The sequence below is a fragment of the Paramixta manurensis genome, assembly GCF_013285385.1.
Lineage (GTDB): Bacteria > Pseudomonadota > Gammaproteobacteria > Enterobacterales > Enterobacteriaceae > Paramixta > Paramixta manurensis.
Window position 1 is genome coordinate 687,875 of record NZ_CP054212.1, and the last position, 56,711, is coordinate 744,585.

Genomic DNA, 56,711 nt, shown 5'->3' on the forward strand with positions numbered 1-56,711 from the left:
TGATAGCCGACCTGTCGCTTTTTAAAGTGATATAACGCGCAACGCACGCCGGTTACTGCTTTGCCGGTGGTAGTACGCAGGAACATTATGCAGATAGAACGTCACGTTTCATCCCTTCTTAACCGCCCGTCAACCGCCTTGAGCGGCGGGGCGGTTCAGCAAAGTGCGTCGGTCAATACGTCGACACCGCGGTCAAGTCGCGCGCCTGCGTTTCCCGATGCGCCGCGCCTCTCTTCTCAGCCTTTGCGTTACAACGTACAGCTTAACGAACAGCTTACCTCTGTTCAGCAGGCGGAAAACTTCCTACAAACGGTGGAACGGCAACTGGTACAGTTTAACCACAGTGTTTCGCACCGGACCGATACAACTGAAATCCTGCAACAGGCGCAGCAACTTAAACAGACCTTAAGCCAGCGTCAGACGTTATCCGGCGGGACTGTCGACAGGAATATGCAGGTCTCGTTGAGCGGACAAACACAGGTGAATTTCGCGCTGCGTAACGGTAGTTCACTGATGAATGGCGCCAACGATGAAACGTTGATCTTTTCACTGGCCGGAAGCCAACGCGAATTAAGCGGAGTCGCGCTGTCGGAGGAAAGCCACAGTGCCACCACGCTGTTGCGGCTCAACCAGGCGTTGGGGCGTTGGGGGATCCATGGTGAACTCAGCGAACGCCAGGTGCGTTTTAGCGTGAGCGAAGCGCAATGGCCACGCGTTAGTCAGCATTTGAGTGTGCAGGGCGAAGGCACGCGTTTTCCGCAGGGTCAATTCGTTCCGTTACGCCCGCAGGCCGAAAGCGCGCTGGAAGAGCGGATACAAAACATTATTGAGTCGCCGGCTGAGGCACCCCGACACCTTGCGGCATTACAACGCTCGTTACAAGAGGTCACTGACCAGCGTGAGCAACTCGCGGTGAGTAAAGCATCGGTACGGCAGAGTATTGAGAGCATGGCGACATTTTCACAGGATAACGCGGTGGTCGGTGCGCAACGTCTGGCTGATAAACTGACGGTATCCGGGCGGGATTATGGCGACGTCGCGACCGCGCTCGGTGCCCAGGCAAATGTGCATGCCGCTACGGTACGTAATGTGCTGTCAGTTTGACGTGAGTGAGGGCAGCTACAGAGTGGCGACGCCTGCGCCGCCACCGCGCGTTAATCATTTACCAAAATCAACCCATTGTGCGTGATCAATAAATCGGTGCCGTTATTTTTCAATGGCGTTACCGATACTGCATTGTTTGCCATGTAATTCAGTGTATTGCCTAAAATTAATCCCGAAGTCGGCATAGAATTAAAAATGGGTTGATAGTTAAAAGCCAACCCTTTTTGACTATCATTTCGTTGCGTCAATAGCCCTTTCGTCATGAAGCGACTATCTTCCGGGCTGGTCAGCGTCATGGTCAACGTACCATGCTGATTCTCAAAGCGCGGATCATATAACTCTTTTTTCTGTGCCAACATCGCGTAGTAGCCAAGCTGGACATTTTGTTGTTGAAAGTCGCTGCGATAGAACAATATCCGTTGTGTATCAGCCTGATGTTCGCCTGATAAGACTAACCCGGCAGTGCAACCCGAAACCATCAGGGCGCTAATTGATGCATACAGCCATTTCATTAAGTTTGCGCTCCATTTCTCGATAAATAAGTGAGTTAAGTTGATCGATATCTTGTCGCCACTGATAGATATTCATCGCCAATTGACGTTTGTCGCAGCTGTTTTTCATCACCATGGTGTAATTCAACACCATTTCCGATGCGTGATAGTAAATTTGTAAGTGGACTTGGTGGGTTTTCAGCGTCTGATTCATACGATAAAGCGACCCTTTCAGGCTGGCGTGCAGGTCATCTTTGGAGTCGCTGAAACCGGAGGTGTCATTCAACTGGTACAGCGCAATGTTGCTGTAAACGTTGCGCTGTACCGCTGACAGGCTAAAGGGGCTGGTTGGCGGCTGTTGGCTGTTTTTCCAGCCCCAGGAACTAAACGCGATCACCAGCGCCAGAATAAACAGTGCGGTAGAAAGCCCCTTTTTTTTCACCCAATGTGAGATGCCCGGCTGCGGCGGTGCCGCGTTATTTTCAGGCTGGGGCGTTTCGGTTAGCACAAGATCGGCAGGCTGCCCGGCGTCACACTCTGGCCGGGCAGGAAAAACGTCACTCTCTTCCGGTGGGTTATCGGTCTCAACATGGCGTTGACCACAGAATTCGGCCTCAAGAATATAGCCTTTACGTGGAATGGTTTTAATCAGTCGCTGTTGTTTTCCATCATCCTCCAACGCGGCGCGTAACGCGTGAACCGCATTTGGCAGGGAGTTATTACCAATAATGCGCCGTTCCCAGACCAGATTGGTCAATTCTTCGCGTGACAGTATTTTTCCGGCATTTTGGATAAATATGGTTAACAAACGTAGCTGATATTCTCCCAGCCTGCGTTGTTCACCCGTGGTTTGATGAATAAGCGAGCCGGAGGCGATATCAAGCAGCCAGTTATTGATTATGTATTCAGATGAATCCATAGCGACGCGATACCTTACTCAATGACTTGTTTAAAGAGGAGCGTTGATAAAAGTGGACCAGGTTAAAGCGCGGTGCGATCTGATCCGAAAAGGAGGTTTCCTGCCACGCTGCGTGTTGCTTAAGAATAGTCTGAATTGTTTTTGCGGGTTAAACCCTAACACAGATCAATTAAATTAATTATTACCCTAACCAACGTAAGGTTTTTAATTTATTAACTTATTGATTTTATTGTAAAATATAAGTTTATGGTTTAACTAACCATCCGTGCTTTTCCTAAGATTAATGTTAATGAAATAAGGTTTTTTTGTTTTATTTTTTAACCTATTTAACGCATTGATGTAGCAGTGATGCTTAATTTCGTTTCTGTTTATTAAATAAAAAAACGATTTAAGATTTCATTTTATTGTGTCGCTTTTATCTCTTTTTACGTATTCCCGCTCTCGCCATTACTATTCTAATTAGTAGAAGTAAGCAGAAAAAAACGAATTTTTTTGGATGGCTATTTAATTTCTCGAACGGATGTGTCGTTTATTTCTGTCACTAGCGAATGAGTCTGATGAACAGATTCACCGAATTGCCCTCAAGGAGAGTTACTAATGTCTTTATCTATTTTTACTAGCGCATCATCCATGGCTTCTGTTAATGCTCTGAACAAGTCCAATAACTTGTTGAGCACTGCAATGGAACGTTTAGGTACTGGTAAACGTATCAATTCTGCGGCTGATGACGCGGCAGGTCTACAAATTGCTACCCGTCTGCAGGGCCAGTCTAACGGTATGACCGTAGCGAAACGTAATATTTCCGACGCGACCGCGATGCTGCAAACCGCAGAAGGTTCTTTCGATGAAGTGACGAACATTCTTTATCGTATGAAAGACCTGTCTACCCAGGCGGCGAATGATACCAACACCAAAGATGACCGTGATTCTATCCAGTCAGAGTTCGACGAACTGAATAACGAACTGGAAAACATCATGAGCAACACCTCTTACGGCGGTGAAAAACTGCTGAAATCTATCGATTCCGGCGTGAGCGGTAAAGGCAAACTGGAAGGTGCGGTGACCTTCCAGATCGGTTCCAGCTCAAAAGAAACCATGACCGTTAACCTGAGCGGCGGCCTGGGTAATGTCACTACCGCACTGAACGCATTAACCTCTGCCAAACTGAGCAATGCTTCCGGTGCTAACGCCACTATCAATTCCATTCAGGCTGCGCTGGATAGCGTCGGTAGCGTACGTTCTAGCCTCGGTGCCAACATCAACCGTCTGGGCCACACGGCAGCTAACCTGGCGAATATGCAGGACAATACCAACCTTGCGCTGGGCAATATCCAGGATGCGGATTTCGCCACTGAAGCTTCAAATATGACGCGTAACCAGATGCTGGCGCAGACCAGCATGTCCATGTTGAAACAATCTAACAGCATGAGCGGCATGGTGATGTCTCTGTTGGGTTAATCATTTTCCCAACGCGTTAATCAAAACACCGCTGCAAGGCGGTGTTTTGCTTTCTGCATCACACAGGCGGGAAGCAAGGTCAACATCTTTCCTTTCCTGTGTCACACAGTGGCGGAAGTAATCTTTCCACTATGCCAATAACTGATTGAAAATTAACTAAATAAAAGTTGGCATGACTTTTGCTAATATCGACCGTATATCGACGAGGTGATGATGAGTGATTTTCTGAATATTGACCCGACAACCATGGCAACGCAAATGGCGCAGTATGACGTCATGGCATTGAAAAATGCGCTTTCTACGCAGCAGTCGACGCTAAAATCGCAACAGACTGCGCTGAGCGCGTTAAAGAAGTCGATGACCGATTTCCGTAGCGCACTGCAAGGGTTAAACAAAGTGGGCGAAGGGGTGCTAAAAAACAGCGCCACCGTTAATCAGGACGGGTTTCTCACCGCCACCGCCAGCTCAAGCGCTTCGAAAGGGGCTTACAACATTTTTGTCGAGCAGACCGCCGCCGCCAGCCAGACCGCGTTTGAAAACCTGACCGATGACGAGGTCAGCAACGCCAGCGGCTCTATGGATATTACGGTCAACGGCGAGACGCTGACCGTAGATATGGATAGCGTCAATAGTCTGTCCGATCTGGCGAATGCGATTAATCGCAGCGATGACAATCCTGGCGTGACCGCTTCCTTGATGCGTTCCGAAGATGGGGCGGTCACCATGATGTTGAGCAGCGATGAAACCGGCGAAAAAAATGCCTTCACGCTGGATACCAGCAAAGTCAGCAATATGAGTGATGGCGCGCTGGACGAAACCACGTTGACAGAAGCGAAGGACGCCATCATCCGGATGGGCAATGAGAACGGTCCGGCGATGCGCAGCAGTACCAATAAATTTAGCAACGTGATTGATGGTGTGACGCTGGAAGTCAGCGCCGCGCAGAAAAAAGGCGATACGCCACTCCAGTTACGTGTTGGTACTGACCAGTCCGCAACTCAGGATCAATTACAACAGTTTGTCGATGCTTATAACGCGCTACGCGGCCAGTTGGATGACCTGACCAAAAGTGGTTCCGATGGCAGTGGGCGTGGCGCATTTGCCGGTGACTCAGGGATTAATGCTTTAACCCAGCAACTGAACTCGATGTTGCGTACCGATGTTGATGGCAACCGGATCGCTGACTTCGGTATTACGGCGGATAAGGACGGCAAACTCACCCTCGATAGCGAGAAGCTCAATGACGCGCTGGATCAGAATCCCGAAGGGCTCAGCACGCTGTTTAACGGGAACGGCGGCTTGCTGAAACAAATGGATAAGTCGCTGGATGGTTACCTCAGCAGCGCCAATGGCATGTTGAAAATACGCCAAGACACCCTTGATCGCAAAGATACGCAGTTAAGTGATAAAGCCGATCAGATTCAGGCTCGTTATGACTCATCGTATCAACGCTACCTGAAACAGTTCACGCAACTGCAATCGGTAATGACGCAAATGAATAACACCATGAGCATGTTTGGAATCAGCTAGCAGGAACTCACATTATGTATAGCAACTCTCCCCATGGGTACGGCAGTACTCAAAATAATTATCAACAGTATCAGGATACCGATCTGGCGATTCAAACTGCTGCCGCGACGCCGCATCAATTGGTGTTGATGCTGTTTAACGGATTGATGGATGAGTTAGTGCGAGCGCGCAGCCATATTGCGGCGAAACGCTTCGAAAAGAAGGTTACCAGCATTAATAAATGCATCGATATTCTCAACGCGCTGACCAGCGCGCTGGACTATGAGCGCGGCGGCGATTTATCGCTGCAATTAGCTGGGTTGTATGACTACTGCGTCTATCGCCTGTATGACGCCAGCGACAAACTCTCGGTTGAGTTGTTGGATGAGGTGGCGGTGATCCTCGGCAATATCCGTGGGGGCTGGGAAGGTATGGGGACTCAACATGGATGATATGGCGTTGATCCATGCTTTGGCCGGGCAACTGACCCGCGCCGCGCAGGAGAATGACTGGAACCAGCTACGCAAGGTTGATCGTGCGGTTGCTCAACTGCTCAGTGCTTTAACGCTCAGTGAGGTGACGGCGGAAAAACGCGCTGCGCTGGACCAGTTACGCCAGGTTCACCAATCGGTGTATGCGGTGTGTAAACAGCGCAGCGAAGCGTTGAAGCAGAAGATGCAGCAGCATCAGCGTCAGCGTAGCGGCCTGCAAGCGTATGCCTTGTTTTCCTTGCAAGAGGATGTGTAAGTGCTAGCGCCGTCCCCCATTTCTGTTATGCCAAACTCGCCGGAAGTGTTAGCGAAAAGCCCGGCGCTACCCGCAGAGCAACCGATTACTGTCGGCGTGTTGCCATTTATTCTCGCCGACCTCGTGCCATCTCCTGGGCAAGCGCGCCCGATGTCTGACGAGACGGTGAGCGATCCCCGGCAGGAAAAAACTGACGAGGGCAATGACGCCGATTTATTGCAACTGCTCAATTTGCTGCTTCCGCAACCACCGGAGCCGCCGAATGTAATGCCAGCCGATGGCGCGAAAGGCGCAGCGCCCGGTTTGGTAGCTAGCGCGACGGCGAGTGCCACTAATCGGGTGTTACTGGACAACCGCCTGCAGCCTATGGCGGGTATGCCTTTGCCGGAAGCGGTAAAGGTTGCGAATGTGCCCTTAAACGGGCGTCCTACCGCCGAGATACCGATGCCACAGCCTGATAAGTTGGTGCGAGCGTGGGAAGCCGTATCTGTTGCGCCAGGGTTGGAGACTCCAACCTTAGCGCCGGTAAGTTTAAGCAGTGCTTCCGCTACCGAGCTCAGCGCGAAGTCGGCGAAGAGCGTTGATCACACCCTCACACAACCGATGCCGTTAGCGTTCGATACCACTAATGATGTTGATCTACAGAGAGAAAAATTGCGTCAGGTATTGGGGGAGCGTTTACAACTTCAGATCGACCAGCGTACACAGCACGCCACCATCCGGCTTGATCCGCCCGATTTAGGGAAAATTGATATTTCGCTGCATTTCGATGCCAATAAGTTACAAGTGCAAATTCAGGCGGGACAACCCGATGTGGTCCGCGCATTGCAGCAGGCGAGTCAGGAGTTGCGGCAAGCGTTGACAGAACAAAACACCTTACAGGTACAGGTCAATATCTCCTCGCAGCAGCAAGGAACCGGGCAACAATCTCACGAGTCCGCCCGCCAACCGATACCTGTTTTAGCTGCCGGTGTTGCCGCGCCAACCGAAGAAGAACCGCGCGATACGCCGTCTCACCTCGACCATTCCATTTTGACTACGGTGTAACTGAATGACGATTAAAACCTTTTTTATGGCGCTGGTGCTGGTATTACTCGCCGCAGTGGTAACTGCCGCGCTGGTCATTTTTGGCGGTGCCTGGGTTAACGGGGGCGCCACGTCATCAGGGGCAAAATCTGTCTTTTCACTGCTTGGTAGCGAGAAGAAAACCGATCCGCAATTTGTCGAAATCAAAAATATGGTGATTACGCTGAAAAACGACAATGGCCGTGAGCGGTATTTGTTGTTGGAACTGACGCTGGATGCCGAGGATAAAGAGCAGATGAAGCGGGTGGAAAACTATATACCGGTGATCCGCAGCGTTACGGTGGATGCGCTGTCGGCGATGACCTACAGCGAGGTTCGGCACCAATCGGTTGCCGAATTGCGCGCGCTATTAATGCAAAATTACCAAGCCGCTTTCGCTCGCAATAATATTAAACCGCCGTTTGAAAAAGTGTTGATCAGCAAAATGGTGTTTCAGTAATCCGCCATGAGTGAGTTTATTAGCAGCGACGCCTTAACACCGGCTCAGGAGCGTCAGTACGTGACGGATTGGCTCCCGTTGGTGAAACGGGTGGTGAAACAACTGGCGCCGCAGGCTGACAGCGTCATCGATCGTGACGATATGGAGCAAATCGCGTTAATGGGCCTATTGGAGGCGCTGCGCCGTTATGGGCAGCCGGATGAGATGTTCGCTGGTTATGCGGTACAACGTATCCGTGGCGCGGTATTGGATGAATTGCGCCTACATGACTGGCGTCCGCGTCGTTTGCGCCAGAAGACGCACAAAATTAACGATGCGCTACGCGAGCTTAGTCGTCAGTTAGGACGCGAGCCGCGCGATGATGAAATTCGCCAGCATCTGGATCTGACGATCGAGGAATATCAGGAATATCTTCAACTGGAGAGCGCCAGCGCGATGGAGAGCCTTGATAACTTGATTGCCGCCAGTGAGTTTTCGCCCGGCGCGCTACAAAGTCGTCCACTGGAAGATGAAATCGAAATCGGTCGTACCCTGACCTATGCCTTAAACCAACTTGATCATCGTGAGCAGATTATTTTGTCGCTCTATTACCAGCAAGAACTGAGTTTAAAAGAGATCGCGTTAGTCCTTGATCTGACGGAGGCGCGCGTTTGTCAGCTCAATAAGAAAATCAGCGAAAAAATTCGCCGTAGTTTTGTTAATTGATAGTTAAACGGAAACAGTATGCAGAAATTACTCGGGCTGATCATTGTGCTATTTAGCGTGATCGGCGGTTATTTGATGTCGGGCGGGCTCATTGCCTCTTTTTGGCAGCCAGGGGAAATCCTGATTATTCTTGGCGCTGGCGCCGGCGCGATGGTGATTGCGAACCCCAAACATGTCTTAAGCGAAATGCTACAGCAAGTGAAAGGGGCAATGCACAAAAATGAATATACCGTAGAGTTTCAGCAGCAGTTGCTGATGTTGTTATATGAGTTGCTCGAACTGGTGCAGGACGGTGGGCTGAAAGTACTGGATGAGCATATTGAAGTGCCGGAAAACAGCGTACTGTTTCAGAAGTACCCGCTGATTTTGCGCGATAAATATCTGATTACTTTCATTGCCGATAACTTCCGTCTCATGGCCATGGGTAAGATTAATGAGCACGAACTGGAGGGGATCCTTGAGCAGGAGCTTGAGGCGGTAGAAGAGGAGTTATTGGTGCCGTCGCGCTCGCTGCAACGTACCGCTGAGGCGATGCCCGGCTTTGGGATTTGTGCGGCAGTGCTGGGGATCATTATTACCATGCAATCGATCGATGGCTCGATTGCGATCATCGGTTTAAAGGTGGCGGCGGCGCTCATCGGTACTTTCCTCGGCGTCTTTTTCTGTTACTGCCTGATGGACCCACTGGCAAATGCGATGGAGCAACGTAGTAAGAGCCGGATGTCAGTGCTGGAGTGCGTGCGCATGGTATTAGTCAATCATGTGGCGGGTAAACCTACCTTACTGGCGGTGGATTCCGGGCGCAAAATGCTGCCGTTACAAAATAAACCGACCTTCGCTACCCTGGATGGTTGGGTTAACCAAATGACGGAAAACCAATCATGAGGCCTGGCAAGAAAGGCGCACATACCACCATTATCAAAAGAGGAGGGCGCAAGGGACATAGCGGCGTACATGGCGGTGCCTGGAAAGTGGCGTTTGCCGACTTTACCTTGGCGATGATGGCGTTATTTATGGTGTTGTGGATTGTAGGCTCGGTGACGCCGGAGGAGCGGCGGGAGATTGTCGCTAACATCAATAATCAGTCATTTTTTGAAAGCACGGTGTTTAATCCGATCAATAGTGATAGTACCAGCGGCGGCGGTAAGCTGATTGGCGCCAGTCGCCCGGAACAGGATCCGTCGGCCGACTCGCACCCGGCGCAACAAGACGCGCAGCCTGCTGCCAACGATGCGGTTAAAGATGCAGTAGCTAAGGGCGAATCGTTAGATGGCGCGTTGTCCCGTTCACGCGACGAGATGCAGGAACTTAGCGGCCTGGTGATGGATATTACCAAGAATAATAACGCCCAGGCGAACCTCAAAATTGAAGTGATCCCGCAAGGGTTACGCATCTTGCTGCAGGATGATCGGCAGCGCGCGATGTTCGAGCGTGGTAGCTCAACGTTAACGCCGTTCTTCAAAAAATTACTGCTGGAGTTGGCCCCGGTGTTTAACAAGCTGGATAATCAACTGATTATTACCGGCCATACCGATGCGGTGCGTTTCCGCGATCAGGAAAAATATAATAACTGGAACCTGGCGGGCGATCGCGCGTTGGTGGCACGCCGGGTACTGGAAAAGGGCGGCTTAAACCAGACACGCGTGATTCAGGTCAGCTCAATGGCGGACCGCATGTTATTAGCGCCGGATGCGCCAAAGAGCGCCACCAACCGACGCATTGAAATTACCGTATTAACCAAAGCCGCCGCCGATACGTTATTCCAGTTTTACGGCTATCATGGCGAAAAAGTGGTGAAACCGATTGCCGACCGGCTTGAGCCGCAATTTCCTGGTTCGACACCTGCCGATTAGCACCGATGCGTACCTTACATTGTCGCAAGCCTGATATGCAGCCGTAGAGCGATTAAGGTCACGTCATTCATTAGCACGTTTGCGCTTCGCTGATGAGCCAGGCAGATAAAGCCATCAGGGGCATTATTGCCCCTGACTATTCGCTCAAAACCGCATTATGGCGTGTCGGACGTGGGCACTACCTTAATATTCACCATCCCTATCCCCAGCTTACGCGGATCCTGACCGATAATATTATCGAGGTCGGAAAGCTGCGGCGCAGGTGGCGCAATAACCAGCGTATCGGCATTATCCGGATTGGTAAAATGCAGCGTAGTGGTACTGACCGCATCGCCCAACTCCAGCGTTTGCTGCTGATGCCCGACGCGTACCGGAATAGGACGATGCGCATTGGGACCAAATGCTTTTGCTGTAATCACCAGATCAAAGCGTTCAGGTAATGGTGCCGCATACTGAATATTCACTTCTGGCGCCAAATTGGCGTTCGACCAGCGCCCCCAATTTTCGGTACGTGAGATCCCGGTGAACTGTTTCACCGATTGTGGCGCGCCCGGCACGTTAAAAATAAAGCTATCGGCTTGATAACGAATGTCATTATCGAGGATTTTTAGCGTGTCGACATTTTGTTTAAAGCGTTCATCATCAAGCGGGACTGGTTTAAACGCGACCTTACCTTTGTATTGCTGATCGCTAATATGCATGACCGTCGGCTCCCCGCCCAACTGCCCCTGCGACACACACCAGTCAGCGGAGGTGGAGAGCGCTGGCGCCCACAGCCGCGCCATCTTGTAGCAGCGGTCGATCCAGAGAAACTTATCGTCGGCGGCAAAAGTGGCTAACAAAAAGCGCAACGGCGCGGAGTACTCGCCTTCCGGTAACGGCTCCACTTTATTATCGGAAACACGGATCAGCAGCGGCAATTTGAAATGGGTGCCGGAGAAGCTAAAGGTGCCTTTTTGTTGGTCAATGGTGTAATTTTTAATGGTTTTTGGGAAGTTCCATAGCCGAATTACATTCGGCTTCCACTGGTTTATCTTCTCTTTGAGGTTCAGAAACACCGAGGAAAGCGACTGGCTGGACAAGCTACTGCGTCCAAGGCCGATATAGTTGTCGCCACCGAGTAGATCTAATACCGTCGCGCCGTTATCCAGCGAGCTCCGTTTTACATCAATACGCTCCTGTTGCGGTTTATCGCCGCGAATAATCAGGAACAAGTTCTCACGTTGCTGCTGGTTAAGGTATTTCCAGGCGGTGTTATTCATCGCCAGGTGATCCGACGACAGAACGATGATGGTGTTTTTAAAATAAGGTGAAGCCATGATGCGATTAATCAATTTGGCAACATGCTCTTGGCTACAGGCCACCGCGCTAAAAGACTGGTTGGGCGCGCCATCATAACTATAACTTTTGTGTTCACACGTGCGTGAAATAAAGCCATCAGGATGGTGGGTATCTACCGTCAGCGTAAACAGCGCGAAACGCTTGTTCTGTTTCGATAACTCAACGTATTTCTGCCACACCTCATCCATCACTGTATCATCGTAGTAACCCCAGTTGTTACGGTACTCTGGGTCATCCACCAACCCTTTCAGTTCTTGAGAACCATACAGATGCTCGAAGCCGTGCGAGCGCAGGAAAATATCTTTCCCGGCGAAGCGGAGATCGGCACCCTGCATAAAGTAGTTATCGTAACCGGAGTTTTTCAGAATATCGCCCAGACAGATATTCTGCGGGAAGAAACTGGATACCGAGGCGGAGGCGTTGCCTTCGAACGGCGCAAACAGAGGGATACCGCACTGCGAGGCGACCATCCCGGCAATGGTGTAATCGGTGCCGGGCAATTGTTCGGTATGGCTAAAATCGATCGCCTTCTCATTTTTGATTTCGCTGAGTTCCGGCGCCAGGCCCGGAAACGCTTTTTCATTAAAGTAGGTACGTTCCAGACTCTCGCCGTAAATGTACACCAGGTTCATTTTCGGATGCGCGATGGTGGGATGTGGCACTTTGTAGTGCGCATCAAAATCGGTTTCCCCGCTACTGGTCTGCGAGATCACCAAATCGCTAACTTGCTGGAAAGCTGGGGTGGTTTTAATCGATAGCAGCGCGAGGATTAGCGCCAGCAGGCTATAGCCAAAATGGTGGGGACGCTGCTTGCGCAGCCGCAACACCCACGACAGCAGTGCAAAAATAACCACCAATGCCACAATCAGGCCAATGCCGGGCAGTATATATTTGCCGATCCCGGCGCCGGTTAGGCTGCTGGTCAGCGTGTAAAGAACGGAATCATTGATACCGTCCCCGGTAAAGTAGTTGCTGGCGTAAAGTGTGGCATTAAGAATGATAAACAGCCCTAGCACAACCAGAATGGAGATAAACCAAAAGAGATTACGCCCGGCTTTTAATGCATAAATCGCAACGGATGCGAGAAATAAAATTACGGAAAGTAGTTCTGACAACGTCGATTCCTCTGTTTGATATGGGCGCTCTCCATTGCGCACTGGCGTTTTTTTTTCAGTAAATTGAGGTAACTTTGCAATTTATCGTGGCTGTCATATCGCTGCAACATGTCATATCGGAAATGTGGAGTCGAGCAGGGTTAGTTTAACTTTTGTTTAAGTTTGGTTTGGTAATGGCAAATTGCCGCTGAGGGCGGCGTTCAGCCGGGCGAAGAAGGTGGGGAAGCTTGATACGCGGCGGTTAGTGGCGAGAAAGTCCTTGATGCCAGACTTCATCCATTGCGCGTTCCAGTTGTTTAAAGACGGCATAGCGCGCGTCATGAAACGCGTGACGCTGCGCATCCGGCATCAGGACACCGGGCGTGATTTGTACCGCTTGCGCCGCGCCATCCGCCAGATGTTGATAGATGCCAACGCCAACCCCGGCGCAAATCGCCGCGCCAAGTGCGCCGGTCTCTTTGCATTCAGCGACGCGAATTGGGATCCCTAACACATCGGCGAACATTTGCGGCCAAACGCTGCTTTGTGTGGCGCCGCCGGACAGTGTCGCCTGTTCGAACGCTACTCCGGCGGCCCGTAACCTGTCGATATGCGCGCGGTGGGCGAACGTTACGCCTTCAAACAGCGCGAATAACATATCTGCCCGGGTATGCCAGCCGCCGAGCCCATAAAAACCGGCTTTCGCCGGGCCCTCTTTGCGACCGGCATACAGATAAGGGTGATAAATCGGCAACTGATCATTGAGCCTGACCTGTGCGACCATTTCGCTGCTGCGCGCCGCGCCTTGGCCGGCACGCCCATCGTCGAACTCCCGCACAAACCAATCAAGGTTCGCCGCCGAGGTGGCGCTGGCCTCAATCGCCATATAGCGATCGCGTTCAATAATGGAATTCATAAAAATGGGGCGTAGATAGTCGGGCTTATCCACCACCACCTGATTAATACTCCAGGTGCCCGCCACGATCGAAGCTTCGCCGCTGCGCACCACGCCAGAACCGACTGCGCTGGCGACCACGTCGAAAATACCGGCCACCACCGGAATTCCCGCCGGTAACCCGGTTAAACGGGCGGCATCAGCGCTAACATAACCTGCTACCGCGCAGGATTCGCGTAAGCGTGGCAGCAGGGGGAGAGCATCGACAATATCGTACAGCGCCAGTAATTCGTCATCGTAGTTTCGGCTGGCGTAATAAATCAGCCCGGCGCCTGCCGCATCGGAAAAGTCACCCGAGAGTGAACCGCAGAGAAAATGGTTAATCACATCTTTGGCGCACAATACATGCCCTATCTGCCGATAGCGCGCGGCATCATGGCGCTTTAGCCAACTGAGCAGCAGTGGTGTGGCGGCGGCCCAGGGCTTTTGCAGCGATCGTTGGTAAATTAAGCCATCAATGCCGTGTTGTTCCAACTCCTGCACCCGTTCAATGGCGCGGTTATCGATCGATTGAATGCCTAATAGCGGCTGACGTTTTTTATCCAATGCATACAGGCCATTGCCATGCCCGGCGGCACCGACGGCAACCACACGTTTGGCGGCGTCGCCAGCCCGTGCCAGGCAAGCGCTCACCGCCCGTTGCACGCCTTGATAAATGGCTTCTGGCGGCCGTTCGGCATAACCCGGTTGCGGTTGTTGCGTTTCACCAGCGCATTCCGCGACCGAAAGCACGCTACCCTCGGTATCAAACAGCACCGCTTTGATCATGGTGTTACCGGCATCGATACCCAGTAAGCATTCGCTCATTGTGCCGCTCCGCGCTGTGATGTTGACAGGGAACCATTACGCTTGATGGTAAATTTCCAACGCCTCTTCACCACTGGCGCCGTGATGGATAATGGCCATCAGAGAGTTAACCACCTGTGACGGATTATCGTGTTGATAGACATTGCGCCCATAGACCATGCCCGATGCGCCCTGAGCCATTAATGCTGCGCTTTTGGTTAATACGCCACTCAGTTCGCCTTTCCCGCCGCCGCGTACCAACGTTGGGCAACGGGCGGCCTCCACCACCCGATGGAAATCCTCCACGTTCTCGGTCGGATCGGCTTTGATAATATCGGCGCCCAGCTCACGCGCCAGTCGCACCAGCGGCACCATTTTGGTGACATCGCCCAGCGAGCCATATGCCGCGCCCTGACCGGCGGGCGCCATCACCAGCGGTTCAATCATCAGCGGCATGGCATAGCGGTCACAGGCGTGGCGCAGGCGACCAATATTCTCGACGCACTGGCGGAAAATACCGGGTTCATCGGGGATCAGATAGAGATTGACCACCACCGCTGCGGCGTCCATCTGTAGCGCCGCCAGAATTGGCGCGTCGGGGTTATGCAACACCGCCCACATTTCACGGTGGCGCGCGGCGTTGTAGGCGTTGCCGACATCGGTGCGCATGACTAACGCCGGTTTCGGCTGCGGCTGGCATTGCAATAAATCCGCCTGACCGTAATTAACCTGTATGGCATCGGGCTGCGCGGCAATCAGGTTTTGCATTACCGTTTCAATATCTTCCAGACCAATCAAAAAATCCGGCTCGTTGGCGATACCATGATCAATGGCGACATCGAGGCATTTACCTTGGTTAAACAGACGATTAAGGCGAACTTTATGCGTTACCGACATGGGGATCTTCCTGTGATGATGAAACGGGATAGAGCCCGGTCAGCCCATGCAGGCTGGCGAGGCGCGAAAAGGTTCGTTTAAGTTGTTGTTGATACTGCGCATCATGCCAGCCTTGCTCCTTCGCCAGCAGCGCGCCGATCTCTTCAATGAGCGGCGCGGTAAGCTGCCCGCTAATCGCAAGGTTAGTACGACGGATCAACAGATCTTCCAGCATGACCACCTGCTCTTGTTGAATGAGCCAGCGTAATTCATTGTCACTGTAACCAGCGTGATGACGTAGCGGCGTATCACCCGCTTCGGCCAGCAGGCGCATGATCGGCTGGGCGCGGGTACCATAGCGCAGCAGCAATTGTTCGACGCGCTCGGTCGTGAGGTGATACTTTTCGCTGCATTCGTGTAGCCAACCCGCTCGCCGATCCGGGCTGGGGAAATTGCGTCCGCCGCCAATGGCGAGGGTTTCTGTACTGACCCGCCGTTTTTCGCCCAGTAAGTTAAGCACGCGGTTGGCCGCCTGTTCGCCAAACTTGCGAAAAGTGGTCCACTTTCCCCCCACCAGACATAGCGTGGTGTAGGCCTGTTTATCGTTCGGCGGAATCAGCACCAGCGAATGGTTACGCGAAATGCGCCCATTCACCGCCGCCTCGCTGGCGGGCAGAGGACGAACGCCGGAGAAGGTGTACAACACATCCTGTTCGCTAATGGCAATGTGGGGAAAGACAAACTTTAGCGAGTCAAGGATATAGCGCTGTTCTTCGGCATCGCAGGCGGTGTCATCCGGGTTATCGATACGAATATCGGTTGAGCCAACCAGCACGTGACCAAACCACGGGAACAGAATACAAACGCGCCCCTCTTGGTTTTCGTAGTAAACCATTTCGCCGCGCAGTGCAGCGAGTAATGGCGGGCTACGCACAATCAGGTGTGATCCCTTGGTGCCGCTAATCAGTTTTTTCGAGGGAGAGGCCGGAGCCAAGTGTGTGTTTAAGCGGTCAATCCAGGCGCCGGTGGCGTTGACAATGACGTGTGGCGTTAACGTGTAAGTGCTCTCGGTGAGGTTATCGCGCAGCGTCACACGTTCGCCATCGCTCTCGATAAGGCTGACATAGTTTAGCGCCAGCGCTTCGCTGTTAGCGCGTTCTGTATCATCAATAAGCTCAACACCCAGCCGCTCAGGGGCGGAAATCCACGCGTCATAATAGGTTGCGCTGAACTTTACCCAATCGGCAAAGTCGGGCCAGCGCGCGCGCGTTTGCGGCTGATTATTTAACTGATGATGGGGCAACTTGCCGTAACGGCGGGTATACAGATCGTAAAGTGACAGGCCGGTTTTAATCAGCAGCGCGCCACGGCGGGTCGGCTTCTCGTTCAGACGAAAAAAGCGTTTTGTGGCGTTGATTAAGCCGCCATTCCAGCTATCAATCGGCACCGTAGTGCGTAGCGGCGCGACATAGTGTGGTGCATTATTGAGCAACCGGTCTCGTTCCTGCACCGATTCTTTAACCAACGAGAACTCACCGCTTTCCAGATAACGCAAGCCGCCGTGGATCATGCGTGAGAGTGCGCCGCTGGCGGCCTGGCACCAATCACCCTGTTCAACAATAATCGCTGGAATCCCTTGTAACGCCAGTTCTCTAAACGTGCTGATGCCATTAATACCACCGCCGACAATTAATACCGGCGTAAGGTTACGTTGACGCAGGGCGGCTAAACGCTCCTGCCGTGTACGTAGCCCGGCTCTCCCGGTTTTTTGCATCCGATTCTCCTCTACTGACGGCGCCGCTTCATTTTATTGTCATGGTTTATCGTGATAATTAAAGACCTTTAGCACCACGATTAAGCGGCGAGTTTCACAGAACTGATAAATTTTGGGCTAAAGGGATAAATGTTTTGGCATTTTTAGAGTAAAAAACGTACTAACGCGCTGATTTTTTAGGTCGAACCGTTGGGATGTTAGAAATGATAGTAAAGATTATCTAATTATTGATGGTTTTTTTGACTTGATTTATCTACGCGCGTAGATACAATGAAAGGGTAGTGAAATTCACGGTGCGCGATGTTTTATCTGCTCAGTGATGGTCTAATTTGTTTCACCTTATTGATAAGCGACTGGCTAGTAAAGCCAGCGAGCGGTGAAACAAAAAACAAGATCCTGACACCAGGGAATCCTTTACTGACCTTTCATCATAGTTAGCAAACAGAGCGTCTCACCGGGGAGTTTCTCTTGGTTTTGAGGGATTCGACCCCAGGGAAGGGCGTTTATAAAATCTCCAAACATCAGGGAATTATTTCATGACTGCACACCACTCTTTGGGGCAGGAAGGTTCATCGGCGGCAGGCTCTGCCGCCGATGAACGTTTATCTACTCAGGAAGGTCGTAAAGACTTTTGGCGCGCCACCGTATCCTGTTGGTTAGGGACTGCGATGGAGTATGCCGACTTTGCGTTATACGGGCTTGCCGCCGGGATTATTTTTGGCGACGTGTTCTTTCCTGAAGCCACGCCCGCTATGGCGCTGCTTTCCAGCTTCGCAACTTGGTCGGTGGGGTTTATCGCACGTCCTATCGGCGCGCTGTTCTTTGGTTGGCTCGGTGACCGCAAAGGTCGCAAAGTGGTGATGGTGACCACCATTATCCTGATGGGCGCTTCCACCACCTTTATCGGTCTTATCCCCTCTTATGCTTCTATTGGCCTGTGGGCACCTGCCTGTTTGGTCTTATTGCGCTTTACCCAAGGGTTTGGCGCCGGGGCTGAGCTTTCCGGCGGGACCGTGATGTTGGGTGAGTATGCGCCGGTAAAACGTCGTGGTCTGGTCTCCTCGGTGATTGCCCTCGGGTCGAACAGCGGCACACTGTTGGCCTCGATAGTGTGGCTGGCGGTGGTGCAGATGGATCAGCAAACTCTGCTGGAATGGGGCTGGCGCATACCGTTTCTTTGTAGTTCATTAATTGCATTGACTGCACTGTGGATCCGTCGCCATCTGCGTGAAACCCCGGTTTTTGAACGCCAGAAGGCGGCACTACAGGCGGAGCGCTCTGCTGCCGTGGAGCCTGCCCAGGCCGTGGATACGCGGAGCTTCTGGCAGCGCAGCAAAGCGTTCTGGATTATGGTGGGGTTGCGTATTGGCGAAAATGGCCCCTCCTACCTGGCACAGGGCTTTATTGTCGGTTATGTCGCGAAAGTATTAATGGTGGATAAATCCGTGCCCACCACCGCAGTGTTCATCGCGTCCGTCTTAGGTTTCCTGATTATTCCGCTGGCCGGTTGGTTGTCTGACCGTTTTGGTCGGCGCATCACTTATCGTTGGTTCTGCCTGTTGTTGATTATTTATGCCTGGCCGGCCTTTTCATTGCTGGATAGCCGCGAGCCGATGATTGTCATTCCGACAATGGTGGTGGGGATGGCGCTGGCGTCGCTGGGTATTTTCGGCGTGCAGGCCGCCTGGGGCGTTGAGTTATTTGGTGTGAAGCATCGTTATACTAAAATGGCGGTGGCAAAAGAGCTTGGCTCAATTCTTTCCGGCGGCACCGCACCGTTAGTTGCGGCGGCCATGTTGTCGTTTACCGGGCATTGGTGGCCGATTGCTATCTACTTCTCGGCAATGGCGGCGATTGGTTTCTTCACCACCTTTGTGGCGCCGGAAACCCGCGGGCGTGACCTTAACCTTCCCGAGGATGCCGTGTAAGGCAAGTCGGAGGTAAGCAACGCTGCGACCAAATCATATGGCTGGCCGGACGATGTCCGTCCAGCGTTTTCGTATTGTGAGATCAGGCAGGAATTAGTTTGGCAAAACAGCATTCCGGGCGTGTAACGCGTTCCGATGTGGCAAAAGCCGCCGGAACTTCCGTGGCGGTGGTGAGTTATGTGATCAATAACGGGCCGCGTCCAGTGGCGGAAGCCACGCGGCAACGCGTTCTGGCGGCCATTCAACAAACCGGCTATCGGCCAAATGGCGTCGCTCGCGCGCTGGCTTCCGGCACCACGAAAACGTATGGCTTAGTGGTGCCCAATATTGGTAATCCCTTTGTCGCCTCAATGGCGCATGTGCTATTGCAAGAGTCATTAAAAAACGGCCATGTCATGCTGCTGGGTGACTCGGGGGATGATCGCCAGCGTGAGCTGGAATTGATTCATAGCTTACTCAACCGGCAGGTTGACGGTCTGTTTTACAACAGCGTTGACCGGCATCCCTATATTGATGTCCTGAAAGCCAGCGGAACGCCGTTTATCATGTTGGATAGGGTCGCCCCGGAGCAGCAAGTGAGTATGCTGCGCGTCGATGAACGCGCCGCCGCACGGCAAGTTACCGCACATCTACTCAGTCATGGTTATCAGACGGTGGGCATGATCAGCGGGCCGGTGCAGATGTTAAATGCGCAAGACCGTATCAACGGCTGGCGCGATGCAATGGCGGAGTATGGTTTGCCGGTGCGTGAAGAGTGGATCTTCCCGGCCAGCTACACGCGTGACGGCGGTTATGAAGCAACGCAGCGTATGTTGCAACAAGACAGCGTACCGCGTGCGTTGTTTACCAGTAATGAGGCGCAGGCCATCGGCTGCATTCGCGCACTCTCGGAACATCATCTTGCAGTGCCAGAGGATATAGCGCTGGTCTGCTTTAACGGAACGGATCAGTCAGCGTACCATGTACCGGCGTTGACGACCGTGCGCCAACCGATACGGGAAATGGCGCAGGCGGCCATTGAAATGCTAAAGGCATGGAATGGCGAAGTCATGCTGCGTGAGTTTGCTCACCAGTTGGAAATTGGCGAATCCTGCGGCTGCAAGCTGAACCGACCGGACGCCGCTGAATTATAAAGCTAATAACAATGAAACGACTGATTATTGATTGCGACCCGGGGAATGGTATTGCAGGCGCTAATGTGGATGACGGCCTCGCGCTAGCGATAGCCTTAGCGTCACCTGACATTTCGCTGGAACTGATCACGATTGTTGCCGGTAATACGCCGAGCGAGGTTGGGTTTCGCGTCGCGCAGGATTTGATCGATCGCCTGGGGCTGGCGATCCCGGTACTGCAAGGTGCTAAACAGGCGTTACGGGAAGCGCCGGAACCGTGGCGGCAGGCGCTGGACCAGCGGGTTTACGATGTCGAATTAGCGGAACTATGGCGCGGTGTGCGGCAACCGGTCGCGTCATCTGCGCCAGCGCAAGATGCGGTGGACGCCATGGGCCAACTGATTTGCGATAATCCTGGTGAAATAACCTTAGTCGCCATTGGCCCGTTAACCAATGTGGCGCTGGCAATGCAACGCTATCCTAAGCTGGCAGAGTCGGTGGCGGAAATCGCCATTATGGGCGGCGTGTTCGCGCTGGATGATTATATTAAAGACACCAATTTCGGGCTCGATCCTGAAGCGGCACATCAGGTGTTAAATAGCGGAGCAGCTATCACGCTGGTGCCGATGGACGTGACCACGCAGACGTTGATGACTCACCGGGATCTCGAAAGGATTGCGCGTATTGATAAACCGTTGGCGCGTTTCGTGACCGAAACCTTCCGACCGTGGATCGATTATTCGATCAAAACACGCCATCTACCGGGATGCTGGATCCACGATGCGTTGGTGGTGGCATGGCTCTTGAACCAGCGCGTCGCAACCGCGATGGACTATTTTGTTGATGTGGAACTGCGCGATGGCGCCACGCGCGGTAAATCCTGGCGTTATCGTCAGCCTTTACGCGTCGATGTCGGGATCCCCGCGCAGGTTGGTGGCTTGGTACATGTTTTACAACAGGTTGATAATCAACAATTGTTAGCGATGATTGAGCAGACGCTGGCGAATTAAAAAATTTTTTCTTTCGGCGGGAATAAACTTCCCGCTGCTTCGTCTTATATGTTCATTGTAAGCAGGATGAGCAAAATATGACGACCTCTTCTCTTTCTACCGGCCAAAAAATTGCGCGTCTTGCGCTGGTCGGCGCGATTCCCCTTGCGCTGGTGCTGTTATTGCTGTGGGCGGGCGGTTGGCTAACGCCACAACGCCTTTCGGCAAATAACCTGGTGGCGGTGTTGCAACAGTCCGGTGGGGAGCATCCGGGCTATCGGCGTAACCATGCCAAAGGGGTATGCGTTATTGGCAATTTCATCTCTAATGGCAACGCCAGCGCCATTTCCCGTGCGGCACTGTTCGCCCCTGGCACTACGCCGGTCATCGGGCGTTTTGCCATCGCAGGCGGCAACCCGAATGCGCCGGATTATGCGGTACCGGTTCGGAGTATGGCGTTAGCGTTTCGCCTGGCGGATGGCGAACAGTGGCGCACCGGTATGAATGCGTTGCCTTTCTTCCCGGTTGCCACCGTGGACGGGTTTTACGATCAACAGGTTGCGTCGATGCCAGACCCGGCGACCGGTAAACCGAACCCGGAAAAAATGAAGGCATTCGTCACTAAACACCCGGAAGCGAAAGCGTTTATGGCATGGGTGAAGCAGTATGTTCCTTCTTCCAGTTGGGCCAACGACCGTTTCAATAGCCTCAATGCCTTCCGTTTTATTGATAAAGCCGGCAATGCGCATTTGGTGCGTTGGAGCATGGTGCCGCAAACCGGCTATCAACCGATTAGCGCGCAAGATAAAAATGACAAAAATTTCCTGCAAGACGATCTTAAACAACGTCTGGCGCAAGGGCCGTTGAAATGGGATCTGGTGATTACCGTCGCGCAACCGGGCGATGTGAGTAACGATGCGTCAAAAGCCTGGCCGGTCGATCGCCAAACCATTAATGCCGGTACTTTGGTACTGGACCGTACCGTTCCGCAGCAGCAAGGGCCTTGTAATGATATCAATTACGACCCGCTGATTTTACCCAACGGTATCGCCGCGTCAGACGATCCGTTACTGAATGCGCGCTCGGCGGCTTACGCTAAATCGTATAATTTGCGGACGCATGAACAGGCAAAACAGTCGGGAGGTAGCTTATGAAACAAGTGGCGCATTTTCACCCGGCATTACGTTTTCTACACTGGTTAATGGCGGCGGCCATTTTAGCGATGCTGTTTATTGGCGTGGCAATGGTGTCCACGGTGTCGTCTCTGCATAGCCTGTTGGTCTCAATCCATAAGCCTCTCGGGCTGATGATTTTGGTGTTAGTGCTGGTGCGCTTGTGGCTGCGCTTCTATACCGTAACGCCGTCATTGCCACGGTCCATTCCCGGCTGGCAACGTGGTGTGGCGCACCTTTCACACTGGGCGTTGTATGCCATGATGTTGCTACAGCCGCTTATTGGCTGGGGAATGCTGTCAGCGGCGGGGTATCCTGTCACGCTTGGCGACGGCATTATTCTGCCGCCGATTTTACCGGTGAATAATGACTGGTATGCGACCCTGCGTCCGCTACATTCCCTGGTAGCGCTGCTGCTGTTCGCGACCGTGATGTTACATTTAGCGGCGGCGTTGCTGCATGCATTAGTGCTGCGCGATGGTGTATTTCACAGTATGGCGGGAACCCGTAGGCGGTGATGCATGGCCTTGTCAGAGTTGACGGATAGTGAAATTCGGGAAGTGATGCCGCATTTGCAGCGCTTTGCGCTGTGGCTAACGCGTAACGCACACAGTGCTGAAGATTTGGTACAAAGTTGCTTAACGAAAGCACTGACGCGTGAGCGGCAGAAAGAGGGTGAGCAGAGCCTGCGTGCCTGGCTGTTCACCATTCTCTATCGCCAGTTTATTGATGGTGAACGGCGGCGTAAGCGCTATTTGAATATTCTCTCTTTTTTTACCGGAGAGGAGGCGCTGGGGCAGTCGGCGGAGTCGCTGGCGATTGCAGACGATACCTTGGCGTTGTTTGCCACGTTGCCGACCGATTATCGCGCCCTATTATTGCTGGTTAGCGTTGAGGGGTTGAGTTATAAAGAGGCGGCCGAGACGCTGGATATTCCGCTTGGGACGGTGATGTCGCGCCTTTCGCGCGCGCGTAAGCTATTGCATGAGAAATTAGAAGGTAAGGTAACGCCGTTACCGCTGAGGAGACTGAAATGACTTTGCCACCTGATGAACACGATCTGCATGCCTGGATGGATGGTGAGGCGGATGAGGCGACGGCGAAGCGCGTGGAACGTTATCTGGCGGAAAACCCTGAGGCCGCCGGGCGCGTTGCCGGCTGGCGCCATGATGCGCAGTTGCTCCGTCAGGCGATGCACGCGCAAAAAGTCGCGTTAGATACGCCTGAACCGCAACACCTTCGCCGCCGGGTACGCCAACAACGACAGTGGAAACTGGCGACCGCCTGTGCGCTGGTCTTGTCGCTGAGTCTGGGCGGCTATACCGGTTGGCAATTGAAAGATTCACAAATGACCCAGCGCCATTTACCGATGGAAGACGCGGTGCAAGCCTATAAGCTGTTTGGCGATGAAACGTTAACGCCGTTGGATGTGGTGGCCAGCCAGCAGGCGGACCTGGCGCACTGGGTGGCCCGTTACTTTATCAACGGTAATCCGCCGCCCAACCTTGAACAATATGGTTTTCGCCTGCTTGGTGCCCGTTTAATGGCAACCGAGCAAGGCCCTGCCGCTCTGGTGATGTATCAAGATCCGCAAGGCACCCGCGTGGCCTGGTATATTCGTCCGCAGAGCCCGACCAAACTGCCGCATGGCCAGCGGCAGGCGGAGGACGTGATGGCGCAATACTGGAGCGATCAGCACTATAACTATGCGCTGGTGACGCCGATGAATACGCCGGATGTTGGCGGCGTGCGTAAAGCTGTTTCTCTGGCGACCAGTTAATATCACACATTCTGAAACGCCTGCTTACATCCCGATGCGAACCCTGACAATTGCGTATGCAGGTTGCTTTTCTAACATGCTATAAACAAATGGTTAACATTCTAAAAGCCACTGACGGGTCAGACTGCGCCATGCCAGCGTAATCTCCTGGTCCTCCGGGCATGCGCCATACCCGCGTCATGGTTATTCCTACAACAATCAATAACCCAAACCCATGAGTTTGGGGTGCTAAGACAGGATAAACCCTATGTTCAACTGGACTCCGACCCAGCGCAATGTGGCTTTTGCCAGTTTTGCTAGCTGGACGCTGGACGCGTTCGACTTTTTCATTCTGGTCTTCGTGTTAAGCGATCTCGCCGATAACTTCCACACCTCAATTTCTGACGTTTCTATTGCCATTATGCTGACGCTCGCGGTGCGCCCGGTCGGCGCGTTACTGTTTGGTCGGCTGGCGGAAAAGTATGGACGCCGCCCCATTCTGATGGTGAACATTGTACTGTTCTCGCTGTTTGAACTCCTGTCGGCATGGTCACCCACCTTTGCCGCTTTCCTCGCTTTCCGCGCCATCTACGGTATTGCAATGGGCGGTGTTTGGGGCGTTGCATCCTCACTCGCCATGGAAACCATTCCGGATCGTTCACGCGGACTGATGTCAGGCATCTTTCAGGCGGGCTATCCCTGCGGTTACCTGCTGGCCTCGATTATTTTCGGCCTGTTCTATAGCATGGTGGGCTGGCGCGGAATGTTCCTGATTGGCGCGTTACCCATTTTGCTGCTGCCGTTTGTCTGGTTCAAAGTCCCGGAATCGCCAGTTTGGCTGGCGGCGCGCGAGCGTAAAGAGAGCGTGGCATTGTTGCCGATTATCCGCACCCACTGGAAACTGTGCGTCTTTATGGTGTTGCTGATGGCCTGCTTCAATTTCTTCAGCCACGGCACGCAAGATCTCTATCCTACTTTCCTGAAAGTGCAGCACGGCTTTGACCCGCACACCGTCAGTATTATTGCGATTAGCTATAATATTGCGGCAATGCTGGGCGGGGTTTGCTTTGGTTTATTCTCAGAAAAAATTGGTCGTAAGCGGGCAATTATTATCGCCTCATTGCTGTCATTACCGGTACTGCCGCTGTGGGCCTTTTCAAGTGGTTCATGGGCGGTGGGGATTGGCGCCTTTCTGATGCAGTTTATGGTGCAGGGCGCGTGGGGCGTGGTACCGACCTATCTCACAGAGTTGGTGCCCGCTAACACGCGTGCGGTATTACCTGGTTTTGTTTACCAACTGGGTAACCTGCTTGCTTCGGTGAATGCGACCTTGCAGTCGAAAATTGCGGAAACACATGGCGGTAACTACGGGCTGGCGATGGCGATTGTCGCCGGGACAGTGGCGATACTGATTTGTGTGTTGGTGGCATTTGGTCGCGAAACGCGCGGGATTGAGATTTCCGGCTCCTAAACCGATAAACAGAGTCGGACGTTAACCACGTCCGACTCTCTCTGGCTTACGAACAGACGTCGACCCATTTAGCCGCGGTCAGTTCCGCCATGCGCTGCGGCGAAATACGCACCGCGCTGTGAATGGCGCCAGCCGCGGGAAGCACCTCGTCAAAATGCCGTAATGAAATATCGCAAAATACCGGCAAGGGATTTTCGAGCCCGAACGGACAAACGCCGCCAACCGGATGACCGGTCCAGTTCACCACTTCATCGGTGCTTAGCATCCGGGCTCTCGCGCCGAGGGCCTCTTTCAATTTTCGATTATCGAGGCGCGCGTCACCGCAGGTAACAATTAGGATGACCTGATCTTTCACTTTTAGCGACAGCGTCTTGGCGATTTGCCCCGGCTCAACGCAGTGAGCGCGCGCCGCTAAGGCCACGGTCGCCGTGCTTTCCGCCAGCTCAATCACTTCAATTTCAGGGGCGTGTTCGGCAAAAAATTGCTTTACTGACTCCAGACTCATACTTTTCTCCCTGGGCAACGAAGGCCATAAAGCTGCCACAATGAGGGGAGGCTGTAAACTGCTAGCGGGGGAAAATCATCTAACGATAAGCATTAATTTTTTACACCGGTTTCAGGGTGCAATTACCGCAGCGTTCAATGTCAGGCACGCGATAGCGCTGACAACAGCTACGACGTTGTAATTCGCCTTCGCGGAGGAGCATGGTGCGATAGAGGGGATTGTCTGAGCCATCCAACAACTGTGGAGCGAAAAGCAGTGCCTGTTCCAGCACGGCGAAGGTTTCTTCCCCCAGCAACGTTCTTATTTCACCGAGGAACCAGTGCATTAAATAGCCGGTATTATTCCAAATCAGTTTGCCGTTAATTGCGCCGTGTTGCTCAATCCCTTTTACCACCGGGATCAGATGCTGTTGTATCAGACGCTCCAAACGTTGGCGCGAAGTCAGGGAACGCGCGTCGCCATCTTCGTGAATATCAATCCAAAACTGTGCCGGGCGACCCGTCGAGTGGAATTGCACATGAATATGTTGCACAGAACAATCCAACACGCGAGGTTCAAGCAACATTGCCATCATCAACGGCGGCACGATCAGGCCGCAATACCATTGCGCCCATAGCGATTGTAGCGGTTTGGCCTCACGGGGATGTTGCGGATGATTACGATAGAGTTCATCGCCATAGCGCTCAACCAAAGACAGGAACATCTCTGGTCGTGACCATTCCGCCAACGTCATACTTTCTGCAGGTGCCGCTTCGCCGAGTTTAACCACATCAAGAAAATAAGCGCGGTGCTGTTGGTAAAGTGTGTGTAGCGCCGCACCCAGCGGCCGATTACCTTGTAAAAAGATCGGCGGCTGTGAGTGATACTTATCAATCTGACGTGTGCTGACTGCCATAGGGCACCCTACCAAGATTAAGAAAACAAATGATAATCGTTCTTGATTGTATCTGTCATGCGCGGTTCAGGCAAGGTGGCGGTGGTGCGATCGCCCGGTTACGGTTTTATCATCAGTTTTGCTTATGCTATTGCGTGCTCAGTTGATAAAAAAGTGCGGCTAGTCGGTGATTTTTCGCGTGGGGGAAATACGGTCGTTTCATTTTGGTTGCGCGCCAATGTGTTTATTTTTTTAAGCGTGGATCTAAATTAATTGAGAGAAGTTACTGGTTTTTTTACAAAGTATGGCGGAGGTGAAAGTATTCACCAGAAACAATAAGGATTTGCATTAAGTAAAATGATTAGCCCTGAAAAACTATCCATCCAAAATGGTAGGGCCAGTGATAATTAGATAACATCCGCCGGATGGGAAAGTTCGCTGTGAAGTAAATCCTCATAAGCCAGGATAGTATTTCTTCCGCGATTTTTCGCCAGATAAAGCGCACGGTCAGCATTGGCTAACGCCTGATCAAAATCATCTTCATATAATGCGGCAATCCCTGCGCTGACCGTAACATGCGTTGATACGCGCTCATTGAAACGATGAGGGATCTCTAAATCAAGAACGTACTGGCGGATACGCTCGGCTAGCTTCATGGCGATAGAGGCGTTAACGTTGGTTAGCAACACCAGAAACTCTTCGCCGCCGTAACGCGTCACAATATCGCGTGAACGCACGGCATCGCGGATGGCAACCGAAACCCGCGCCAAAGCCTGATCGCCCATCGCGTGGCCGTAGTTGTCGTTATAGGCTTTAAAATGGTCGATATCCAACAGCAAGACAAAATGGCTACCTGCATGGTTTTCCAGAATATTTTCCAGCCGGTTCTTTAGGCCGCGCCGGTTATAGAGGCCGGTTAACGGGTCGAGCATACTCAAATCGCTATAGGTCTCTTTTTCTTCATACAGTTGGCTAACCAGGCGACGGGTGAAACGGTCGCTACGCCGCCGCATCATGTGTTGCAGCGTGAAACCAATCAACGTCAGAGCAATGGTAGATAACAACACCAGTAGGTGTTCGCCATCATCCAACGCTAATACGGTGAGCGTCACCGGGGCGGTGTGTAGGCAGAATGCGACAAAGTAATCGCTCAATGTGAGGGCGCTGATAAAGAAAATGCTAATTAAACTGATTAATAAAAAACTGCCATCATAATAAAACACTAATGAGAAGCGCCAGGCGATCTGCCAAGCCCACAGCAACCCCATAATGAATGCGGTAACGGTTAATATTGGCAGCTCCACTTTGGGTTTTAAAAAATACCAGCTTAATAATATCAGGCTAAAAAAAGTAATCAGTAACGTAGGTATTGACCAGGAAAGTGAACTGGCTTTCCCAAGAGGTAACATAAAAAATAAGGATGTCGCGGTATTTAAAAACAAAAACAGCAGTAGCGCTAGTCGATATTTGCTGTGGAGCAACGCTTCGTAAGTTTGTAATTTCATTTTATGCGCTCATAACCGCCCTGAAATACCAAAGCACGTTTCCTGGGAAGGTTGGTAAACCTTCGCAAGGAAATTATTTATAAGTGTTATTGTTTGACTTTTCTGAATTGTGAACGCTGGCAATCTACCACTTTCAAACTGGCCTGTCATCCTCATGGGCGAAAGTTTCAGCGGTTTGATGCAAAGTGATAAAGATTATCATATGCTAGTGGTAATCATTATCGTTTGCTGTCATTAACCAGAGCATATCGCGGTGGTCAAGTGAGAAGGGGAGGGCTTATGTGGATAAAAAAGCTGGATAGCGCTTGGGGCGTTTTGTTGCCATGCGCGGTCATGCCGCTACTGATTCATATGGACTTTTCGTTCGCCTGGTGGCGCATTTTCATGACGGCCGCCTTAGTACTAACAACATTAATGCTGTTCCACCCTCGTTTACGCCACTATATGTTGTTGCCATCTTGTGTGGCGCTGGCGGGCGGATTGACATCGATTGTGGTGAATTTTAACGGCTTATGAAAGTGTAAACAGGAAGCGATATTTAAAGAGGCGTGAAGGCAAGGGACAACGTGGTGCGAAGAGAGGGACTTGAACCCTCACGTCCGTTAAGACACTAACACCTGAAGCTAGCGCGTCTACCAATTCCGCCACCTTCGCATCGCTGTTGTCATATTCATATCACCGCATTGGTGCGAAGAGAGGGACTTGAACCCTCACGTCCGTTAAGACACTAACACCTGAAGCTAGCGCGTCTACCAATTCCGCCACCTTCGCGCAGATGCCATGCGATATGAATTTCGTGGTTTTTGGTGCGAAGAGAGGGACTTGAACCCTCACGTCCGTTAAGACACTAACACCTGAAGCTAGCGCGTCTACCAATTCCGCCACCTTCGCTTACCGGCAATACCTTATGGGTATTGCAACCACGGAGGCGCATTCTGGAGATTTTTCCCTGGGACGTCAACAGATATTTCGCTAGCGGATAGCGATTGGCGTAAAAAGCAACGTTTCGCCGCGACGCGCGAAATCAGCGGGTTGCGCGCCGAACGACGCGCCTGGAATTTGCCGCGGCGATAGGGTTAACGGCGAGCTTTCGCACCACGTCCATAAATGGCACGGTAGACTTTAAACCGCCCGTTTTGCGCCAGCACTTCATGATTGCCGAAGGTGTCATCCAGCAGTTGTGGATAGGGCAGAAAAGCGTTGGCGACAATACGTAATTCACCGCCACTGTTCAGGTACTTCACCGCGCCGCGAATCAGTGACTGTGCCGCGTCGAGACTGGTTTGCAAACCATCGTGAAACGGTGGGTTGGAAATAATCATGTCATAACGGCCGCTCACCTCAGAGTAGACGTTACTGGCAAAGACGTCGCCTTCAAGCTGGTTGGCGGCCAGCGTCGCCTTACTGGCTGCCAGCGCGGCGGCGTTTACATCGGTCAGAAACAGGCGAACCTTCGGCGAGTGACGTGCCAATAACGTCGACAACACGCCAGCGCCGCAACCGATATCAAGAATTTTACCTTTAGTATGGGGGGTAAAGGTCGACAACAGTAAATTGCTGCCGGCATCCAGCCCATCGCGGCTGAAGACGCCGGGTAGGGTTTTAATCGTCACGCCATCAAGCAGATATTCGCCCCAAAAGCCCTCGGCATCGAAATCCGGGCGGGTATCTAGGCGACCGTGATATAAACCACAGCGGCGCGCGCTGTCGATTTTGGCAAGCGTGGCCTGTTTTTCCAACATCCCTTCCGCACTGCGTACGCCGCTACGGTTTTCGCCAATCACGAAAATATCGCACCCTTCCGGCAGTAGCGAAAGCAGGTTCTGTAGCTGAAATTGCGCTTCAGGTTTGTTCTTCGGCCAGTAATAGACCAGCGTATCGCAGTCGCGCACATCGTCAGCCGTTGCCACCAGGCCAAACTGCGCGTTTTCTCCCAGCGTGCGGCTTAAGGTTTGCCAGTGATGGTACTGTTGGGTATGAACGCGGGTTAATGTGGTATCCAACTGGGCGGGAAGATCGTCCTGTAAGTCACCAGCAAACAGCACGCGGCGTTCAATAAATTCATCACTGTGGCGCAGAATCACTTCACTTGCCGGGGTAAAAGCGGACATCGGATGGCTCCTTAAAAATCAGAACCGCGATTATAGTGCTTTGTTGGCGGATGTTCGATGGGTTTGCTAGCATAGGCGAGTCTTAATTCAGGCCGCATACCCATGGGGCACATCGCGCGCCGCTATCTCCCGGTATTACAGGAATAAATATGTCATCAAGGCGTGACTGGTTACTTCAGCAAATGGGCATTACGCAGTATAAGCTGCGTCGTCCGCGCGCCTTGCAGGGAGAGGTCGCGGTTTCGTTACCCGCCGGCGTGCGTTTGTTGGTGGTGGCCGAGGTGCCGCCCGGCGCTCGCGATCCGCTGGTCAATGATATATTGCGCTCACTGGAGATCGCCGAACAGACCGTCGTGTTTCTGACGCCTGACCAATTGGCGATGTTGCCTGCGGGGATCGTGTGCGCCACTTGGTTACTGGGCGCTGAGGCTGAAATCAGCCTGTCTGGCCCGCAACTTAAATCACCGCCGCTTGAGGCGCTTTATCATGATGCCAGCGCGCGACGCGCGCTGTGGCAACAAATTTGTGAACACGATGTCGATTTCTTTACTCACGCCGAATGATATAGCTGATGCGTTTGCCATTGAGCAGCGCAGCCATGCCTTTCCCTGGACTGAAAAAACCTTTGCCAGCAACCAGGGCGAACGCTATCTGAATTATCGCCTGGATAAAGCGGGCGTCATGGCGGCCTTCGCTATCACCCAAGTGGTGTTGGACGAAGCGACGTTATTTAATCTTGCCGTCGATCCGGTATGGCAACGCCAGGGGTTGGGGCGTTGCTTGCTAACCCATCTGATTGAGCAGCTTCGGCAGCGTGAGGTATTAACGCTGTGGCTGGAGGTGCGGGCCTCGAATCGTGGGGCGATCGCGCTGTATGAAGCGCTGGATTTCAACGAAGTCTCTTTACGGCGGAACTATTATCCCACCGCTTCCGGACGTGAGGATGCCATTATTATGGCATTAACCTTGTAGTGACGAAGCTGTGCCGTAGCAGAACCCACCTTACCGACCAAAAACAGGGGAGTAGCATGTTACAAAACCAGGACTGGATCCTTTTTGATGCCGATGACACCTTATTTCATTTTGATGCTTTTGCTGGTTTGCAACGTCTCTTTCTCCAGTACGATGTGACCTTCACTGCCGATGATTACAGTGAGTATCAGGCGCTGAATAAACCGCTGTGGGTGGATTATCAGAATGGCGCCATCACCGCGTTACAGTTGCAGCAGCAGCGCTTTGTTCGCTGGGGCGAGAAATTGAACGTGGCGCCCGGCACGTTGAATAAGGGGTTTTTGGAAGCGATGGCGCAAGTTTGCCAACCGCTTGACGGTGCGGCTGAATTGCTGGAAATGCTTAAAGGCCGGGTTAAGATGGGAATCATCACGAATGGATTTACCGCGTTGCAGCAGGCCCGTTTAGCGCGCACCGGGTTTCTTGGTTACTTCGATTTGCTGGTCATTTCAGAGCAGGTTGGCGTCGCCAAACCGCACCCGGCTATTTTTGATTACGCATTAGAACAGATGGGCCAACCGCCACGCAGCCGGGTTCTGATGGTGGGTGACAATCCCGATTCCGATATTCTCGGTGGAATGCAGGCCGGGTTTGCCACCTGTTGGCTCAATACGGATCAGCGCCCGGCACCAGAAGGGATTACACCAACCTGGCAGGTCAAAACGCTACACGAGTTGCGAACTATTCTTTCCGCTTAACTTTCCATTTTGCTGATTATTTAGCGTATTGTTTTTCGTTGTTGATGTTTTCCATTATTCTGTTCTGGTTTTCATGTTAATTATTAGTTAAATAATCTACTTTTACGTTTTCTCTTACCGCCGTCCCTCTCACAATTGAACATCTTTGCATTGTTTCCAAAAAAAAATTTACGAAAAAATGTCGAGGTGTTTTCAAATATTTTTACTGATTTTGCGATAATTACTACAATATTGCTTTAGTTTGTAAGAATTGTCTGATGGTAATTATGGAATATTCTTGAAATTTGCGATTTACAGCATCCTTAATCTTTACTAATGTATTATCATTTGCTACCCGAATCGTTGAATTATTGCAAAGACTCTGTAAACTTGCGCAAACAAGCTTTTGCTTAAACCGACACAACGTTATCGCGAGCACTTTTTTACTGGCTCGTGCGGTAGCTATGGGGCGGCAGAATAGTTTTTAACTCTATAAAACTTAAAGATTTATCTCCTTTTCCTCGTTTGAGGTTTTGTCGTGAAAACGCTCTCTCAGCTTGGCTGGCGTTTTCGCTTAACGACACTCTTTTCACCAGAAAAATTCACACAACGAAACCAGAAAATCGGTCAGGGAAGCTCAAATGACGTTGAGGACGTTACTTTTGTCACTTTACGTCAACGTACAAGGTGTAATTTCTGTTACTCGTTTTCTTAAATAGTCTGATCAAGCGTTACCCTCAAAGGCTTTCCCTGGCCCGGGTATCGATAAGCGTAACTACTGTGCTGTGAAGCGTGCTTTCGGCCCTGATATGCGATAAGACGTATTCTCTGTGTCTTCTGACGCAGATCCCGCATTTCATGCCTACTTTTTTTGCGTTATGTAATAAAAAGCGCCCTTGCTCGGCCTAAATTTTGATTTTAACATTGTTTTAACAAAGTCCGTCTCCCGGCTTACGTCATTATTTTTTGAGAAAACTTCATGAGGATCATGGTGAAAATTCGAATCGCATTGAGTCTGCTTTTTGTATTAAGCGTTGCAGGTTGTAAGGCTCCCCCGCCGAAAGTGACGGATGACACTATTGTCTCCAGCACCGTTGACGGTGTGAAACTGACGTATCGCCACGCCATTACTCCGCCAACCAGCTTTACGCCGGTTAATGAAGAGTACCGCGCGTTGTATAACGCGTCTGTAATGAGTCGTCCTAATTTTGGCGGCAATGTGGTGCGCCATTTGGATAATGGACAGCCGTATACCGTATTGGGAAGCGTGGAGAACAACTGGTTCGCCATTGCAGAAAAGGATCAGGATCAATTGCTGGGTTATGTGCCGTTACGTGCAGTAGTGAAGAGCGACCTGTATGACAAAACCGTGAAAGCGGATTTGCGTCGTAAGCGGGTTCGCAGCGCGCCAGCGAAGAAAACCTGTGTTGCGGTTGATGGTGATAGCAAAGCTTGCCAGAACACCAACAACGGTACCTGGATCATCGACTGATAATGCTTCAGTAATGGACACTCCATTATGAAAAGAGTCTCTTTTTTGCGCCTGGGTCTCCAGGCGCTTTTCCTGACAGCGCTCACCTTGCTGGCAGGCTGCATGTCTTCTTCACGCAGCGTTCCTTCCAACTACAGTCTGTTATTTCAGGCGCACCCGCAAATTAATGACGGCGCACCGCTCAAAGTCAGAGTCATGCTGCTGAAATCGGATGCTGATTTCATGTCGGCGGATTTTTATTCGCTGCAAAACAACGCACAAGGCGTATTGGGGGCCAATTTGCTCAACAGCGAGCAATTTTTCCTGATGCCAGGTCAACTCAATAAGAAAATCGCCGGCCAGAGTACGCTGGATGCTCGTTACATTGGCATCATGGCCGAGTATCAATCCCTTGATGGCAAAAAGTGGCGGCTTTCACTCCCGCTGCCGGCACCAAGCGAGAGCAGTTTCTATAAAGTTTGGCAATGGTCGCCGGATGAGTTGAGTGCTGAAATCATTGCGGATATTAGCGGCGTTCGCGTCGAGGCCACACGCGACTAAAGCCTGAAAACGGAAAGCCATTATGAATAAAGCCGAAAAGGTCGTATGGACGGAAGGTATGTTCCTGCGCCCGCACCATTTCCAGCAATCTGAAAGCTATCTCCAGAGCGCAATCCGCGATTGGGGCACGACACAGCGCCCTTATATGTGGGGATTCCTCGATCTTGAGTTTGACGAAGCGATGCTACGCCAGGGCAAGATCGCGTTAAATTCCGCCAGCGGCCTGTTGCCGGATGGTACGCACTTCGCCTTCCGCGATCCGCGCCACGGGCCCGCGCCGCTGCTAATTGGCGATAACCAAACTAACGTTAACGTGGTGCTGGCGCTGCCGGCGCGGCGCGGCGGGCGTGAAGAGGTTATTTTTAGCGAAGCGGCGGATTCGTTGGCGCGCTACCTGAGTTTCGAGCAAGAAGTCGATGACTTCAACGCGATGTCAGTCGGTTCTGCTGCGGTGCAGTTCGGTCAACTGAGACTGAAATTGATGCTGGAAAGCGAACTGTCGTCCGAATGGACCGCGGTTGGCGTGGCGCGGGTGATTGAAAAGCGTAATGACAACCAGTTACGACTCGACAGCAACTATATTCCGCCAATGCTTAACGCTATCTCCAGCGCGCAGTTGTTGGAATATCTGAACGATATGCAGGGTCTGCTTGAACAGCGCAGCCAACAAATTGGTCAGCGCATGCAGCAGCCGGGCCGCTTCAATACGGCCGATATGGTTGATTTCATGTTACTGGCGCTGGTGAATCATCATCTTGGTCATGTCAGCCATCTTAAACATCTCCCTTTGCTGCATCCTGAGCAGTTGTATGGCACTTGGCTGGCTTTCGCCACCGAGCTTTCTACCTATACCCCGCAACGTTCGCCGGAATCGCACTTACCGGTCTATGACCATGACGATTTAGCGTGGTGCTTCGGTAAATTGATGCTGATGCTGCGTCAGGGACTCTCGTTGGTGATGGAAGAGAATGCTATCCAATTGCCATTGACCGAGCGCTCACACGGTCTCAACGTAGCAACGGTTCCCGAGTCCTCAATGGTGCGCGAATTTGGTTTTGTACTGGCGGTGCGCGCCAACGTGCCAGGCGAGGCGTTACATACACACTTCCCGGCACAGATGAAAGTCGCGCCGGTGACAAAGATCCGCGACCTGGTGCAGCTACAGCTACCGGGAATGGTGCTGCGCTCGATGCCGACCGCGCCGCCGCAGATCCCGTGGCACGCCGGTTACAGCTATTTCGAACTGGAAAAGGGCGGCGAGCTGTGGAAAGAAATGGAGAAATCCGGCGCCTTTGCATTGCATCTTGCCGGAGAGTTCCCCGGTCTTGATATGGAATTTTGGGCAATCCGCAGCCAGTCCGTCTGAAACGAAAGAATGAGTGCTCATAATGCAGGAACGACATGTTACCGGTAGCGATGCCGCTTTTTCCGGTGCGAGCAGCAATAACCCTCTGGTTGCCGCCGCAAATCCCTTGCTTAATGCCATCCCACAGATTCGTCATTCCGTTGCTCATGACGATCCGGCCGGCTTACGCCAGCGCCTGATTGACGAAATCCGTACTTTTGAAATGACCAGCCAGCGTGCCGGGTTGCCGTATGAGGTGATTGTCGGCGCGCGTTACTGCCTGTGTACCGCGTTGGATGAAGCGGCGGCGCTAACCCCATGGGGCAGCCGCGGCGTTTGGCCGGGCAGCGGGCTGTTGGTCACTTTTCATAATGAAACCTGGGGAGGAGAGAAGTTTTTCCAGTTGCTGGCAAAACTGTCGCAAAACCCGCGTGAGCATATCTGGCTGCTGGAGTTAATCAATTTCTGCCTGCTGATGGGGTTTGAAGGGCGTTACCGGGTGCTGGATAACGGGCGTTCGCAACTGGAAACCATTAAGCAGCGGCTACTGCAAATGATTCGCGGCGTGCGCGGAGGCTATGCGCCGCCATTATCTCCGCATCCGGAAGACCAGCCGGTAACGCGTAAAATGTGGCGGCCTGCGGTACCGCTGTGGGCCTGTACCGCATTGGTTGGATTCCTCGCGTGTCTGTTCTACATCATTCTTAACTGGCGGCTTGGCGATTACACCAGCCCGGTGTTGGCTTCGGTTTACCAGACTTCGCTGCCGGAAGTGAAAATTCACAACCCGGCACCGCGTCCGCCCGCCGCGCTTAACCTGAAAGGCTTCCTGCGACCGGAGATTGAACAAGGGCTGGTTGCGGTGCGTGATGAAGCCGACCAAAGCGTGGTGATCCTAAAAGGCGATGGTCTGTTTACCTCTGGTTCAACGGCGGTACGTGGGCGCTATGACAACGTGATTGATCGGATTGCGCAGGCGATGAATAACGTCAGCGGGAAAATCCTCGTCATTGGCTATAGCGATAATGTTCCTATCCGCAGTGCGCGCTTTGCCTCTAACTATGAGCTCTCCATGGCTCGCGCCCAGTCAGTGCAGGAGATGCTACAAAAGCATCTGTCACAACCTGAACGTGTGAAAGCGGAAGGACGCGGTGAAACCAATCCGATCGCGCCAAATAACACCGCAGAAAATCGCGCCCGCAACCGTCGGGTGGAAATCACGCTGTTAGTTTCGCCGGAAAATACCCGGGCGGAGCTGAACGGATTGCAGCAAGGAAACTAACGGATGCTGAATATTTTATTTTCCATTGTAACCAGCCGGTTGATGTGGGGATTTGTCGGCATCACCGCGCTGTCGTTTATTATCTGGGTGATTGGCCCGGTGTTCTCGATCGTTGACTCACGCCCGTTGGAACCTGAGCAGAACCGAATGATCAGTATCGGTTTACTCTACCTGGTGTGGATCATCAGTAACGTGGTTCCGCGTATTTATAATGCCTGGCTTAACCGGAAGCTGGTTGGCAGCCTCAGCGCCTCGGCAGAAGAACCGGCGGTAGATGGCGATCGTAAACGCTTGACCAATGAAGAACAGGTGTTGGCCGATCGCTTTAATGAAGCGTCGCAACTGCTGAAAAAGGCCCATTTTACTAACGACGGCAAACGTAAACCGATTTGGGCACAGCGTTTTAGCCGCCAGTATCTGTATCAACTACCGTGGTATGTGATTATTGGAGCGCCAGGCGCCGGAAAAACAACTGCGCTGGTCAACTCGGGTCTGCAATTCCCCTTGGCTGACCGTTTCGGTAAAACGGCACTACGCGGCATTGGCGGCACACGTAATTGCGATTGGTGGTTCACCAACGAAGCGGTATTACTTGATACCGCAGGGCGTTACACCACGCAAGAGAGCCAGCAAGCGCAGGATGCCAGCGAATGGAAAAACTTTGTTGATCTGTTACGCAAATACCGTGGGCGCCAGCCGATCAACGGCGTGATCATTACGGTCAGCGTTTCTGACCTGCTAACCCAATCGGCTGAAGCCTCACAGCAGCAAGCCATTTCGTTGCGCCAGCGTCTGGTTGAGTTACATGAGCAGTTAGGGATCCGCTTCCCGGTCTATGTGTTGGTCACCAAGGCCGATCTGCTCAAAGGTTTCCGCACCTACTTTGCCCGGTTTGACAAAGCGCAGCGCGACCAAATTTGGGGTTTCACCTTTCCGTGGGAACGTTCAAAGCTGGCTGATTTTGATCTTCAAGGCGCGTTTACCCAAGAGTATGCGCTGTTGCAGCAGCGGCTGGATGCCGGCTTGCCTGATACCTTATTACAAGAGGGTGAAGCGCAGGCCCGCGCTGAAACCTATCTGTTCCCGCAGGAGTTCGCTGCATTGCGTCCGTTGTTAGCGGAGTACCTCAGCACGGTCTTTGCCCGCTCTAACTTTGAAACGCAATTCTCACCGCGCGGCATCTACTTTGCCAGCGGCACGCAAGAAGGTCTGCCGTTTGACCGTGTCATGGGCGAACTGAATCGTGCGCTAAAACTCCCACCAGATGGGGGCCAAAGTGGTAAGAGCGATGCCTGGAATAACGTTAATAAAGAAGCGCCGATTCCGGGCAATAAAGGGCAAAGTTTCTTCTTAAAGAACCTGCTGCAAAATGTGATTTTCCAGGAGTCCGGGCTGGCGGGGAGCAACCGTTGGTGGGAGTTCCGTAACCGTGCGGTGTTATGGTCAGGCTACGTAGCGTTGCTGGCGGTGTTAGTGATTGCCGGTATTCTGTGGCTAACCAGCTTTGGTAACAACAAGGCTTACCTGAAAGAGGTTGAGGCGAAGGTGCCTGGCGTGGAGCGCCAAAGTCAGACGCTGCAGGCGAATGGCGAAAGCGATCTCTTCTCGTTACTGCCGTTCTTAAACAGCGTGCTACATCTGCCGGAGAGTGAGGACTTTGATCTCAACTCGCCGCCGATAACGCACCGGATGGGGTTGTATCGGGGCGTGGAAGTCAGCGATGCCACCCAGGCGTTGTATCAAAAATCGCTAAAACAACTGCTGTTACCGCAGGTGGCGCAGTTAATTACCGGTTGGTTACGTAATGATAACGGGACCGACGCTGATTACAGCTACGAAGCGCTGAAAGCGTATCAGATGCTGTATCAACCCAAACACTATGACGGCAAGTTTCTTCATGCCTGGATAATGTTGAATATTCAGCGCAACCTGCCGCAGAACGTAACTCAGGCGCAAATTAAGCAGCTTGAATGGCATCTGACTCAGCTCTTGGAGACGCAAATTCAGGCATCGCCGTATGCCAGGGATGATGAGTTGGTAAAGCGCGAGCAGGCGCTGATTAATCAGATGCCGCTCTCAGCGCGTGTCTATGGCCGCCTGAAGCGCCTGCTGGAACGTGATGAAAACTTAAAACCGGTGTCGTTGGTGTCGCTTGGCGGCCCGCAAAGTGAACTGGCCTTTTCGCGTAAGAGCGGTAAATCGGTGAGCGACGGCATTCCCGGTCTGTTTACCCCGAATGGTTATTGGGAGAGCTTCAACAAAAATATTGATAGTGTCACCGCCGCGCTGCATCAGGACGATCAATGGGTGTTAGGCGCTGCCTCGCAGGATGAGGACAAGCAGCAAACCGATAATGCGGTGCGCCAGTTGTACATGAGTGACTTTATTCGCCAGTGGGATAGCCTGCTAACCGATATTCAACTGAATAATAGCGCCGATCTTTCGCAACGTATCAATACCGCGCGCCTACTTTCTAGCGGCAATTCACCGTTACGTAAACTGGTGATTAATCTCAGCCATAACCTCATGCTGGAGCGGGTTCCTGACATGGATGGCAAAGGGCAAAACGGCGCAGCGGACAATGACGATAGCAGCGCGGCGCGAACCTTGCAGGCGCTATTCCGTTCGCGGCAAAACACCACCGCCGCCGCTGTGCAGCAGCAGACGCCGGAACAGGCGGTGACCGCGCACTTTGCGCCGATTATTGAGTTGGCGCAGCCGTTGGAGAAAGGCGGAAAAACCATCGTGTTTGATGATTTCATCAAACAAATCGATGAGCTTTACCGCTATTTAACCGCGGTGCAAGACGCCGCGAATAGCGGGATGCCGCCGCCAGCCGGAGACTCCATTAGCCGTTTGCAAGCCAGCGCCGGACGCTTACCCGGCTCGTTGCAAAATATGTTTACCAGCATGGCCGTCGGGGCCAGCAGTGACACGCAGCGCCGGGATTTAGAGAACGTACGTAAGCGGATTAATGTTGAGGTAGGGAGTTTCTGTCGGCAGGCAATTGCCGGGCGTTACCCGCTTTCGCGCACAGGGCGAGCTGAAGTGACACCGGATGACTTAGCGCGGATGTTCGCGCCGGGTACCGGTTTAATGGATGCCTTTTTCCGCGATAACTTAGCCAATAAGGTGGATACCACCCAATCGCGTTGGCGCTTCACGCCGGGCATTGACGGGAAGACGCTACCGGGCGGCGAAAGTATCCTACGGCCGTTCCAGCAGGCGCAAAACATTCGTGATGCCTTCTTTGCCAATGGCGCCACCACGCCAGCGTTCCGCGTCACCATTAGAACGGTACGCATGGATAACGATATTCTTAATTTGACGCTCGATGTCGATGGGCAGTTATTGCGCTACAGCCACGGACCGCAAGCGGTTCAACTGGTCAGTTGGCCAGGAAGTGGCGGAACCAATCAGGTGCGCATGCAGCTCGGGTTAACCAATGGTACCACTTCAACGCTGGTCACTAATGGTTCCTGGGCGCTCAATCGTTTCTTTGACCGCGCTCAATTGGCCTCGGGCAGCAGCAGCCTGAGTCGCCAGGCGACCTTCAACGTCGACGGGCATCACGTCACGCTGGAGTTTACGCCAAATAGCATCCGTAATCCGTTTCAGCTCCCCGGGTTCTCATGCCCATAGCCGCAAGGAAATGAAGATGAGCCACTATCCTGCGATTGGCTGGTACGGCAAATTGCCCAGTGCCGGTGACTTTTTGCAGCGCCGTTTTCCCGATGCGTTAACCAAACAGTGGACTCACTGGTTTCAGGTGGGATTACTTAACTGGCAAAAAAGTGAAGAGCAGCGTGCGGGCGAAGCCCGCCAGTTTAGCAATGCGCCGGTTTGGAATTTTGTGGTACCGCCGATGTTAGGCGGGCAATTGGTACAAATGGGTTGCCTGTTGCCCGCGCGCGATAGCGTCGGGCGGCAATATCCGATTTGCGCATTGTGCAGTTTTACCCCGGCAGAATGGAATCCGCAGCAATTGGCGTTAGCGGGAGAATGGTATCAACAGTTGGGCCGCACCCTATTGCATGCGGTACGCAATGGTTATTCGGTTGAACAGCTTGACCAGGCGCTGCTGGCCATTCCGGCGCCGCCGGTTCCCGACGAAGAGGGGCGCTCGGATATTTTTGATGTGATTGGTTATGGTGACAATGTCAGTACCTTGAGCTGGAAACAGGCATCGGATTGCTTCGATCCGCAGCAATACACCAGTTTCTGGTGGACCAACCAAACCGATGGTTATCCGTTATATACCCATGTGCACAGCGGTAACTTCACCAGCCAGTTGTTCTCACTGCTGTTTGATCCGGCAGGAGGCGCGCGGCCTGGACGCCATGGTCTTTATCCGCCAATGTTTGAGTAGTAATTTCGCAAGCGACAGGAACAGATATGAATATCGATGCGCTCTTGGCTCCGGTAAGCAGTGAACGCCCTTGTGGGGAAAACCTGGAATACGATGCCGACTATATGGCCATGGAGCAGGCCAGCGAGGGGAAGGCTGAGCAGCAGTTTGGCGATACCATCATTCCGGCGGAGCCGGCGGATTGGACCAAGGTTGAACGGTTGGCGACCAGTTTGCTGACCCGCACCAAAGATTTACGAGTGATGTTAGCACTTACTCGCGCCTGGACGCAGTTAAAGGGGCTGTCTGGCTATGCAAATGGCCTGCAACTGATTAAGCAGGCCTTGTTACTCTACTGGGAGCCGTTGTATCCGTTGCTGGAAGAGTATGGCGAACGCGATCCTTTTTACCGCATCAACGCGTTAGGCGCGTTGGGAGACAAATCCGCGTTAACCGCAGCGCTGCGTCAGGCTTCGTTATTACGTAGCGCCTCGGATGAAATCACTCTGCGTGATGCCTGTTCTTTACTTGATGGCAGTAAAAGCGATGTAGCCGGTTATCCCGGCGGGCGTGCGCGGCTGGTAGATGAGTTGGCACGTGGCGGTCAGCCGGGTATTGATGCGATTATCAGCATAAGTGAGCGGTTACAAACAATTAGCGAAACGCTGATCGAACACCTCGGTGAAACCGGCGTGCCGGAAATAGAGCAGCTACAGAAATCGATAAATTTAGTCGCCCAGGCGTGCTCGGCAACCGATCTTTCAACCCTGCTGCCTTCCGGTGCGAGTGGCGATGAAGCCGAACCCGTTGCCGCTGCCGAAACAACGGTCACCGCAAAACCAACGCGCGCCGCTGCCGATTGGCGGAGTGCTCAGCTCAGCTCACGCGCCGATGCGCAATTGATGCTGGAAAAAGTAAAGCACTACTTCACACAGCACGAACCCAGCCATCCGGCACCTTTGATGATTGACCGCGTACAGCGGCTAATCGAGCTTGATTTTATGGACATTATTCGCGACCTGGCGCCGGACGGCGTCAATCAACTGGAAAATATTTTTGGTCGTCGCGACTGATTAAACCCGATACGGCAGCGAGGCTGAGAGCGCCGCCTGCTTAATGTTTGTTGCGCATATCCAATGGAGAAAACCATGGCAACCAGTAAATCCAGCGGGCAGAAATTTATCGCCCGAAATCGCGCGCCACGCGTACAGATTGAATACGATGTGGAGATCTACGGCGCGGAACGAAAAATTCAACTGCCCTTCGTCATGGGCGTGATGTCCGATCTGGTCGGTAAACCTGTCGATCCGCAACCGAGCGTCGATGAGCGTAAATTTCTCGAAATCGATATCGATAATTTTGATGAGCGCATGAAAGCGCTGAGACCGCGTGTCGCGTTCCAGGCCGACAACACGCTGACCGGCGACGGGCGTTTGAACATCGATCTGACGTTTGAAAGCATGGATGATTTCTCACCGGATGCGGTGGCCCGCAAAGTGGAGCCGCTCAGCCAATTGCTGGATGCGCGCACGCAACTTTCCAACTTACTGACCTATATGGACGGTAAAAACGGCGCGGAAGAGCTGATTTCAAAAATTTTGCAGGATCCGACTTTGCTGAAGTCATTGACGCATCTGCCGAAATCCGATCAATCGGCGAAAGATAGCGAGGAGTAATCAATGAGTAATCCTTCTCAACAGCAGTCCCAGCCAGAGCAGCAGGGCAGTTATAGCCAGGATGAATTCAGCGCGTTGCTGAATAAAGAGTTCCGTCCGAAGAGCGACCAGGCGCGAGCGGCGGTGGAAAGCGCGGTAAAAACGCTGGCGCAGCAAGCGCTGGAAAATACCGTCACGGTTTCTAGCGACGCTTATCGCACCATTCAGGCGTTAATTGCTGAAATCGACGAAAAACTCTCTCAACAGGTTAACCAGATTATTCACCATGACGATTTCCAAAAACTGGAAGGCGCGTGGCGTGGCCTGAGCTACCTGGTCAATAACACCGAAACGGACGAAATGCTGAAAATCCGTTTTATGAGCATTTCGAAGCAGGAACTGGGCCGAACCTTAAAGCGCTATAAAGGCGTGGGTTGGGATCAAAGCCCGATTTTCAAGAAAATCTATGAAGAAGAGTACGGCCAGTTTGGCGGCGAGCCTTTTGGTTGCCTGGTGGGCGATTACTACTTCGATCATAGCCCGCAAGACGTGGAACTGCTGGGTGAAATGGCGCGTATTGGCGCCGCGTCGCACTGCCCGTTTATTACCGGCACCGCGCCGACCGTCATGCAGATGGAATCCTGGCAGGAACTGGCGAACCCGCGCGATCTCACCAAGATTTTCCAGAATACCGAATACGCTGCCTGGCGTAGCCTGCGTGAATCGGAAGATGCGCGCTATCTTGGCCTAGTGATGCCGCGTTTCTTATCGCGTCTGCCTTACGGTATTCGTACCAATCCGGTGGATAGCTTTGATTTTGAAGAAGAAACCGACGGCGCTAACCATAGCCACTATACCTGGACTAACGCGGCCTACGCGATGGCGGCCAATATCAACCGCTCATTTAAAGAGTACGGCTGGTGCACCTCAATTCGCGGTGTGGAATCCGGCGGCGCGGTAGAAGACTTACCGTGTCACACCTTCCCGAGCGATGACGGCGGCGTGGACATGAAATGCCCAACCGAAATCGCGATTAGCGATCGTCGCGAAGCGGAACTGGCGAAAAATGGCTTTATGCCGCTGGTACACCGTAAAAACTCTGATTTCGCCGCATTTATCGGCGCGCAGTCACTGCAAAAACCGGCGGAGTATCACGATGCTGACGCGACGGCTAACGCACGTCTCTCTGCGCGTTTGCCCTATCTGTTTGCTTGCTGCCGTTTCGCCCACTACCTGAAGTGTATTGTGCGCGACAAAATCGGTTCGTTCCGTGAGCGCGATGAGATGGAGCGCTGGTTGAATGATTGGGTGATGAACTATGTGGATGGCGATCCGGCTAACTCCTCACAGGAAACCAAATCTCGTAAGCCACTGGCGGCGGCAGAAGTGCAGGTGCAGGAAATTGAAGATAACCCAGGTTATTACGCAGCGAAATTCTTCCTGCGTCCGCATTATCAACTGGAAGGGTTAACCGTTTCTCTGCGACTGGTTTCTAAATTGCCATCGCTGAAATCAAATGATGCGTAATGCATATACCCTAAATAATTCGAGTTGCAGAAAGGCAGCAAACGAGTGAATCCCGATGAGCTTACTAAAATAAGTGATTCGGGTGAGCGAATGCCGCTAACGCATCTGCAACTTGAAGTATGACGGGTATAAAAGAATCCGGTTATTTATTACCCTCTAAATAAATAACCGTATCTCTGAAATATCCATGTAGCGATATTTAAGAGCGAGGCAGAGGTAAAATATGGACTGTTTTATTCAGCCCCATGCTTTCCTGTTTGCCATATTATGCCCTAAATAATTCGAGTTGCAGGAAGGCTGCAAGAGAGTGAATCCCGATGAGCTTACTAAAGTAAGTGATTCGGGTGAGCGAATGCTGCTAACGCATCTGCAACTTGAAGTATGACGGGTATACTGCTTTTTAAAAGCAATCTTAACTAACAAAGAGAAGATCTTATGGCTATTGATATGTTTTTGAAAGTTGACGGTGTAAGCGGCGAATCGAAAGATTCTAACCACACCGGTTGGACTGATATCACCTCTTTTTCCTGGGGCGCGTCTCAACCGGGAAATATGGCAGTTGGCGGCGGCGGCGGTGCCGGTAAAGTTAACTTTAACGATCTGAATGTTAAAGCTTTAATTGATAAGTCAACAACTGCATTGCTAAAACACTGTTCCAGTGGAAAACATCTTACCAAGATTGAGTTATCAGTTTGTAAAGCTGGTGGTCAGCAAGTCGAATATACGCGGATTACATTGGAAGACGTTCTCGTCACATCAGTACAATATACTGGTTCAAATGATGGCGAATTGGTTGGGGTTTCCTACGCATTCCAGGCTGCTAAGGTTAAACAGCAGTATTGGGAGCAAACTTCCTCTGGTGGTAAAGGCGCAGAAAGTAGCGCTGGCTGGAATATTAAAGAGAATAAAGAAGCCTAATTAGCTGCCCGCTCCTCTTGGGGTGGGTAAAGTAACACTGTTTTATTGCAAAAGGAGGTGACGTTATGGCAGCAAGGCCCGGGTTTTTGCAGGCATGGCACCGCTTTAGTGAGATAAATATTAGCGTATCTGAAGTTGGAAAGAAAATTGGCGGCAACGTTGGAGCTAATATTACTCTTGGCGAACAGGATGCTACTCAAGGATTTACCAATGCTTGTGCAATTCGAATGAGTTACACCTTGAATTATTCGGGAGATAAAGTAATCCGGGGGCCGTGGAAAACTGTTTCTGGTAACGATAAGAATTGGTATATCTATCGGGTAAGAGATCTACTGACATATTTTTATGCGAGATATGGAAAACCAGATAAAACAGTAAAAAATCCAACCGTAAATGACTTTAAGGGATTAAATGGGATTTTGGTTTTTTCTGTTAATAGCTGGAGTGATGCAAGTGGACATGCGACGCTATGGAATGGCTCTTCATGTTCAGACCATTGCTATTTCCCTATGTCAAATGAGGCTTCAATATGGCTTCTAAAGTAAAAATAATTACGTTGATATCACTCACGTTTTTTTCTGTGGGGTCTTATGCAAAAACTGAATACTCAGCAGAGCAATATATCAGAAATTATGCGCTAAGTACCTGTATATCACAAGGCTATAACTCTAAAGAGGTTAAAGATGATTCTGCGGCTGCTGCGCGGGGTTATTTAGAGTTTGGTGATTATTCGCTAGCTGCTCATACGGCAGTGAGAAAGTTGGGAAAAGATTTTCTTGCTAAAAAATATCGCAGCCAGTCTGGTGAGTCGATGACATTAGCAAAATGTATAGATTTTTACCATAGCAAGGAGCTTACTGATTTGATTAATAGCTTCAAGGGTAAGGAGGATGATTGAAAGTCTCTTCCAAAGATGTTTTTTATGAGTATGGTGGTAGTTAACAGTTAATATGATAAAAACATTTTCAAAAATAGATTTGAACAATTATTCTTATTGTTAATCTGTTTCTTGTGGTTGGATGGTTTTATCATTTTTATTGAAATTTTAGTTGCTATATTATTTTTTAAATTAAAAAAGAATTCGGTTTTTATTGTTGTTAAATAAAAACCGTACCTCTGAAATATCCATGTAGCGATATTTAAGAGCGAGGCAGAGGTAAAATATGGACTGTTTTATTCAGCCCCATGCTTTCCTGTTTGCCATATTAGTGCTTTTTAAAGCAATCTCAACTAATGAAGAGTAGATCTTATGGCTATTGATATGTTTTTAAAAGTTGACGGTGTAAGTGGCGAGTCGAAAGATTCTAACCACTCTGGCTGGACTGATATAACTTCTTTCTCATGGGGAGCCACTCAGCCCGGAAATATGTCTGTTGGCGGCGGCGGCGGTGCCGGTAAAGTCAACTTTAACGATCTGCATGTAAATGCTTTGATTGATAAATCTACTACGGCACTATTAAAACACTGTTCTAGTGGTAAGCATTTGACCAAAGTTGAACTCTCCGTTTGCAAAGCGGGTGGTCAACAGGTGGAATATGCAAAAATTACACTGGAAGATGTTTTAGTAACATCGGTTCAATATACCGGCAATGATAATGGTGAGCTGGTTGGGGTGACTTATGCATTCCAGGCTGCAAAAGTGAAGCAACAGTACTGGGAGCAGACCGCTTCCGGCGGCAAAGGTGCTGAAAGTAGTGCCGGCTGGAATATTAAAGAAAACAAAGAAGCCTAATAAATTACCCGCTTTATTTTAATAAAGCGGGTAATTTCCACTGGAAAGTTATTTAACCTGGACCGCATGAAGATGACTGTATTGAAAAAAGGCGATCGTGGCGTCGCTGTACAACGACTTCAAAAGCTTTTAGATGAAAATGGTGTAAGAGTTTCTACTGACGGCATTTTTGGATATAAAACTGAGCTGGCGGTTAAGGAATATCAGAGAAAGAAAAATCTATATCCTGATGGCATAGTTGGTCGTAAAACGCTTTCCAGTTTAGGTACTCCTCTCCCGACGCGAGCCCCCCAACCCCCGATCGGTGGTAGCCATGGTAGACAGGCTGTGGGCGCAATGGATGTTTCAGTTAGCGGAATGACCTTTCTTTTTCACCGGGAAGCATGGCTTGGTCATAGCTGTTATTTACACTGGCCCGGAGGAGCTAGCGGCGTTACTCTAGGCCCCGGTTACGATATGAAAGAAAGAACCTCTGAATCAATAAAAAATACAATGACAGGAATTGGTCTGGATCAGATTACAGCTCAAAAAATAAGTGAGGGCGCAGGGCTAGTGGATGATAAGGCTCGTGACTTTGCCACTAATAATCACAACACAGTGAAATTAACAGAAACACAGGAAACTGCGTTGTTAAAAGTCATTATTCCTTCATATGTTTCAATGGTTAGAAACAATATTTTTGTACAACTTACGCAAAATGAATTCGATGCACTTGTTTCATTTTCCTATAATCCGGGTGGTCGTTTTAATAATGTCTGTTCCTTCATTAATCAAGGGAAAGTTGCTGATGCAATGACTGAAATAAAGAGAGCGAACACATCCAAGGGAAAAGTCATGAAAGGTTTGACTAACAGACGAAACTATGAAGTGGATTTATATCTGAATGGTATTTATGCTAATTAAGGAAATTTATGTGCAATTTAATTAAGTATGTGTTTACTCTCGGTGTATCATTACTTCCTTTTTTTGCTTATTCAGATGAAAGTGGAATTTCTAATAGCCAGTGGCAAGTCTCTCACGTTAACGTTAATACTGAGTCAGAGCGTACGCTTAATTATCAATATGATGATAATAAATTAGTCGGGCGACTTATTGAGTTTAGCTCGAAAAGTATTACCTCAACGCTTCCTGAAAAGTCGGATTGTCAGCAGCCTACTTATCAACGTCAGAAGACAACGCTGAATCAGCTTATTTCATCTTCAATGTCAGGAGATGATAGCGCAAACGCAAAAAACTATGATTTAGGCGTTGATGGTAATCACCAAATCAACAGTTTTAAAATTTTATGCCAGAGTGGAAGCTTCGGAAGGGATATGACCGAAGCAAATGCTTGGGTGGCGATGCCAGAAGCAGGGAAAATTTTTATTAATTGGTATGATGGTACCATCTTAACGCTCACTCGTTTGACAGCAGAGAGTAATGTCTCTCCTTCTTTTGATTGTCATAAAGCGGCCAGCCAGACAGAGAAGACCATTTGTCAAAGTAATGATTTGGCATCTTGGGATGTTAGCGTGGCAAAAGCATATAAATCAAAATTAACGGATTATAAAAAAATTAATCCAACAGATAAGGATGGACTTGTAAAAATCAGCCACGAACAAAAAGCATGGCTCACTATCAGAAATAAGTGTGGTACAGATACGACTTGTCTGAAAAAAACTTTGATGCAGCGAGTGGATGAGCTCGAAAAATGATGCTTAAAGCGTATCGAATATCCTCGAACTGGACATGAATACGCGCACCAAATTGTTAGTTGAGATGACGAAAAGTCTTCAGGTTTTTCGTTATCTATAAATATCAGAGAGATGGAAATGAGAGCACGTTGGTTTACAATTATGGGATTGTTTCTACCGGTTCTGTTCTTCTTTAGCCATTCGGCAAACGCCGCGGAAGACTGCTCTAAAAAAACCAGCGATCCTGAAGTGTTTACTTGTGCGCAAAGTAATCGTGCGCAGGCGGAGAAAGATCTCAATCTGGAATATGCCAATGCTAAAAAGCGTATTAATGAAACTTTCTCTGCCCAGCCAGATGTAAAAAAAGAGTACCTGTCTATCTTTTTAGAGGCGCAGCGTGGGTGGCTAAGCTATCGTGACAATCAATGCAAACTTTTTGCACATGTTGCTGACAAGAATAGCAATCCCTATATTGTATTTACCAATAATTGTGTTGCACAGTTGGATGAAGAGCGCACTAAACAATTAAAAGAAATTCCCTACGATTAATAATCGTCTACCCATTCCACGCGATAAGCAAGTGACCTCATAACACGATGTCATGAGGTCCGGGTTAAACGATCATCTTGCTATCAAAAAATACTATGCGAAAAATTATTTTGATATTATACGGCGTTGCAGGATTTATTACCGTGGCACATGCTAATGATACACAAAAAAATGAAAATGCCGTTATCGCAAGCGTCAAAAATAGTGTGGAACAAAGAAACTGGATAGCGAACCCCGATTGTACTGATTACTTACTCACTAAAAACTCAGATCCGAGCATTGACCGTGTGGATGTAATGGAGAAACACGGTGGAAAATGTGGCCTGGATGCGCAAGTACAGCATCGTTTGTTTAGTGTGTTTGTTGACCAAAAAACGCATCAAATGGCCAGTGATAAAGATGATCCAGAAAACGGGACATTAACGGTTTTGCCTTCACAGTGAAAGTTTCCGCACGTAAACTGCTCTGATCAAGGCTGAGCTTCGCTATAGCTGGATTTATCCATTGAGGGCGCCATGAGAGTTTATATTATCTTGTTAGCATTGATGATACCGATAGCTTCTTATGCCAAAATGACACTCCAAAATACTGATGAGCGTCCTTTTGCGAATAGCCTTGCTAAAGTGGCGGTTGAAAGCTTCATTGATAACGGACGACCAATACCAAAACAAAGCTTTAACGTTTTATTGGGCGATAAAAGAATAGGGACTTTTATCGCGGGTAAAGGCTTTAATCAACGCGACGATAACGTCTGTTTTGTCGGTTGGTCGGATAATGGCAGAGATATTCGCAAAGTGATCCCCACGATTGGCTTCACTGATTGGGAGTCTGAAGTTTGCGATGATACTAAAGCGGTAGGCGTGCTTAGCAATAAAGAGGGCACCGTGGCGAAGATAGCGGTCATATACGCAGCCGCTTCACCTAATGCCATTGCTAATGAAAGTGTTATTTTTGATATTAATAATAATGGTGTCTCCATTGATAAGGAACTTACTAATAAGATTGGCTCATCAGGAGCGAAAAATTTAGCTGAATTAAAAAAACTCTACAGGAAGTGACGTGCTAATGTTATTAAATAAATTAATTCGTGCCTCCATTGTAATGTTGTACTGTTCTGCCTTGAGTGGTTTTGCTCAGGATAACCAACTAAAAATAGAAGGCTCACAATGGAAAGTGTCACAGGTTAACGTTAACACTGCGTCAGAGCGTACGCTAAATTATCAATATGATGATAATAAATTAGTCGGGCGGCTTATTGCATTTGGCTCGAAAAGTATTACCTCAACGCTTCCTGAGAAGACGGATTGCCAGCAACCGACTTATCAGCCCCAGAAGACAACGCTGAATCAACTTATTTCGTCTTCAATGTCGGGAGATGATAGCGCAAACGCGAAAAACTATGATTTAGGCATCGATGGTAATCACCCGATCAACAGTTTTAAAATTTTATGCCACAGTGGAAGTTTCGGAAGAGATATGTCCGACGCAAATGCCTGGGTGGCGATGCCAGACACAGGGCAAGCATTTATTAATTGGTATGATGGTACCCTCTTAACGCTCACGCGTTTAACGCCAGAGAGTAACGTTTCTCGTTCGTTAAATAACCCATCAACTACAGCATCAAGCGATTTTGATGAAGAACTTAATGGGCAATGGCAGATAAAAGAAGTTCATATAAATACTTTTATTGCATATCGACCTGATATTTTAGAAAATGATCCCGAATTAGTCGGCAGGATAATAAATTTTGAGGCCAGCCATATAACGGGTGATCTATTGACGTCTCAGAATTGTATAAAAACAAAATATATAGAGAATAAGGCTATTTCATTAGATACATTGTTACGGCTCACATCCGGTGATGATGTGAGTAAAATCAACGCTAAAAGCTATAATTTAAATGTTTCGGGCGGCTCTTTCTTTAAACCGCTAATAATTTCATGTTCGGAAGGAAGGTTTGGTCCTAAAGGTAATAAGGTTGGTAACTGGTTAGTGAAACTGGATGCTAATACTATTCTTACTAACTGGTATAGTGATTCATACCTTGTTTTAAAACGGCTCCCTGCTCACCCACAGCCAAATCCTGGTTTCGATTGTTCAAAAGCAAGCTCAGCCGCAGAAAAAACAATTTGCTCATCATTTGAATTGTCAGCCTGGGACAGAAGTGTGAATAACGCGTTTAATATGCTCCTCTTTCAAACTAAGCATAATAGTGATGATGCACACAAAGAAATTGTGATCTTAAAATCTGAACAGCAAACTTGGCTAAAAGAAAGAAATACCTGTGGATCTGACGTGCAATGCCTTGAAAAGAAAATGCGCGAACGCACCGGATTGTTAGTTGCTAAAGCGAAAGGTTCTTGAACCTTTCGTAATCTTTAAACACCCACTTTCCCCATAGTGTTACTGAGCCAGCTTGCTGGTTCTTCCATTCTGCCTGCAAACCCCGCCGGTTTTGATCAAGACCCGCGCGGCTTGAACGCCGAATACATCAAACGCAGGAATACGTTATGCGATTTACGATTATAACGAACAAAGCCGGTCATCAGCCGCCGCAGAGTAGCTGTGACTTTTTGTCGCCGGGTGGCACTATCGGGCGCGGAATTGATAATAACCTGGTCCTCCCCGACGATGACCGCACCATCTCGCGCTTACAAGCGATCGTTCATATCACTGCCGATGGCGAATGCCGCATAACCAACCGTGGGAACGTTACACGCGTGGTACTGAATGATATTCCACTGGAACGTGGACGGCAGGTCGATTTACAGGATGGCGATATTCTCGGCATTGACGATTACCGTTTGCAGGTTAGCGATCTTAACTCTCCGGTACAGCCAGTACCGCGCCCGGTGGCGGCGCAGCCTGCACCGCAGCCCACGGCGAAACCTGCCGCCGCTGAAAGCGGCCCGGCGGCGATTCCGAGTGAAATCTGGGATAGTTTGGCGCAGGAGTTTTCGATCTCGGATAATCTTTCGAGCCGCACTAAACCCGTAACGCCTGCCGCAGCGCATAATCCGCTTACTGAGCAGAGCGCCGCTAACCGTAATCCGGAAGATCCGCTGGCGCAGTTCCGGCAGCAGGACACACCCGATTTCGACCAGCGTAAACCGACGCCAGATTCGCTGTTTAACGATAGCGATGAACTGTTTAAAAGCGACAGCATTTTTGACGACAGTACGCCTACCACGTTGTTACAACAGCCAGCGGAAAAACCACAAAAACCGGCCGCGCCGCAGGGTGATGAACTTGATCCGTTGGCGCTATTTGGCGGCGGGCACTCTCCGGCCAAAATTAACAGCGACGATCCGCTGGGATTAATGATGGGCGGCGCGGTGCCGCTGGCGCATCCGGATGATGCGGTGCCGGGTTCACAGATGAAAACGTCGCCGCAACAGCAACAGCCGATCATTCCGCCTGCGCCGCCAAAAATGCCCTCTGAGCCGTTGCCGGATGCCAATAACCTGTTCGGCAACGCGGCCGATGTGGAAAACTCACCGTTGTTTGGCGATGCATCTTCATTAGCCGATTCGCCACTGTTTGCCGATGAGCCGCCAGCGGAGGCAACAACGCCGCCGACGCCGGAACCGATAGTGCCGTTGCCAGAGGAGCCGGTTGCATCGGCAAGGCCGGTCTCAATTGAGGATTCCCCGCTGTTTAACGATGCGGCGCCCAGCGCACCGCAGCCGGATTATGGTGGCATCACACTGCCTACGCCACAGGCGGTTCAACGGACTAACACGCCGCCGCCAAAAGGACGTTTACGGATCGACCCGGTCGCCAGCAGCGCCCAGGCCTCTAGCGCGCAGCCCTCTAATGGTGAAGCTTTACAGGGTGAACTGCTGCAGGCGTTAATTGATGGAATGGGGCTAAATGATATGCAGCCAGTCCCCCATTTTGACCGCGATAATATGCAGCAACTGGGTCAGATGTTGAGTATGTTCTCGCAAGGAACCGTGGCCTTACTGTCATCACGTTCGATTCTGAAACGTGGCGTAAAAGCCGATATGACCGTCATTCTTGATGATGCGAACAACCCATTCAAACTGCTGCCATCCGGAAAAACGGTACTGATGCAGATGTTCGGTAGCCGCATGCCAGGCTTTATGCCGCCGAAACAAGCAGTACGCGATGCGTTAGTCGATTTGCAGGCCCATCAGCTTGGTATGATTGCCGGTATCCGCGCCATTATCGCCTCTATGTTGCAATCCTTTAATCCGGAACAGTTAGAGGAAGAGGCGCGTGAAGAGGGGATGACGTCACGCCTCTCGCTGCCCGGTAGCCGTAAAGCCGCGCTATGGGAACACTTTACCCGGCGCTATAACCAAACGGCCGGTGAAATTGAAGATGACTTCCATACTCTCTTCGGCGAAGCATTTTTACACGCCTACGATATGGAAGTTAACCAATACAAAGACTCACAGACCCGATCGGAAGAATAATGAATATCACCATTGCCTCTATGTCGAATCAGGGAAACCGCGAGAGCAATCAGGATCAAACCGGAGATGTTATTGGTGAGCGTTCCGCCTGCTTTGTGGTCTGCGACGGTGTAGCCGGTTTTCCGGGCGGCGATGTCGCCGCCGCGCTGGCGCGTAATACCATCCTTGAACAATTTAACGGCGAACAACATCTGGATGCGCAGCATATTCGCCAGTATGTCACCCAAGCCAATAGCGCCATCCGCCGTGAACAAAAAGCCAGACAAAACTATAGCCGCATGGGGACCACTATGGTCAGCCTGTTTATTGACCGCGATTATGAACTGGCGTACTGGGCCCATGCGGGGGATAGCCGCTTATATCTGTTTCGCCGTGGCTATCTTTACCATGTCACCACCGATCATAGTCTGATCCAACAGATGAAAGATGCGGGGCATCAAACCGAAGGGATCAACAGCAACCTACTCTATTTCGCTTTGGGCATGGGGGATGAAGAACGCGATGCCAGCTACAGCGATGTGGTGCCGATTGAAGATGGCGATGCCTTCTTACTCTGCACCGATGGTTTCTGGCACGGGGTGTCGCAGCAACATATGCAACAATCGCTGCACATGGTTAATACGCCGGAAGAGTGGCTGACCTTAATGCACCAAATATTGAAGAAAAACGATGAACGATCGGATGGTCAGCAGGACAACTACAGTGCTGTTGCCGTTTGGGTGGGATCGCCGCAGGATACAACGCTGTTGCACTCGTTGTCAGAAGCGGCCCAGTTCATTCCCCTTCGTGATTAAGATAAGGCATCAGGCAAGGAATCGTATGAAATATTGGCTAACAGGTGCGTTAACCCTGCTGGTAGCGACCAGCGCCTGGGCGGAAGATTACAACATCGTCTCCTCCCGCACGCTTAAGCTGGATCTGTATATTGATAATATCAAAGACAACAAGCCCGCCAGTTGGTGCGCGCGCGAATTGCCTTTACGGATTGTGGCGAAAGGCGACAAGAACCCAACCATTCTGAAGGATTTTCTGCCACGCGTCGGCAGCCTGCTGGCGAACCAGTGTGGCAAACTGAACACCATTCAGTGGCAAATGAACGATAGCGCAGGGCAAAAACTGGCGCACGGCTCAGCGACCAAAGCTAAAAACTGGGCGGTAACCATTGAGCCGGAAGTGGCGCAGAGCGCACCGGCTACGCAAGCGCCGGAAAACACATCATCTCCGACCCAACCGCCGACACCGCCGGTCGTCAGGGCGGAAGATCTGTCGCCCGCGGCGGATACCACCCCATGGATCCAGTTCAGCTTGCTGGATGGTTGCCACTTCCGCACTTACTGGCGTGATGATAGCCAGGCTGGCGCGCTGTTTGTCCCGGCAAAAGGGGGCGTAACCTGCGCCAGCGATGGGTGGTTAAACGGCAAAAGTCAGTTAACCCAAATGGGACAAGGCGCGGCGAAAAAGCTCTCGGTCACTTTCCTGCAAGGCTTCCCGGTTTCCGATTTTGCCAATAATGACGACAGTAATAGCCTGCAAATTACCACCGTAAACAACCAGCGCATGGTGCTCAGCGATGAAAGATCGCCGCAGAGTTGGATGATCCTGCCCTATACCGCGCGCGTGAACGGCTGGCTGAATAATGGCACCGTCGCCGTACAGATGGCGCAAAACGAAGCGAACGATGAAGGCGCTTTAAAAGCGCGTTTGGAAGAGGTGCGTAAAGTCTGGGCGCCTTACCTTGCCAATGGCGGTTCACTGACCATTTTGCTGGTTGACGCACTGCATCCGCAGTTAAAAGATCCCGCCGCCGGCACCTGGCGTACCATTAAATAAGCCGACAAAGGAATTTTTATGCACTCTCTTCAACAATTGATGGCTGGCGCTTCACTGACGGAGACGTTGGCGCGGGTGGAAAGCCAAATCAAGGCGCAACCCGCCGATGCCGATCAGCGTGCGGCCTTTGTGCAACTGTTGTGTCTGGCGGGTAACTGGACGCGGGCGCAAACCCAACTGAAAAGCTGGCTGGCGCTGAAACCGCAGGCGCAGCCGACCGTGACGTTGCTGGAACAGGCGATTAGCGGAGAGTTACAGCGTGCTGACGTTTTTCGCGGTCAGGGAACGCCACGCCTGCCGGGTGGTGCATTTAGCTGGGCAGAAACGTTACATCAGGCGCTTTTGGCGCAAACGCAAGGCGATCGGCAACAGGCTGATGCGCTGCGTCTGGCGGCGTTTGACGCCGCGGCGGAAAACCCCGGTAGCGCAACGCTGCAAGGGGATGAGGCCGCTCAGCCGTTTGCGTGGCTGATTGATGGCGACGGGCGTTTAGGGCCGGTGTGCGAAATGATCGTCAATGGCAATTACTACTGGGTGCCGTTTAGCGCCATCGCCGAAATGCGCTTCCAGGCTCCGGCCAGCGTAACCGATCTGGTTTGGCGTCACACCCTGGTGCGGCTGGTGGATGGCGCGGAGCAGGTGTGCCAAATCCCGGTGCGTTACCCATTCGAAGCTGAGGCGAGTGATGCCGTTCGTCTGGCGAACGTGACCGAGTGGCAGCCGCTGGATGCCGACGAGCAGCAGTTTATCGGTCAGGGCCAGAAGGTATGGCTTAACGATAGCGCTGAATTTTCGTTGTTAAACCTGGAGACGCTTGCGTTTATCGCCAGTGATTTCGCCGATGAGTAATAACGCCGATCATAATCCTTTTGAGGGCGGTGATGTGCTGCGTGGCGGCTACCGTTTTCGTAAAGGTAAAGAGACGCTGGGCGCGCGCGATAAAATGCAGCCTTCGCTGCTTGACCGTCTGACCGATAACGCGCCAGACAAGCAACAGGAACCGGTCAGCCAAACGTTGGTTTCACACAGCGCACTGCGCCGCCATGTATTGCGCGATCTACAGTGGCTGTTTAACAGTATCAATAATGAGGCTCAGCAAGATCTGGCGCCTTTTCCGCAGGTGCGGC

General features: G+C 51.1%; 58 protein-coding genes and 3 tRNA genes (2 of these 61 running past the window's edge). 48 read left to right on the top strand and 13 right to left on the bottom strand.

The window, feature by feature from the left end; translation table 11 throughout:
* Positions 1–35 carry the 3' end of a flagellar hook-associated protein FlgL gene (gene flgL / locus PMPD1_RS03380; RefSeq protein WP_173632710.1) on the top strand. It extends 880 nt beyond the left edge of the window, so the window shows 35 of its 915 coding nt (coding positions 881–915); the start codon falls outside the window, past its left edge; the stop codon is at positions 33–35.
* A gap of 52 nt (positions 36–87) precedes the next feature.
* The gene (locus PMPD1_RS03385; protein ID WP_173632711.1) at positions 88–1,104 is read left to right on the top strand and encodes a hypothetical protein; all 1,017 of its coding nucleotides are present in this window, start codon (positions 88–90) and stop codon (positions 1,102–1,104) included.
* A 50-nt stretch (positions 1,105–1,154) separates the two neighbouring features.
* Here the strand turns inward: PMPD1_RS03385 and PMPD1_RS03390 are convergent, their stop codons facing one another.
* Both PMPD1_RS03390 and PMPD1_RS03395 read right to left on the bottom strand, forming a co-directional pair.
* Positions 1,155–1,616: a hypothetical protein gene (locus PMPD1_RS03390; RefSeq protein WP_173632712.1), complete on the bottom strand. Its 462-nt coding sequence runs from the start codon at positions 1,614–1,616 to the stop codon at positions 1,155–1,157.
* A complete protein-coding gene (locus PMPD1_RS03395) occupies positions 1,591–2,514 on the bottom strand; it encodes a winged helix-turn-helix domain-containing protein (protein ID WP_173632713.1) in 924 nt (307 codons plus the stop codon). Before PMPD1_RS03395 ends, PMPD1_RS03390 begins: the two co-directional genes overlap by 26 nt.
* Positions 2,515–3,111: 597 nt before the next feature.
* Between PMPD1_RS03395 and PMPD1_RS03400 the strand changes: the two genes are divergently transcribed.
* From PMPD1_RS03400 to lafU, 9 genes are all read left to right on the top strand, one after another.
* Complete coding sequence (locus PMPD1_RS03400; RefSeq protein WP_173632714.1) at positions 3,112–3,972, top strand: flagellin N-terminal helical domain-containing protein; 861 nt, start codon at positions 3,112–3,114, stop codon at positions 3,970–3,972.
* 210 nt (positions 3,973–4,182) lie between these two features.
* Positions 4,183–5,502, top strand: coding sequence for a flagellar filament capping protein FliD (gene fliD / locus PMPD1_RS03405; RefSeq protein WP_354292766.1), 1,320 nt, complete (start codon positions 4,183–4,185; stop codon positions 5,500–5,502).
* Between the two features lie 14 nt (positions 5,503–5,516).
* On the top strand, positions 5,517–5,933 hold the full coding sequence (gene fliS, locus PMPD1_RS03410; protein ID WP_173632715.1) for a flagellar export chaperone FliS: 417 nt from the start codon (positions 5,517–5,519) through the stop codon (positions 5,931–5,933).
* Positions 5,926–6,228, top strand: a complete 303-nt coding sequence (gene fliT / locus PMPD1_RS03415; RefSeq protein WP_173632716.1) for a flagellar protein FliT — start codon at positions 5,926–5,928, stop codon at positions 6,226–6,228. Before fliS ends, fliT begins: the two co-directional genes overlap by 8 nt.
* Positions 6,229–7,275 (top strand): flagellar hook-length control protein FliK, encoded by a 1,047-nt coding sequence (locus tag PMPD1_RS03420; protein WP_354292768.1) that lies wholly within the window; start codon positions 6,229–6,231, stop codon positions 7,273–7,275.
* Between the two features lie 4 nt (positions 7,276–7,279).
* Positions 7,280–7,753 carry a flagellar basal body-associated FliL family protein gene (locus PMPD1_RS03425; RefSeq protein WP_173632717.1) on the top strand — a complete coding sequence of 158 codons (474 nt, stop codon included), beginning with the start codon at positions 7,280–7,282 and terminating at the stop codon, positions 7,751–7,753.
* Positions 7,754–7,759: 6 nt separating this feature from the next.
* Positions 7,760–8,458: a FliA/WhiG family RNA polymerase sigma factor gene (locus PMPD1_RS03430; protein ID WP_173632718.1), complete on the top strand. Its 699-nt coding sequence runs from the start codon at positions 7,760–7,762 to the stop codon at positions 8,456–8,458.
* Between the two features lie 18 nt (positions 8,459–8,476).
* On the top strand, positions 8,477–9,343 hold the full coding sequence (motA, locus tag PMPD1_RS03435; protein WP_173632719.1) for a flagellar motor stator protein MotA: 867 nt from the start codon (positions 8,477–8,479) through the stop codon (positions 9,341–9,343).
* Positions 9,340–10,311, top strand: coding sequence for a putative lateral flagellar export/assembly protein LafU (gene lafU / locus PMPD1_RS03440; RefSeq protein WP_173632720.1), 972 nt, complete (start codon positions 9,340–9,342; stop codon positions 10,309–10,311). The genes motA and lafU overlap by 4 nt, the downstream gene beginning before the upstream one ends.
* 155 nt (positions 10,312–10,466) lie before the next feature.
* Here the strand turns inward: lafU and opgB are convergent, their stop codons facing one another.
* From opgB to PMPD1_RS03460, 4 genes are all read right to left on the bottom strand, one after another.
* The gene (gene opgB / locus PMPD1_RS03445) at positions 10,467–12,767 is read right to left on the bottom strand and encodes a phosphatidylglycerol--membrane-oligosaccharide glycerophosphotransferase (protein WP_173632721.1); all 2,301 of its coding nucleotides are present in this window, start codon (positions 12,765–12,767) and stop codon (positions 10,467–10,469) included.
* 241 nt (positions 12,768–13,008) lie between these two features.
* Positions 13,009–14,508, bottom strand: a complete 1,500-nt coding sequence (locus PMPD1_RS03450) for an FGGY-family carbohydrate kinase (protein ID WP_173632722.1) — start codon at positions 14,506–14,508, stop codon at positions 13,009–13,011.
* A gap of 36 nt (positions 14,509–14,544) precedes the next feature.
* Positions 14,545–15,384 (bottom strand): class I fructose-bisphosphate aldolase, encoded by an 840-nt coding sequence (locus PMPD1_RS03455; RefSeq protein ID WP_173632723.1) that lies wholly within the window; start codon positions 15,382–15,384, stop codon positions 14,545–14,547.
* Positions 15,368–17,137: a glycerol-3-phosphate dehydrogenase/oxidase gene (locus tag PMPD1_RS03460; protein ID WP_173632724.1), complete on the bottom strand. Its 1,770-nt coding sequence runs from the start codon at positions 17,135–17,137 to the stop codon at positions 15,368–15,370. Before PMPD1_RS03460 ends, PMPD1_RS03455 begins: the two co-directional genes overlap by 17 nt.
* A 536-nt stretch (positions 17,138–17,673) precedes the next feature.
* Here PMPD1_RS03460 and PMPD1_RS03465 point away from each other — a divergent pair.
* From PMPD1_RS03465 to PMPD1_RS03500, 8 genes are all read left to right on the top strand, one after another.
* Positions 17,674–19,065, top strand: a complete 1,392-nt coding sequence (locus PMPD1_RS03465; protein WP_173632725.1) for an MFS transporter — start codon at positions 17,674–17,676, stop codon at positions 19,063–19,065.
* 98 nt (positions 19,066–19,163) lie between these two features.
* Positions 19,164–20,198: a LacI family DNA-binding transcriptional regulator gene (locus PMPD1_RS03470; protein WP_173632726.1), complete on the top strand. Its 1,035-nt coding sequence runs from the start codon at positions 19,164–19,166 to the stop codon at positions 20,196–20,198.
* Positions 20,199–20,209: 11 nt separating this feature from the next.
* On the top strand, positions 20,210–21,187 hold the full coding sequence (locus PMPD1_RS03475; protein ID WP_173632727.1) for a nucleoside hydrolase: 978 nt from the start codon (positions 20,210–20,212) through the stop codon (positions 21,185–21,187).
* 77 nt (positions 21,188–21,264) lie between these two features.
* Positions 21,265–22,320 (top strand): catalase family peroxidase, encoded by a 1,056-nt coding sequence (locus PMPD1_RS03480; RefSeq protein ID WP_173632728.1) that lies wholly within the window; start codon positions 21,265–21,267, stop codon positions 22,318–22,320.
* Complete coding sequence (locus PMPD1_RS03485) at positions 22,317–22,856, top strand: cytochrome b (RefSeq protein WP_173632729.1); 540 nt, start codon at positions 22,317–22,319, stop codon at positions 22,854–22,856. The genes PMPD1_RS03480 and PMPD1_RS03485 overlap by 4 nt, the downstream gene beginning before the upstream one ends.
* A 3-nt stretch (positions 22,857–22,859) precedes the next feature.
* On the top strand, positions 22,860–23,375 hold the full coding sequence (locus tag PMPD1_RS03490) for an RNA polymerase sigma factor (protein WP_173632730.1): 516 nt from the start codon (positions 22,860–22,862) through the stop codon (positions 23,373–23,375).
* Positions 23,372–24,118, top strand: coding sequence for an anti-sigma factor family protein (locus PMPD1_RS03495; protein WP_173632731.1), 747 nt, complete (start codon positions 23,372–23,374; stop codon positions 24,116–24,118). Before PMPD1_RS03490 ends, PMPD1_RS03495 begins: the two co-directional genes overlap by 4 nt.
* A 247-nt stretch (positions 24,119–24,365) precedes the next feature.
* The gene (locus tag PMPD1_RS03500) at positions 24,366–25,568 is read left to right on the top strand and encodes an MFS transporter (protein WP_173632732.1); all 1,203 of its coding nucleotides are present in this window, start codon (positions 24,366–24,368) and stop codon (positions 25,566–25,568) included.
* A gap of 46 nt (positions 25,569–25,614) precedes the next feature.
* Here the strand turns inward: PMPD1_RS03500 and PMPD1_RS03505 are convergent, their stop codons facing one another.
* Together PMPD1_RS03505 and fhuF are read right to left on the bottom strand one after the other, a co-directional pair.
* Positions 25,615–26,073: a YbaK/EbsC family protein gene (locus PMPD1_RS03505; protein WP_173632733.1), complete on the bottom strand. Its 459-nt coding sequence runs from the start codon at positions 26,071–26,073 to the stop codon at positions 25,615–25,617.
* 100 nt (positions 26,074–26,173) lie between these two features.
* Entirely contained in the window at positions 26,174–26,968 is a 795-nt protein-coding gene (gene fhuF / locus PMPD1_RS03510; RefSeq protein WP_173632734.1) for a siderophore-iron reductase FhuF, read from the bottom strand.
* Positions 26,969–27,010: 42 nt separating this feature from the next.
* Here fhuF and PMPD1_RS03515 point away from each other — a divergent pair, with 42 nt between their 5' ends.
* Entirely contained in the window at positions 27,011–27,220 is a 210-nt protein-coding gene (locus tag PMPD1_RS03515) for a hypothetical protein (RefSeq protein ID WP_173632735.1), read from the top strand.
* A 134-nt stretch (positions 27,221–27,354) separates the two neighbouring features.
* Here the strand turns inward: PMPD1_RS03515 and PMPD1_RS03520 are convergent, their stop codons facing one another.
* On the bottom strand, positions 27,355–28,452 hold the full coding sequence (locus tag PMPD1_RS03520; protein ID WP_173632736.1) for a GGDEF domain-containing protein: 1,098 nt from the start codon (positions 28,450–28,452) through the stop codon (positions 27,355–27,357).
* Positions 28,453–28,731: 279 nt separating this feature from the next.
* On the opposite strand from PMPD1_RS03520, the gene PMPD1_RS03525 reads away from it, so the two are divergent.
* On the top strand, positions 28,732–28,968 hold the full coding sequence (locus tag PMPD1_RS03525) for a DUF1435 domain-containing protein (protein WP_173632737.1): 237 nt from the start codon (positions 28,732–28,734) through the stop codon (positions 28,966–28,968).
* Positions 28,969–29,019: 51 nt separating this feature from the next.
* Here the strand turns inward: PMPD1_RS03525 and PMPD1_RS03530 are convergent.
* From PMPD1_RS03530 to rsmC, 4 genes are all read right to left on the bottom strand, one after another.
* Positions 29,020–29,106, bottom strand: a tRNA-Leu gene (locus PMPD1_RS03530).
* Between the two features lie 30 nt (positions 29,107–29,136).
* Positions 29,137–29,223 (bottom strand) — tRNA-Leu (locus tag PMPD1_RS03535).
* Between the two features lie 33 nt (positions 29,224–29,256).
* A tRNA-Leu gene (locus tag PMPD1_RS03540) sits at positions 29,257–29,343 on the bottom strand.
* Positions 29,344–29,528: 185 nt separating this feature from the next.
* Positions 29,529–30,563 carry a 16S rRNA (guanine(1207)-N(2))-methyltransferase RsmC gene (gene rsmC, locus PMPD1_RS03545; RefSeq protein ID WP_173632738.1) on the bottom strand — a complete coding sequence of 345 codons (1,035 nt, stop codon included), beginning with the start codon at positions 30,561–30,563 and terminating at the stop codon, positions 29,529–29,531.
* Between the two features lie 149 nt (positions 30,564–30,712).
* Here rsmC and PMPD1_RS03550 point away from each other — a divergent pair, with 149 nt between their 5' ends.
* The 27 genes from PMPD1_RS03550 to tssE all read left to right on the top strand — a co-directional run.
* Positions 30,713–31,126 (top strand): DNA polymerase III subunit psi, encoded by a 414-nt coding sequence (locus PMPD1_RS03550; protein ID WP_173632739.1) that lies wholly within the window; start codon positions 30,713–30,715, stop codon positions 31,124–31,126.
* Positions 31,098–31,535, top strand: coding sequence for a ribosomal protein S18-alanine N-acetyltransferase (rimI, locus tag PMPD1_RS03555; protein ID WP_354292771.1), 438 nt, complete (start codon positions 31,098–31,100; stop codon positions 31,533–31,535). The genes PMPD1_RS03550 and rimI overlap by 29 nt, the downstream gene beginning before the upstream one ends.
* Positions 31,536–31,591: 56 nt before the next feature.
* Positions 31,592–32,272, top strand: a complete 681-nt coding sequence (gene yjjG, locus PMPD1_RS03560; RefSeq protein ID WP_173632740.1) for a pyrimidine 5'-nucleotidase — start codon at positions 31,592–31,594, stop codon at positions 32,270–32,272.
* A 970-nt stretch (positions 32,273–33,242) separates the two neighbouring features.
* Positions 33,243–33,743 (top strand): SH3 domain-containing protein, encoded by a 501-nt coding sequence (locus PMPD1_RS03565; protein WP_173636104.1) that lies wholly within the window; start codon positions 33,243–33,245, stop codon positions 33,741–33,743.
* A gap of 27 nt (positions 33,744–33,770) precedes the next feature.
* On the top strand, positions 33,771–34,283 hold the full coding sequence (tssJ, locus tag PMPD1_RS03570; protein ID WP_173632741.1) for a type VI secretion system lipoprotein TssJ: 513 nt from the start codon (positions 33,771–33,773) through the stop codon (positions 34,281–34,283).
* A 22-nt stretch (positions 34,284–34,305) separates the two neighbouring features.
* On the top strand, positions 34,306–35,649 hold the full coding sequence (gene tssK / locus PMPD1_RS03575) for a type VI secretion system baseplate subunit TssK (RefSeq protein WP_173632742.1): 1,344 nt from the start codon (positions 34,306–34,308) through the stop codon (positions 35,647–35,649).
* Positions 35,650–35,671: 22 nt separating this feature from the next.
* A complete protein-coding gene (locus PMPD1_RS03580; protein ID WP_173632743.1) occupies positions 35,672–36,910 on the top strand; it encodes a DotU family type VI secretion system protein in 1,239 nt (412 codons plus the stop codon).
* Between the two features lie 3 nt (positions 36,911–36,913).
* Positions 36,914–40,552: a type VI secretion system membrane subunit TssM gene (gene tssM, locus PMPD1_RS03585; RefSeq protein WP_173632744.1), complete on the top strand. Its 3,639-nt coding sequence runs from the start codon at positions 36,914–36,916 to the stop codon at positions 40,550–40,552.
* A 16-nt stretch (positions 40,553–40,568) separates the two neighbouring features.
* The gene (gene tagF / locus PMPD1_RS03590) at positions 40,569–41,279 is read left to right on the top strand and encodes a type VI secretion system-associated protein TagF (protein ID WP_173632745.1); all 711 of its coding nucleotides are present in this window, start codon (positions 40,569–40,571) and stop codon (positions 41,277–41,279) included.
* Between the two features lie 26 nt (positions 41,280–41,305).
* Entirely contained in the window at positions 41,306–42,331 is a 1,026-nt protein-coding gene (gene tssA, locus PMPD1_RS03595) for a type VI secretion system protein TssA (protein WP_173632746.1), read from the top strand.
* 75 nt (positions 42,332–42,406) lie between these two features.
* Entirely contained in the window at positions 42,407–42,934 is a 528-nt protein-coding gene (gene tssB / locus PMPD1_RS03600; protein ID WP_173632747.1) for a type VI secretion system contractile sheath small subunit, read from the top strand.
* Positions 42,935–42,937: 3 nt separating this feature from the next.
* Positions 42,938–44,440 carry a type VI secretion system contractile sheath large subunit gene (gene tssC, locus PMPD1_RS03605; protein ID WP_173632748.1) on the top strand — a complete coding sequence of 501 codons (1,503 nt, stop codon included), beginning with the start codon at positions 42,938–42,940 and terminating at the stop codon, positions 44,438–44,440.
* Between the two features lie 435 nt (positions 44,441–44,875).
* A complete protein-coding gene (locus PMPD1_RS03610; RefSeq protein ID WP_173632749.1) occupies positions 44,876–45,358 on the top strand; it encodes an Hcp family type VI secretion system effector in 483 nt (160 codons plus the stop codon).
* Between the two features lie 65 nt (positions 45,359–45,423).
* A complete protein-coding gene (locus tag PMPD1_RS03615) occupies positions 45,424–45,903 on the top strand; it encodes a type VI secretion system amidase effector protein Tae4 (protein ID WP_173632750.1) in 480 nt (159 codons plus the stop codon).
* The gene (locus tag PMPD1_RS03620) at positions 45,888–46,256 is read left to right on the top strand and encodes a T6SS amidase immunity protein Tai4 family protein (RefSeq protein ID WP_173632751.1); all 369 of its coding nucleotides are present in this window, start codon (positions 45,888–45,890) and stop codon (positions 46,254–46,256) included. Before PMPD1_RS03615 ends, PMPD1_RS03620 begins: the two co-directional genes overlap by 16 nt.
* A 351-nt stretch (positions 46,257–46,607) precedes the next feature.
* Positions 46,608–47,090 (top strand): Hcp family type VI secretion system effector, encoded by a 483-nt coding sequence (locus PMPD1_RS03625; RefSeq protein WP_173632752.1) that lies wholly within the window; start codon positions 46,608–46,610, stop codon positions 47,088–47,090.
* 72 nt (positions 47,091–47,162) lie between these two features.
* Positions 47,163–47,993 (top strand): DUF8812 domain-containing protein, encoded by an 831-nt coding sequence (locus PMPD1_RS03630; protein WP_173632753.1) that lies wholly within the window; start codon positions 47,163–47,165, stop codon positions 47,991–47,993.
* 8 nt (positions 47,994–48,001) lie between these two features.
* On the top strand, positions 48,002–48,784 hold the full coding sequence (locus tag PMPD1_RS03635) for a lysozyme inhibitor LprI family protein (protein ID WP_173632754.1): 783 nt from the start codon (positions 48,002–48,004) through the stop codon (positions 48,782–48,784).
* Between the two features lie 117 nt (positions 48,785–48,901).
* Positions 48,902–49,312 carry a lysozyme inhibitor LprI family protein gene (locus tag PMPD1_RS03640; protein WP_354292773.1) on the top strand — a complete coding sequence of 137 codons (411 nt, stop codon included), beginning with the start codon at positions 48,902–48,904 and terminating at the stop codon, positions 49,310–49,312.
* Positions 49,313–49,407: 95 nt separating this feature from the next.
* Positions 49,408–49,755 (top strand): hypothetical protein, encoded by a 348-nt coding sequence (locus PMPD1_RS03645; protein WP_354292775.1) that lies wholly within the window; start codon positions 49,408–49,410, stop codon positions 49,753–49,755.
* A 72-nt stretch (positions 49,756–49,827) separates the two neighbouring features.
* On the top strand, positions 49,828–50,370 hold the full coding sequence (locus tag PMPD1_RS03650; protein ID WP_173632755.1) for a hypothetical protein: 543 nt from the start codon (positions 49,828–49,830) through the stop codon (positions 50,368–50,370).
* Between the two features lie 7 nt (positions 50,371–50,377).
* Positions 50,378–51,676, top strand: coding sequence for a lysozyme inhibitor LprI family protein (locus PMPD1_RS03655; protein ID WP_173632756.1), 1,299 nt, complete (start codon positions 50,378–50,380; stop codon positions 51,674–51,676).
* Between the two features lie 146 nt (positions 51,677–51,822).
* Positions 51,823–53,754, top strand: a complete 1,932-nt coding sequence (tagH, locus tag PMPD1_RS03660; RefSeq protein ID WP_173632757.1) for a type VI secretion system-associated FHA domain protein TagH — start codon at positions 51,823–51,825, stop codon at positions 53,752–53,754.
* Positions 53,754–54,548, top strand: coding sequence for a PP2C family protein-serine/threonine phosphatase (locus PMPD1_RS03665; protein WP_173632758.1), 795 nt, complete (start codon positions 53,754–53,756; stop codon positions 54,546–54,548). The genes tagH and PMPD1_RS03665 overlap by 1 nt, the downstream gene beginning before the upstream one ends.
* Positions 54,549–54,573: 25 nt before the next feature.
* The gene (locus PMPD1_RS03670; RefSeq protein WP_173632759.1) at positions 54,574–55,584 is read left to right on the top strand and encodes a hypothetical protein; all 1,011 of its coding nucleotides are present in this window, start codon (positions 54,574–54,576) and stop codon (positions 55,582–55,584) included.
* Positions 55,585–55,602: 18 nt separating this feature from the next.
* Positions 55,603–56,433, top strand: coding sequence for a type VI secretion system accessory protein TagJ (locus PMPD1_RS03675; RefSeq protein WP_173632760.1), 831 nt, complete (start codon positions 55,603–55,605; stop codon positions 56,431–56,433).
* Positions 56,426–56,711, top strand: the beginning of a protein-coding gene (gene tssE / locus PMPD1_RS03680) for a type VI secretion system baseplate subunit TssE (protein WP_173632761.1). Its footprint extends 293 nt past the window's final position; only the first 286 of its 579 coding nucleotides appear in the window; its start codon is at positions 56,426–56,428; its stop codon lies off the right edge, out of view. Before PMPD1_RS03675 ends, tssE begins: the two co-directional genes overlap by 8 nt.

Excerpts from the sequence above, each read along its gene's own strand:
- tssM (WP_173632744.1), top strand. The coding sequence starts at position 36,914 with ATGCTGAATATTTTATTTTCCATTGTAACCAGCCGGTTGATGTGGGGA.
- tssB (WP_173632747.1), top strand. The coding sequence starts at position 42,407 with ATGGCAACCAGTAAATCCAGCGGGCAGAAATTTATCGCCCGAAATCGC.
- PMPD1_RS03390 (WP_173632712.1), bottom strand. The coding sequence starts at position 1,616 with ATGAAATGGCTGTATGCATCAATTAGCGCCCTGATGGTTTCGGGTTGC.
- PMPD1_RS03635 (WP_173632754.1), top strand. The coding sequence starts at position 48,002 with ATGTGCAATTTAATTAAGTATGTGTTTACTCTCGGTGTATCATTACTT.
- lafU (WP_173632720.1), top strand. The coding sequence starts at position 9,340 with ATGAGGCCTGGCAAGAAAGGCGCACATACCACCATTATCAAAAGAGGA.
- PMPD1_RS03385 (WP_173632711.1), top strand. The coding sequence starts at position 88 with ATGCAGATAGAACGTCACGTTTCATCCCTTCTTAACCGCCCGTCAACC.
- PMPD1_RS03655 (WP_173632756.1), top strand. The coding sequence starts at position 50,378 with ATGTTATTAAATAAATTAATTCGTGCCTCCATTGTAATGTTGTACTGT.
- PMPD1_RS03525 (WP_173632737.1), top strand. The coding sequence starts at position 28,732 with ATGTGGATAAAAAAGCTGGATAGCGCTTGGGGCGTTTTGTTGCCATGC.
- PMPD1_RS03490 (WP_173632730.1), top strand. The coding sequence starts at position 22,860 with ATGGCCTTGTCAGAGTTGACGGATAGTGAAATTCGGGAAGTGATGCCG.
- fliT (WP_173632716.1), top strand. The coding sequence starts at position 5,926 with ATGGATGATATGGCGTTGATCCATGCTTTGGCCGGGCAACTGACCCGC.
- rimI (WP_354292771.1), top strand. The coding sequence starts at position 31,098 with ATGTCGATTTCTTTACTCACGCCGAATGATATAGCTGATGCGTTTGCC.
- PMPD1_RS03460 (WP_173632724.1), bottom strand. The coding sequence starts at position 17,137 with ATGCAAAAAACCGGGAGAGCCGGGCTACGTACACGGCAGGAGCGTTTA.
- PMPD1_RS03610 (WP_173632749.1), top strand. The coding sequence starts at position 44,876 with ATGGCTATTGATATGTTTTTGAAAGTTGACGGTGTAAGCGGCGAATCG.
- tagF (WP_173632745.1), top strand. The coding sequence starts at position 40,569 with ATGAGCCACTATCCTGCGATTGGCTGGTACGGCAAATTGCCCAGTGCC.
- PMPD1_RS03640 (WP_354292773.1), top strand. The coding sequence starts at position 48,902 with ATGAGAGCACGTTGGTTTACAATTATGGGATTGTTTCTACCGGTTCTG.
- tssA (WP_173632746.1), top strand. The coding sequence starts at position 41,306 with ATGAATATCGATGCGCTCTTGGCTCCGGTAAGCAGTGAACGCCCTTGT.
- PMPD1_RS03495 (WP_173632731.1), top strand. The coding sequence starts at position 23,372 with ATGACTTTGCCACCTGATGAACACGATCTGCATGCCTGGATGGATGGT.
- tagH (WP_173632757.1), top strand. The coding sequence starts at position 51,823 with ATGCGATTTACGATTATAACGAACAAAGCCGGTCATCAGCCGCCGCAG.
- PMPD1_RS03550 (WP_173632739.1), top strand. The coding sequence starts at position 30,713 with ATGTCATCAAGGCGTGACTGGTTACTTCAGCAAATGGGCATTACGCAG.
- PMPD1_RS03475 (WP_173632727.1), top strand. The coding sequence starts at position 20,210 with ATGAAACGACTGATTATTGATTGCGACCCGGGGAATGGTATTGCAGGC.
- PMPD1_RS03625 (WP_173632752.1), top strand. The coding sequence starts at position 46,608 with ATGGCTATTGATATGTTTTTAAAAGTTGACGGTGTAAGTGGCGAGTCG.
- PMPD1_RS03650 (WP_173632755.1), top strand. The coding sequence starts at position 49,828 with ATGAGAGTTTATATTATCTTGTTAGCATTGATGATACCGATAGCTTCT.
- PMPD1_RS03630 (WP_173632753.1), top strand. The coding sequence starts at position 47,163 with ATGACTGTATTGAAAAAAGGCGATCGTGGCGTCGCTGTACAACGACTT.
- PMPD1_RS03430 (WP_173632718.1), top strand. The coding sequence starts at position 7,760 with ATGAGTGAGTTTATTAGCAGCGACGCCTTAACACCGGCTCAGGAGCGT.
- PMPD1_RS03485 (WP_173632729.1), top strand. The coding sequence starts at position 22,317 with ATGAAACAAGTGGCGCATTTTCACCCGGCATTACGTTTTCTACACTGG.
- yjjG (WP_173632740.1), top strand. The coding sequence starts at position 31,592 with ATGTTACAAAACCAGGACTGGATCCTTTTTGATGCCGATGACACCTTA.
- PMPD1_RS03665 (WP_173632758.1), top strand. The coding sequence starts at position 53,754 with ATGAATATCACCATTGCCTCTATGTCGAATCAGGGAAACCGCGAGAGC.
- PMPD1_RS03450 (WP_173632722.1), bottom strand. The coding sequence starts at position 14,508 with ATGAGCGAATGCTTACTGGGTATCGATGCCGGTAACACCATGATCAAA.
- PMPD1_RS03500 (WP_173632732.1), top strand. The coding sequence starts at position 24,366 with ATGTTCAACTGGACTCCGACCCAGCGCAATGTGGCTTTTGCCAGTTTT.
- PMPD1_RS03505 (WP_173632733.1), bottom strand. The coding sequence starts at position 26,073 with ATGAGTCTGGAGTCAGTAAAGCAATTTTTTGCCGAACACGCCCCTGAA.
- tssK (WP_173632742.1), top strand. The coding sequence starts at position 34,306 with ATGAATAAAGCCGAAAAGGTCGTATGGACGGAAGGTATGTTCCTGCGC.
- PMPD1_RS03425 (WP_173632717.1), top strand. The coding sequence starts at position 7,280 with ATGACGATTAAAACCTTTTTTATGGCGCTGGTGCTGGTATTACTCGCC.
- PMPD1_RS03455 (WP_173632723.1), bottom strand. The coding sequence starts at position 15,384 with ATGTCGGTAACGCATAAAGTTCGCCTTAATCGTCTGTTTAACCAAGGT.
- PMPD1_RS03465 (WP_173632725.1), top strand. The coding sequence starts at position 17,674 with ATGACTGCACACCACTCTTTGGGGCAGGAAGGTTCATCGGCGGCAGGC.
- PMPD1_RS03620 (WP_173632751.1), top strand. The coding sequence starts at position 45,888 with ATGGCTTCTAAAGTAAAAATAATTACGTTGATATCACTCACGTTTTTT.
- tssC (WP_173632748.1), top strand. The coding sequence starts at position 42,938 with ATGAGTAATCCTTCTCAACAGCAGTCCCAGCCAGAGCAGCAGGGCAGT.
- PMPD1_RS03480 (WP_173632728.1), top strand. The coding sequence starts at position 21,265 with ATGACGACCTCTTCTCTTTCTACCGGCCAAAAAATTGCGCGTCTTGCG.
- fliS (WP_173632715.1), top strand. The coding sequence starts at position 5,517 with ATGTATAGCAACTCTCCCCATGGGTACGGCAGTACTCAAAATAATTAT.
- PMPD1_RS03615 (WP_173632750.1), top strand. The coding sequence starts at position 45,424 with ATGGCAGCAAGGCCCGGGTTTTTGCAGGCATGGCACCGCTTTAGTGAG.
- PMPD1_RS03670 (WP_173632759.1), top strand. The coding sequence starts at position 54,574 with ATGAAATATTGGCTAACAGGTGCGTTAACCCTGCTGGTAGCGACCAGC.
- motA (WP_173632719.1), top strand. The coding sequence starts at position 8,477 with ATGCAGAAATTACTCGGGCTGATCATTGTGCTATTTAGCGTGATCGGC.
- PMPD1_RS03520 (WP_173632736.1), bottom strand. The coding sequence starts at position 28,452 with ATGAAATTACAAACTTACGAAGCGTTGCTCCACAGCAAATATCGACTA.
- PMPD1_RS03395 (WP_173632713.1), bottom strand. The coding sequence starts at position 2,514 with ATGGATTCATCTGAATACATAATCAATAACTGGCTGCTTGATATCGCC.
- PMPD1_RS03580 (WP_173632743.1), top strand. The coding sequence starts at position 35,672 with ATGCAGGAACGACATGTTACCGGTAGCGATGCCGCTTTTTCCGGTGCG.
- fliD (WP_354292766.1), top strand. The coding sequence starts at position 4,183 with ATGATGAGTGATTTTCTGAATATTGACCCGACAACCATGGCAACGCAA.
- tssJ (WP_173632741.1), top strand. The coding sequence starts at position 33,771 with ATGAAAAGAGTCTCTTTTTTGCGCCTGGGTCTCCAGGCGCTTTTCCTG.
- PMPD1_RS03400 (WP_173632714.1), top strand. The coding sequence starts at position 3,112 with ATGTCTTTATCTATTTTTACTAGCGCATCATCCATGGCTTCTGTTAAT.
- fhuF (WP_173632734.1), bottom strand. The coding sequence starts at position 26,968 with ATGGCAGTCAGCACACGTCAGATTGATAAGTATCACTCACAGCCGCCG.
- PMPD1_RS03645 (WP_354292775.1), top strand. The coding sequence starts at position 49,408 with ATGCGAAAAATTATTTTGATATTATACGGCGTTGCAGGATTTATTACC.
- PMPD1_RS03675 (WP_173632760.1), top strand. The coding sequence starts at position 55,603 with ATGCACTCTCTTCAACAATTGATGGCTGGCGCTTCACTGACGGAGACG.
- rsmC (WP_173632738.1), bottom strand. The coding sequence starts at position 30,563 with ATGTCCGCTTTTACCCCGGCAAGTGAAGTGATTCTGCGCCACAGTGAT.